Source organism: Paenibacillus hodogayensis, assembly GCF_039536325.1.
Classification (GTDB): Bacteria; Bacillota; Bacilli; order Paenibacillales; family NBRC-103111; genus Paenibacillus_AB; species Paenibacillus_AB hodogayensis.
Window position 1 is genome coordinate 403701 of the sequence record NZ_BAAAYO010000014.1, and the last position, 43502, is coordinate 447202.

Here is a 43502-nt window from a genome sequence, read left to right on the forward strand (position 1 = left end):
AAACGATATGCCGTGCATCAGTTCGCTCATTGGAAGCTGCCCGCCCCCTTTACGCTGCCGCGATACAATCGTTTTGACCCGGCGCAAGACGGTTTCCGTTTCCGAAGCGCCTCCCCATTGGTCGAGAGCTTCCATCGCGCTCCATTTCACATCGGGCGATCTGTCGTTTTCGAGCGCCGCTACAAATAAAGGCACGTGAGCCCCTTCCCCGAACTCGGCGGCAAAGCGGATCGCGAGACTGCGAATTTCGCCGCTGGGCGATTCGACGAGCGCAAGCACGCCGGGCAGCGCCTCTCCCAGACGGAGCTCCTTCAATGCCCACAGCGTATAGATGACGTCGTACTCGTCGTTCGAACGACGGATGATTTCAATCAAACGATCCTTTACTTCCTCCGGGCGGCAGCGGGCCAGCACCCGAAGCGCTTCTCTGCGGAGCGAACCGTCGTGTGACTCGGACAACGCGAGGAACGGTTCGGCGTCCGGCACTTCTGGCACCCGCGCGAACGACCACATCATCCTCGACTTCGTTTGCATCTTCGTTGTTTTCGCGAACTCGTCCAGCATCAGGCGGACGGCCCGGGCATCCCCCGTATTTTTCGCCAGATGGCTCCATAGGAAGCAGACGTTCGCCCTTGTTTCATCGTCCCCCGCTTCCTCCAACACTTGCGCGGACGCATCGATCAGGGCCGGATCGTCCAGCCGTTCCGCTTCACGCAGCGCCTTCCAAGACATCTGATCTTGCGAATTTCGAACTTCCCTCCCTTGCTCGTCCGTCTTGATCGTCATCCGGTGCAGCAGATCACGAACGTATGGTATGCCTTGACTCATAAGCAGCCCCTCTCCGTTCTTGGTTCCGTTATGTGAGATTATGGATACTTATTTCCATCATAACCGAAAACGAGGATCAACGCCCGATCGGGAAAACTTACGCAAAAACACCTCCAAGATTGCCTCCCTATCCTGCGATAGGGTTGCTTTACCTGAAGGTGATTGGTATTGTCTTACGATATGGGATTCATTATTGTTATCGGGAAACCGACAAAGCTCCCGAATCTGCATGCTGCTCGACCAAAGGATTGGATGTTCTCGTTTCCCGTAGCACCATGAGTCCGATTAATAAAGATGCGGCGCCCATAATCATGAGCAATGCCCCGAGCTCCAAGCTGTAGGCCGTCAGCGCCCCGTTCCGGAACGCCATTCCGCGAATCAATCGGTTCAGCCAGTTCATCGGCAGCGCCCATGCCGTTACTTGAAAAAAAGCCGGCAGCGCAAGCGGAGTCAATTGAATACCGGTAACAAGAAACGACGGGTACAAAAGGACACTCATCCGTGAGCTGACTTTGGACACATCCTTGGCTGAGTAACCGAGCAGCATCCCCAACAGAGACAAGGCAAAGGAGTACAGCAGCAAAGGAATAATAAACAGATAAGGCTCCGCCTCGAATCGCAAGCCCCCCACTTGCTTCAATAATCCATAGCTTAGGAGCAAGGAGACCGTACTGAGCAAGGCATAGGGCACAACGCGAATCCACAGCTGGGCCGGCGATGTACCGTTCGCAAACAGCTTCCCTTCTTTTCGAAGTCGCGGCGCTACGGCCCCTGCAGCGCCGGTCGTTATCATCAATACGACGATGTTCACAAATCCGATCACCATCGAGCCGATAAAGCTTGTCGTCGGGTTATACAGCATTCGCTGGACGAGGGTTAAGGGAGATACAATGCCCCTTGCCGTTTCGGCATCCATCCCTTTTTGAGCGAGTCCGGTCATGGAAAGCGTCATATTTTCCGTCGTAACGATTTCCTGAATCGCGGTTCGAATACCGGTTAGCCCGGAGGGCATCGTGTTATCCATGAAAACCCCGATCGAAGAAGACTTCCCCTGTCCTTTACGCAGCTCCAGTTGGGCAGGAAGGATAACGACGGCTACAGCTTGTTCGTTAGCGAGCAATGTATCCGGATTCATGCGGCTGGGGAATACATTGGTTACCTTCATGTATTGGGATGCATTGATTTTCGCGATCAACTGCCATGAATAAGAACTATGATCCTCATCAATGACAATAACCGGAGACTTATTAATTTGATTTTTCGAAAACATCAATCCGAAGAACAAAGCCGCAATTAACGGGGCGACAAAAATGGCGATCAGAAACTTACTGCCCGCTACGTACTTCCATTCCTCAGTCAGCGATTTCATCGAAGTTCACCTCCGCCGTCATACCCGGAAGAAGATCAGCATTCGAAGGTACGGAAATTCTCACCATAAACATGCTCACGTCCGCCTGCCCTTTCTCTCTCGTCATGCGCAAGCTGGCAAACTGAGGGGCGGCTGCAATCGAAGCGACAACGCCATCAACCTCGATCGGACGGTTCAGATACGGGAAACGGACCTTAACGTTTGGATTCCGTTTAAGCTTCTCGATTTGTCCTTCCTGTACGTAAAGTTCCGTAAAGTAGTCGGTCTTTTGTACAACGGCGACGGGCATTCCGGGCATAAGCTGTTCACCGGGTTTTACAGCTATACGGTTAACCAGCCCGTCATCCGGCGATAATACTTCTTCTTCGCTTCCTTCCTTGGACCTCACTTTGAATAGAACATCCCCCTTTTTGACCGAATCGCCTATACCCGCATTTATCTGATCCAGAGTGCCCGGTTTTTTGTCATAAACGATCGTTTTCGACTCGGCATCCAGTATCCCTTGTTTTCGATTCTCGGCCTGGCTTACAGCATCTTTCCCTTTTGCCACCAGCAGCCAGCCTCCTGCGATCAGCACAAGCGCAATTGCCATATACAATACCCATTTTTGCTTCATGGTATGTCTCTCCCTCTCCCTGAAAAATCCTCTTTATTTTAGAATTTCTTGCTGAGCATCATTGTTTTAACTGCGTTTTCGGCGGCCTCCATGATAGGTGGAACATTTTTGCACCTCCTGAATTCAAAATATGATGATCATAATATATTATAGTCATCATATTTTAAAGGCGTCAATAGCTTCTTTCTTATTTGTCTTACAGGCAACGGTTTACTTAAAGAAAATTGACACCCTTAATTATGATGACTATAATATTTTAATATTGGCTTTGTCTAAAGGAGTGTTTCGGATGCCCTATCCTGAAGGTCATAAGTTAAAAATTCGCGGGCGAATTATTGAAAGTGCAGCCAAAGCTTTTCGTACGAACGGAATCCGCGAGATTAGCGTGCCGGTTATCATGAAGGGGGCCGGTCTCACGCATGGGGGATTTTATTCGCACTTTGACAATAAGGAGCAGCTGGTCTCGGAAACTTGCCGGTATGCCATAAGCGATACAATAGCACTGTTACAGAAGGCAGCAGATCAGGCGGGGGAAGAATCGAAGATCGATGCTGTTATTAGCTTTTATTTAAGTCCGTATCATCGCGATCGAACGGAGATCGGCTGCATCCTCCCTGCCCTTTCCGGTGAAATATCCCGGTCATCCGAAGAAGTAGGTCAAGTCTTCACCCAAGAGCTGCAACGAATGATTGATTTCATCTGCGATCTGGCGAAAATCGATCATGCTACGGGCAATGCTGTCATTAGCCTCATGGTCGGCACGATTGTACTGGCACGGTCAGTAAGTGATCCCAAGCTGAGCGACCACCTTCTATCGGCAGGCAAACAGAGTGCTAAGGGGCTTATTGAGAATTCGACCTGACCCACTTTTCCACATCCTGAGCCAAGAAATCGTAAATGCCAAATATGGCTCGGTTCGGATATAAATGGCCCTGGACATCAACGTCCAAGGCCTAGGTTTGTGCATGAAATCCTGCATTGGCAGGATGATGAAACAGCCGATTGGGCTGGTAAAAAGCAAATTGGGCATTCGTTATTTGCTTGCTGCTTTTCTTTCGCCAAGCAACGAGTTCAACCGCTCCAACAGATCTCCGCCGCCCGTTAAGGAGATGGATCCGATTTTCTCGCATATTTTCTCGAGGAATTCCAGCTCTTTCAGACGGAACAACGTTTGATTCTCGTCCATCAGCTTTGCGGTGTTAAGCAGGCTTCGGGTCGAGGCCGTTTCTTCACGACGAGTAATTAGATTCGCCTGTGCTCTTTTCTCCGCAAGCAAGACGGTGTTTAAGATATCTCTCATTTCCCCCGGCAACACGACATCCTTAACCCCCGCACTCAGAAAATGCACCCCGAACCCTTCCTCCTTCTCACGCAAACGGGAGAGTACGAACGTCGCCACATCCTCTTTCCTTTTCAATAGATCGTCCAATTTAAGAGCTCCGACATATTCCCGAAGCGCAAGCTGAAGCTGGATATGGATTTGCTCGTCAAACGATTTCATTTCCAAAGCGCGTAATGGCGTTACGATCTTGTATTGACAAACGAAGTTCAAGCGCAGCGTCACTTTGTCTTCGGTCATGATTTCTTGGCCGATAAGATCCATTTGTTGTTGTCTCAAATCAATCGTCTTTACCGTAGTCGAGACTGGGCCTTTCCAGAAAAAGTACTTGCCGGGAGAAAGCTCTCGTTGCAAAACGTGATCGTAAAACAAAACGCCGGATTCGTAACTCGCGATTTCGTAGGACTGCACAGTGGCTGTAAGCTTCGGTATAATCGAACGGTTTACCTCGATAGGCAATTCAGGTTGTCTGATATCTATATGCAAAATAGTATGTTCTTTAAGTATGTTCCAGAAGGCGTAGACACCAGGCTTCAGTAATTGAACGAATTGTTCATCCTCATAGTGCAGAACGTACTCGTGATCTTGTACGCGTACGATCTGGAGTTCACTCAGGAGATCTTCATCATGAAGGAACAACTTTAAATCTTTTCCATCCACATGAAACGGTTTAGCGATATTCAACACCACAACGGTGGATTTTGACCACAATACATAGTGATAGGTCCCCGGCATCAGCTTTTTCACATAACTTCCTTTATGAAATAGCAAACCACGCTGGTCGGCTTGAATCGTTACTTTTTTTAACACCGTAGTTAACCCCCTTAATGATTCTGCCATTGGATTTAGAATCCCACTGCGGTTCGGGCGGAATCGCGTTTTAGATAAGCGTTCTGCCGATGCTTTCAAGGAGATCTGATTCAGAAGGGTGACCCTGCTTCAGCCCCCTCTTCCTCTTCCATCCTAGAAAGCATCCCGGCGTTTCGCTCCATCGGTATCCACGGATTACAAAGCCAACCTGCAGTGCGCTTGCACTAGCCGCTAGGGATTCTATCCTTTGGTTTTGGTTTAAGTTTTTTTGCTCGATTGGAAGTCGAGTATTCTACCATAATCGCTCCCTAGGCGATTGGGGAATCGATCCCCCATAGGTGATTCTTACCGAACCGATCGTACAGGATACCGTAACCTATTATGCACGGCACTGCGGGATAAACGAATATCCTCGCCTCGTTACGACCGCTCGAATAAGAAACAATGTTTGCAGGTTCTATAATCGCTCATTTCAATCGGAACGAACATGGCGAAAGTATTACGACTTGTCTTATTTCCTTTCATGATGGATCGACTGAGTTGTTTGAATCTTTGGAGACACCTCGCCGTCACGGTAACGTTCGATATATCGTTAGCTACACTGGACGTGTAAGCCGTTGTCGCGGTTCCGAATGCAGGACTTAGCACATCGAACCGGCAGGGCAAGCCAATACAGTCCAATGGCCGTAACCACGGTCAGAACGAAAAAAAGAACTGCCGCAGGGACAGTCCAAAGTTAAGTTTTTTCCACATCGCCTAAATGGAAAACACGAAAGACTATTGCTCACCCTCAGTCTCAGGTTTTGTGGGAGCTGCTGCCTCATCCTTTGCTGTGCCATCCTCGACAGTAGCAAAGGGATCGACCAACAGCGCAACAATAAGCTGCACACCATCTCTCATTCCCTGCAAATACAGGCGTTCATTCTCCAATGCACGTTTGAGATGATGCTTGTCCTCCCATTCGATAAATTCCGGCCATTGCGTATTATCTCCGCCGGAAAACATCGCTTCGAAAGCCGCTCCCTCCTCGGCGCGATATTTTCGCAGATCGGGATGACGCTCGATTCGAGTTGAAATGTAGTCCAGCCGCTGCTGTATCGCACTCTGGAACCATGATGGAAACTCCATAATTTCTCCTCCTCGCAAGCAAACCCTAACCAAGCTTTTGCCCGTGTCCGCCCTTTCCTGAAGGAATCGGACAATTAATTCGTCTACCTTCCGACTTTGAGCCTGAACGACCTCATTTTGGCCGAGCGGAATTCCCTGCTCAAGAGATTTCTGGCCAAGCTCGTCTAGCCTCCGCTTTTCTTCCTCTAATTTGTAAAGCAGTTCCTTCACAGGTCAGCCCCCATCTCCTTGTTTGAGTGGCGTCTCTGCCTGTACCTGATGCTTACACAAGCCCTCAATTTTACTGCGAGAATCGGTTTATTTTATTTTAATGCGAATTACGCATTAAAACAAGGCTATTCTTACGTACAATTTGGTTGAAATGTGAGGTGATCGCGGATGAAACACCGGAAAGAGCCGCCGGGCGACAAAAATATCATTGGCACACGAGTTGTTGCACTCCGAAAGACCAAACGAATGAAGCAAAAAGAATTTCTCGCCAGACTGCAGACGTTCGGTCTGGACATCAGTTCGACCAGCCTGTCACGGTTGGAGGGGCAGTATCGCCTTGTTCAGGATTATGAAGTCATCGCCATTGCCAGGGCGCTGGACGTTTCCGTTGGTGAATTGTTGGGTGAGGATACGTAAGAATTAGAATAGCCCTGAGAGAGCTTCGTTCATCTTACGGTATAATTGACATATGAGCCTGAACGGTTATTCTCCAAAGGATGAAATTCTAGATTCTCATACCGAAGATAACCTGCAGTACGTGGATGAAGTTGCTCTCGTACGAGCCAATCAAGATCCCACTGAGGGTAAAATGCACATAGAATATATCAACAATCTACTGCAAACATCCATGACGATCCATTATAAAAGACGCTTTCTGACAATCGAGCATTTAGTCATCGATACCGGGGCAGCACATTCCCTAATCTCTTCCGACATCGTTGCTCAAATTGGGATTCACTTTGAAGATGGCGATACGCTTGTACGCTCCTTTGGAATCGGAGGAGACGAGTACTCCCGATCGGACTGCTACTCAGAATTTAAGCTGACTCCATGTTTTTTCAACCATTCAGCAAATAACTCTTCCTCCTCGAACTGAGGATAATGAGCGGATTTTTCGAAAATAACAAATTCCTTTTTCGGCGCTTCCAGTACTTCAAAGTATTCTTTTGCCGCGTTTACAGACGTCATATAATCATATTGTCCCATTACAAAATAAACGGGTATATCTACTTTACCGACGATGCTTGTAATATTATTTTTCGACTCTTCCTCCAACAAAATTTCTTGCGGTAATGAAACTCCTTTTAAATAGCGAATGACATCGAGCAAATTATACTCCGGATTAAAGAGAAACCCTGTGTAGTAATCTCTATTATCATCAATTAATCTAGCTGCTCCGCCATATTTTCGAACCATATCTCGTGGAGTAAGCTGCTCCCCTTTTTCTATTGGACCTCGGAGCTGTTCTAATCGTTCTGCATCCTTTACATGACCGGCTAATTTTGCTTGTTCAATAGAATAATTTAAGCTATCCAATTCGCTTTTCCCATGATCGGCAACCTGCCCGATTCCAACATAAGCAACAAATTTTTCAGGTGCTTTTGCGACAGCTTTCATCCCAATATATGTGCCAAAAGAATGGCCGATCAGCAGCACTTTTTCTTGTCCAAATTCCTTTTCAACATAATCTGTTAATGCCAACAAATCATCTACGAGCAAGTCTGCTGATAGTTTAGAGTAATCCTCAAAAAAGTGATACGACTTCCCGCTTCCGCGTTGATCATAGTGTACGATTGTAAAGTTTTTTTCAAGTAAATCTTGATATTTCCGCACATAAGGAATTTCAGAACAGCCAGGACCGCCGTGCACAAAGATTACTATCGGATTGCGTCGGTCCACTCCCCTAATCATGACTTCATGATCAGTGCCATTAATCTCGATCTGTTTTAACAAACTTATGCTATTATCTCCTTCAATTCGAGGTGTCCATGTTGGAAAAACCAATCCGATTGCAAGAAGCAAAACAATAATAAAAATACTTATTTTTGCTATCTTTATGTATTTTCTTTTCAATTGACGGCTCCTTAATTGGTATTCAATAGAATGATTTTAATCTAAAAATAACTGCAGCAACAATGGATCATCTGTCATACTTGTAGTGGATTCGACATTTCCCCCAAAAAACCTTTGTACATGAAATTCATACCAAAACGTCCGGTAAGCTGTTCCAATTTATTCTGTGCACAAAAAAGAAAAGCGACTTTACAGTTAACAATCCTGTTTTATTAAGAGTCTGGAAATCACATTTCGCCCCCCTATGACTCTGAAAATAAAGAACCCACAGCATCATTGAGCTGTGGGTCTAGTTCGTGCATTCTGTCACAAAACTCATTTAACCACCGAGATGTATCTCTGCAAACTGTCCTCTACACATTCTGCAATCAAGTTAATGAATGGATTCAAATTATCTTTTACACTGGCCTCTTCAAGTGTCTCGTAGTACTTTAAACGAATTCCGTTCTCAGCCTTGACAATTGCGGGCGGGAATCCGAACCCCATTAAAACTAAATTCATTAATAACCGAGCCGTTCGTCCGTTTCCATCCGTAAACGGGTGAATATAAACAAATTGGAAATGTAGCTGCGCAGCTAGTTCAACCGGATGCAGTATATTCTTTGTTTGTTGATACCATTGGATCAATTTCTCCATCTTCTCTGGGACCACAGCAAAGTTTGGTGGAGTATGCTGAGAGCCTGAAATTCCCACATTCATCATTCGATAACGGCCTGTATTCTCGTCGTCAATATTTCTAAGTACGAGTTGGTGAATCGACTTCACTACGTATTCAGATAACTCTATGTTTCTATGAACGATATCCTTAACGTAATGAATTGCCTCTGCATGGTTGATAACCTCAAAATGTTCCCGCAGCTTTTTGCCGCCTATTGCTAATCCATCTTCTAAGACTAATTTGGTTTCCAGTAGGGTCAGTGTGTTGCCTTCAATCGCATTTGAATGATATGTCCATTCTACGCGATAAATGTCTTCCAAATTTCGCACAGCAGCGGCCGGCAGAGGTCGAAGTGAATCCAGCTCTATCTTCAGTTTATCGATTTTCTCGAAATTCACGACCCACCCTCTCCTAGCCTTGTATATCATTACCATTATATCTCAATGGATTATATTTAAGACGGTTCTATTCCAATCAAAAATCTGCCGTCAGGGGGCAAAGACCTCTGGATTGTCATTTCTCCAGGCGCCTATACAGCCAATTAAACAGGCCGTGCAGCTTATCATCACCCTACCGCTCTCACTGTCCGCATAGGTCATTGCGATATTTATGCCCGGCTTGCGCCAAGCCAAAATTCGACCGGAAAATCCAGGCCAGTCGCATTCCTCATCCAGCTCAGGTTGACCATATGCCTTTATCGATTCATCTGGTGTTGAACTCATCGTGATTCCCTTGGGAAGGTATCCGGGAAACGGAGCTTTAATTCTGTCATCTGACCCTGGCGCAAGAAAATGTATGGCGCCGATGATCCATTCATCTTGATTTTTATAGTTTAGTCCGGTCAAATCATTTATTTTTGGTGCGCGATAAATATCGATACGTATCGATGATTTCGCAGACCAGATGATATCGTCGTTGAAGTAGCTGTTCGGGGTTGGCATTCGCTTGACGCCGAATGGTTGCAGCAAAGCTTGAACATTCCTTGGACTGTATGGATGGCCAAGCATTTCAATGAGCTGTTCAGATGGTTCTATCACTTATACCCATTCCTTTCGCTTCGCTCAAGGCAAAAAACGTGATGAAATCGTTGTGCGTGAACTTTTTTCTGAAAGCAACCGCCCCACGCCGGGCAAAGCCGCTGGCTTGTGACGAGTAGAAGATCATTACGATAGCAATGCGTCCGTCACGCCCGAATAAGTGAAAATCATAACATCAATCAGGTAAACGTGGCTCCAATATACTACTCTCTGATAAACAACACACAGCACTCCCCAAGAAACCTCGTTGGAAGGCAAAACTGTTATCGGATCAACAACTCCATTTTTGAAATAACCTCAGCCATCGTATCATCTGATACTTTGCAGATGAAGGTTGCCTGTCGGGACTGCCAGTCAAGACTCTTCACCTGATCGGAGAGAATTACCCCCTCGATAGGCAAGTCCTGCGGAATGACGACCTCAAATGGGTATCCCTTGATCTTGGATGTTACCGGACAGAGCAGGGAAAGCCCAACCTTACCGTTATATGCAGCAGGTGATATAACCAATGCAGGACGCTTCCTAGATTGCTCATGACCTGATTGTGGATTAAATTGCAACCACACCAAGTCGCCGCGATCCGGCACATACGAATTGCTCACCATGACTCCCGTCCTTGTGGTTCGCCTGTAGATACCTCTTTATGAAGATTATCCGGTGTCACATGAGCAAGGAGTTCATCCAATGTTGCCGACTTCGGCTTAATTACAAGGTGACCATCTTCGGAGCAATCGTCTTCTTGAGCTTCAACTGTCTGTTTCTCAAGGTCAATTAAAACACGAGAGTTGTTTATATTGAGTTTTTGAAGGATGGATTTTATCGTATTCGTGGCTTGTTGATCCATTTTAATCCCTCCATTGCCGCACTTGATTGAACTCATTATAACATACGGAGGCTGTTTCAATAATTTCCAATTGTCTCGTGGGATTTGGAAGCCAATACTCTTGCCGGACTTTTCTCTGCGAGTCCGGCAGCCCTTCCACTCTCTCTCTATTGAATCATTTTTGCCGCATAATAATATGTACCGGCACTCACACAATGGTTTCCATTTGCAGAGTGACGTCGGGAGTTTGAACGATTCGACACCCACTCTCCCCTGCTGCTCTCCTCCGTTACTCATTCAAATACGTTGTCACCCGGTTCTGAATCAGCTTACTGACTTCTTCTGCGGATTTCTGTCCGTTCTTAAAGCGTTCGAACTCCTCCATAGCGATCGTTAACACTTTCATATCACTGGATATTCGGGCGCCCGCCTCCGAGATCAGCTTCTGTACCTCTGTAATCCGTTTTTTCGTCGTTTCGCCATCCGGCAGCATGTCTTTCGGGATCGGCAAATCCAGCGTTCCTTTCTCGATTTTTTGCAAAACTTCATTTAATTTCTTATCAGTAGCGCCTTTATTCATCGGCAATCCAAAGAGATCCGGCGAAGCTTGCATTTCATCGGAAAGCAAAAACTTGATGAATTCCCATGCTTCCGGTTGAACGTCGGATTTGCTGTTCACCCCTAAACTGTACATGGACTTGAACGGTACGCCTTCCTTTTTTCCGCTCACGCTCGGCTTCTGGTAATATTCAAGGCTTGAGGGTATCGTCAATGCTGCCGCGGGGCTGAATATGCCAACCATTTGAAATACCGCTTTACTGGGATCGGACGTAGCGGACGTGAACCCTTCACTGAGCAGGCCTTCGTCATATATCGACTTGATTTCCTTCATCATGTTGCGGAACAGGTCCGAGTCGAAGTTCGGCTTACCTTGTCCGACGAGCTGGACGTAATTGTCCTCGATATAATCGTAGAGCAGCGGCGACATAATCAGGTTGTAGTATCCTTCGCTATCCCCTTGTTGCTTCAGTTTCTTGGCGACATCCTTAAATTGGCTCCAGCTCCAGGGGTTATTTTTGTCGACTGAAATATTCGCCTTCTTCAATAACTCGGTATTCCCCTGAACCGTTTCGAGCGAAAAGGAGAGCGGCATGACATACAGGCCGTCCCCGTCTTGGGATGCCTTCAAAATATTAGGGTATAACGCGTTTCGATCGAACGAGCTGTCTTTGGCCATCAAGTCGTATAAGTTGACCAACAGTTTTTTGGCGACGAATTTGTTTTGGGGCAGGTTGTTCATAAGAATAAGATCGGACCCTTTGCCGGAAATAACCTGCGTCGTCACCGATTGAACGTACTTTTCTATGTCCGCCGCTTCCATGGCCATGCCGCTTTTTCCGGTTCCTTCCGACGCCTTGTACTCTTTTATTTCGATATGAATGTCCGCATGCTTTTCCTCAAATAGCCGCACAGCGTTTTCCAAGAAACGGTCTTTCCTCAGGACAGATACGGCGACGGTTTTCCTGCCCCCCTCCTTCACGCCTTTGGGATCTGCGTTGGAACCGCCACCCGGAGAGCTTGGGGCAACGCCTCCCCAATCGCCTCCCGGAGCGTTTGGGGAAGCCCCTCCCCCATTGCCCGAACAGGCGGATATTAGCAGCATAACGGACAGCATCATAAGTAACCCTATTTTCTTCACATGAATCATCCTCTCAATGTAATCGAATGCGGTTGCCTTCCTGCAGCGGTTCGCTCGACTCCGTCACAATGTCTTCTTCCGGGTAAACGCCTCCGAGTACGACCATCTCCTCATCGTTCCCCTTCCTCGTATTCACGTAAGCCTTCTGGACCGTGTATGTGTTGCCGAGTGAGCTTCGATTCTCGCGAACGACAAACACGTAGCTTCCGGTTCCGTCTTTTTTGAGCCACTTTTTGTTGATGACAAGCCCCTGCTCTTGAAACGGCTTCTGCAAGCTAACGCTGGCTGACTCACCTCCTTTGAGATCGTCTCCCCACACGTAGACGACGATCGTTTTTTGAGCCTTGGCGCCTCCGTCCGGATTGCCGCTTTCAGCGTCCGGCTTGCTTCCAGCCCCTCCCCCGCTACCCGGGGTAGCGTCCTTGATTTCGGCGACTGTTCCTTCGAGCCGCCGGGGCTTATCCCCATTCACGTTTACAGGCACTTTCTCGTCTTTTCGCATCAAATCGGCGGAATCTTTATCCACCGTGAAGGCGAATTGAAGCCCCTCGCCGATTTTCACCAGCGTCAGCACCGGCTGCCCTTGGGAAATGCTCACGCCTTCATCGGCTTGAAGATTCGCCACTTTGCCGTCCGCAGGCGCTGTCAACATGCGTTTTCTCGCCAAATCTTCACGCATCGTTTCGATTTTCCGCATCGCGATGTCCCGATCCAATTGATCCAATTCCAAGCTGCGCTTCGCTTTGCGGTTCACCTCCTCGTCTCCCGCTCGCTGGGCGGCCACGAACTGTTCTTGCAGCAGCTCCCGGTTCAAATTCCTTTTCTTCAGCTCGTCCTCCGCATCGAGAAGCTGCCGCTGCGCCTCCGTTCCGTCGAACGTTACGAGAATCTGCCCCTTCTTGACTTGTACGTCATTGCGAACATGCACCTTCTCCACCTTCCAGCCGCTGTCGCTGTTTAATTCGATTTGCTTGCGCGGCGTGATCAGACCGCTGCCCTCGATGCGATGGGTCAACGTTTTTTTTGCAGGCTTCTCTGTCGTCACCTTGGGTAGCAAGGCGGTTTGAAGCGTTTGGCTGAACAACGTGAACCCAGCCAATAGGAGGAGAAAACCAACCAATGCAATACCGGCAATCCGTTGTTTCCGCTGCACCATGTCGCCACTCTCCTTTCGCTCAGCCTTTCACGCCGGAAAGCTGGATTCCTTCGATAAAATACCGTTCGGCGCTTAGGAACAGGAGCACCATCGGCATCATATACACAACCGAGGCGGCAAACGAGACGCCGAGGGCATCTTCCTGGATGCGGGAGAGGAAGACCGATAGCGGCTGCATTGCGGCGTCCTGCAGAAAAATAAGCGGCTGCTCGACCATATTCCAATAGTCGACGAACAGGAGCACGACCAGTGCGGCAATGCCCGGCTTCACCATCGGCAGCGCAACCGATACGAGTATGCGCACAATTCCCGCCCCGTCCATTTTGGCCGCTTCGATATAAGCCGAATGGATGTGGAGCATGAATTGCCGCAGCAGAAACACGCCGAAGGGGGCGAACACGCCGGGCAGTATGATGGAGCCGGGATGATTCAGAAGGCCCAGCCGATCGGCCATCAAGTAGTTGGGCACGAGCGTCACCTGGAACGGCATCAGCATGGTCATCAAATAGAGAAGAAACAATCCTTCCCTGCCCGGAAAACGCAGCTTTCCGAATGCAAACGCGGCGAGGGTTGCCACCGACGCTTGTCCGATGATGATGGGCACGACCATGTATACGGAATTCCAGAACAGGTACAGAAATTTCGGCGTCGCGATCAATACTTTGTCATACTGCTGGAACGACACCCAGTCGGGAATCCATTTGAGATTGACGAATAAGCTCTTATCGGTTTTGCCCAGCATGCCGTAATTCGCCATAATTTCCCGTTCATTCATAAAGGAACTGACGACGGGCAAGACGACGGGCATTAGCAGCAGGACGGCAATGGCGATCAAAAGCAACGAGCGCAACAGCGGGGTGACCCATCCCTTTATCACGTCATTCACCTCTTTCTAGCACTTACTCCATATACGAGCGGAACATCCGCTCCGTGCGGAACAGCACGAACACGAGCGCCATAATGCAAAGCGCCATCAACACCGCCGCAGACGAAACTTTCTGAATATCAAGGGACAGAAACATATTGTTCATGTAATGCTGCATCATATAAATGCGGTCGTGCGGGTAAGCGCCGGCGACGAGATACGTTTCTCGGAACACCTTGAACGAATTCAGCACGGACATGAGCACGACCAGAAACGTCGTCGGCGTCAAATACGTGAGCGTAATGCCAAACAGCTTGCGAACAGGACCCGCCCCTTCCAGATCGGCGATTTCATAATATTGATCCGGAATGTTCTGCAGGCCGGCCAGGAACAGGATGACGTTGTAACCGATGTTTTTCCATACATAGACCAGCACGATTACAAAACCGGCCCAATCGGATTTCATCCAGTCGTGACGATCAAGGCCGAAATGCTCCAAAACCGCGTTTAATGCACCGTTCCAATCAAACAAAATTTGCCAAACCAGCACGATCGAAGCGACCGGAACAACAAGCGGCAGTACGTAAGCCGTGCGGAGCCAGTTTCGGAAAAAGATTCGCTGATTCAAGAGCAGCGCCAGCAAGAGCGAAACGACGACGAGGATCGGCACGCTGATCGCGGTGAACCAGAATGTGTTGGACGCCGCTTTCTGAAACGAGGAACTGAGGAGCAGTTCCTTGTAGTTGGACAACGTGAAGCTTCCTCCCAATCGGTCCTGGAACGAGCTCAGGACGCTCTGTCCGAACGGAATAAGATAGAAGATGGCAAATCCCGCCAAGCTCGGAGCCAGCAGCCAGATGGCGCTGATTGCCTCCGATCGGAAGAACCGTGCGATCCGGTGGCTGAAGGTACTTGGGATCGCCTCGCTCTTCATTCTCTGTCCTCCTCGGAAAGCATCAGTCGAAAGATGACGCCGGATTCTTCATTGCTCACCTCGATCTGTGCCCCATAGCTATTTAATATGTGCCGGACGATGGAAAGGCCCAACCCAAACTGACCATTAGAGCCCGTACGATACGGCTCAAACAGGCGCTCTAGCAGTGCTGCTTCCAGTTGTGGTCCGTCATTGCGGATTTCAATGATCCGCATCAGGGAATCGTTCACAGAAGCCGTAATCGAAATCTGTTGACGGGCATAGCGAATTTGATTGTCCAGCAGATTTTCAAACACGACCTGCCATTGGTCAACATTTCCATGGATGCGCCAAGAAGGCGGTTCAACAACCCAATGAATCTCCGGCCGACGGAAGCGCAGCCGCTCCACCGTTTCTTGAACCACGTCATCGACGTTAAACCATTGGTGGGGAACCTCGCGCGAAGAAACGTACTGCAGCCTGCTAAGCGATAACAACTCGTACACCCGCTCCATAAGCCGGTCGGTTTCCTGCAGGATGGTGTCCACGCTTCCCTCCAATGATCCTCTCGGGTAAATGCCATCTACGATGGACTGAGCATAGTTACGAACAATCATCACAGGGGTTTTTAATTCATGGGAAATATTTTGCAGCAGCGCTTGCTGCGTCTCATCTTGGCGCAGCAGCCGCTGGCGCATTTCGTCGAAGGCATGGGACAACCTGCCGATCTCATCCCTTCGTCCCGATTCGAACGGTTCATGCCAGTTGCCCTCTGACATTCGTTTCACCTGGCGCTCCATTCGGGAGAGCGGTCTGGACAAATACCGAGCAAGCCAGATACAAGGAATCGAGCTAAGCAGCAGCAGCACGATGAGGAACAAGAGCAAATTGCGGAACATCGTTCCAACCATCTCATTGCGATACTCGGCCCATGCATAGGAGATCAGCACGCCGGAACCGCCATTAATGGTTTTCGAGATGGAGTAAAAAAGGGTGTGTCCCTCCACTTGGACTGAGTTCGTCTCAACTTCCTTGACTTGCACGGCCGCTTCCTGCTCCAGTCGCTTGGTTAATGTATCGGGCAAGTCCCTATCAAGGTTTAAAAAGTACGGCTTTCCTTCCACCAATATGAGATGGCCGATAATTGGCCCCCCAATGTATCCGGTCGGCTGCGTTTTTTCAAATCGCCCGGCCATGCTATCGTCTTTCGGCGCTGCTTGATCCGTTGACAGGGGCAATGCTATCTCCAAAACGCCGCCTTCCCTGAAGTTGAGCTTCGCCCCTTCCTTGCCAACGATTTCCTGGACAAAGGTTAACTGCTGCTGAGAATCCCGAATCATCCCATAGATTTGCTCGGTAAAAAAGCTTTTTAGTAAATAGGGGAGAACCAAGGCCACAGTCAAGAACATGCATAACAACAAAGAGGCGAAGACGAACCATATTTTGATTGCCAAAGGCCAATGTTTCATCTTTTCACCAGCCTATAACCGAGGCTGTATAGGGTTCCAGCCGCAGCTCCGGCATTTTTTTGCGTAAACGCCAAATAAGATCGTCCACTACGCGGTCTGTGCCGAAGTAATCCCGGCCCCAAACCTCATTCAAAATGTGTTCGCGTTGCATGACCTGTCCGGCATGTGACACAAAATATAGCAATAGATCAAATTCCTTGGAAGTCAGCTCCACTTCTTGTCCCGAATTCTCCCTCACAATGCGGGCTTGTCTATCAATCGTATAAGGCGGATATTCGACATGGGCGAGAGGCGAAGCAAATCCAGTTTGAAGTATTTTTCCGTAAACTCGCTCCATCAGCTTGCGGACACGGATGATGAGTTCACGCGTCTGAAATGGCTTAGCCAAGTAGTCATCACTGCCCAACTCCAGGCCGTTAATCCGATCCAGATCGGAATCCCGCGCAGAAATGAAGATGACCGGGATGGACTCGTTCGCTTTCCGGATTTCGCGAATCAGTTGATAACCGTCCATGCCAGGCAGCATAATATCGAGTATCCAAAGATGAGGCTCTTGCGCAATCGCAGTTTTGGCTTCCCCGCCATCCGTGAAGGGCACGACATTCCAGCCTTCCCGCCGCATGTATGAACAAATAAGCTGATTTAAACTAATTTCGTCCTCTACAAGATAAATGGTATACATGATGATCTCCCCTTAATGTGGGTTCGTTACCAATTTATCAAAACATTTTGGCAGAAATATCTTAGAATTATCTGAAATTGTCTGAGTGGATATGAAGCGAACGCCCGCGCATGAACGAACCGACTTTGAGAATTTGTTGCCGACAGCAAAAATCCCGTCCGGCAAATAGTGCGGATCGGGATCGCTTGTTGTACACTTTTCGGTATAACGAATCATTCTTTGTCCTGCTATATGGTGCATTTAAGTGTCTTAATCATTACGCTTTAATATAGAAATCACTGCAAATACAGTAGCAAGTATGACGACTAAACCGCCAACCCAGCCAATCGACGATAAGGCTAACCGCTCTACTACCACTCCGCCCAAAGCTGCACCCAGGGCAACGCCAAGGTGGAAGGCGGATGAGTTCAAGCTCAGTATAATGTCGGTTGATTGGGGAGCCATAGTTACCAGGTAGAACTGTTGTGCAGGAGCAGTTGTCCAAGCTCCAAGCATCCAGAGTGCAAGAATAAACATGGCTCCTACAAAAGTAACCGCAGCGATCGGGAGGAAGAACAAGGCAATCCCATGAATCAATAGACTGACAATCAGTGTGGGAGCTATTCCCCATTTATCAGCGCCGTAGCCTCCAACACGAGCTCCAGCAACGGCCATTAAACCCATGCCAAGCAAGACGAGACTAATGGTATTGCTATTGAGGCCAGCATTCTCGCGTAGTAGCGGCGCAATGTATGTGGAAACAACGGAATAACCGGTAATAAAAAACAAGGAAGCTAACAAGCCGCTGATTACTTTGAAATCTTTGAGAACAGCCAATTGCTTGGATAAAGGAATCGTTTCTTGTCCAGACATTTCAGGTATTGCTTTTACAATCGCAATAATAGGAATGAAGGTGATCATTCCAAGAATCGCGAAGATCCAGCGCCACCCCATATATTCACCGATTAAGGTTCCAACAGGAAGGCCGACAACGAGCGCAAGACTCGTACCCATCAAGATCGTGCCAATCGCACTTCCTCTTTTCTCTGGAGGAGCAATTTGTGCGGCGATCCCCAAAGCCACTACCGCGAACACCCCCGCGCTCACACCCAAAATAGCACGGGATATCATCAATATAGTAAAGTTAGGGCTCAGGACAGCGATGACATTACCGATAAGGAAGATAAGAAGTGCCAGGAACAGCAGCTTTTTCCGATCTATTTTTGAAGTGAGTGCGATCAGAATCGGCGTTCCTACCGCGTAGGCTATAGAATACATGGCAACCAATTGTCCAGCCAAGCCAATAGAGACATTTATATCAGTGGCAACCATGTCCAGAATACCTGTAATAATGGATTCGGCCGTACCGACCACGGTTGCGCCCAATGCAAGCAAGTAAATAATCCAGTTGTAGTTCTTCATGTAAGAATTGTTCCCCTTTGTGTCGAATCTATTGTTTGAAAGCTAGTTTCTTCTTTTGGATTACCTCTCCCCCTACGAGAATCCGGACCTTGAAAATTCGATTGCAAAAATGAAAACCACCCCCTAAAATTTATCGAACGATCGATCAAAATACGTTAAAAAATATATCGAACGATCGATCAATTTAAATGAAATGAAAGAGCTGATTATACTTTAATAGCATCCCAGCTCATTTGAATCATTTTCTCAATATTTATTGAACTGAACTCATACGTCCCGTTTAAATACTCTTTTCCCATTTCGACAAAAGGCATACAGGAGTATGTAACCAATAGATTCGTTTCCAAATCCTTAAACAAGCCTTCTTTAATTCCCCTTTCAAACAAAGGGTACATCGGCTTAAACACGCCGCCATTTTGATCCTTGCAGTTTTTACGTATAAAGGGTGAGCCGATAAACTGTTCCATTAACAAAAAACTGTCCTTATGATGTAAGATATAATTTGAATAATTTCGCAGAATATTCTCAAACCCCGCTTTTACGGGCGTACTCTCTGTTACACCATGGAACATGAGCTGGTGCATTTGATCCTTGAGCAGAAAATACAATTTGATCAGCATATCCTCTTTGCTTTCAAAATAAAAATAAATGATCGAAGAAGAGATATTCGCCCTTTTAGCAATTTTGGATATGGAAATTTCAGAAAGGCCGCTTTCATTGAGAAGCTCAATCGTAGCCTGATAAATAAGGTTCACTTTGCTTTCCGATTTAGTTTTCATTCTCAAAATATAATCGAACGATCGATCAATGTCAATAAACGATCTGACTTTTGCATTTAGAATAACGATCTTGCTTTTTCTTTAATACGATTTATAATCATTTGTCCCTTGTTTACTTCTGTAAGCGTAATGTCCCACATCACGACATTGGTAGTCGGATTTGGGTCATCATTCCTTAATTTAATGGTAAGTTCATTTGCTCCGTTTAAAGGGATTTGAAACGTAAGCTGATTCGATTCACTGTTAGCCGATAAACCCAATGAATAAATTTCGTTGCCATCTGCAATAAACATGATGTCACTTCTCTCATTGCTTGCACTGTTGATGACATCATCTGGTATTGCGGCATTGCCTGCTATTCTTGTATATTTGCCATTTAAAAGATACGTAAACTCGTTAGTTCTTGTATTTTTTCTACTGTATACATTGATTTGAGGCTCCACTTTTTTTCGGGTTGAAGTAAAGCTTAAGAGGGTTTCATCCCACAGCACAGACCCATCTTTTAAGGCAAGTTCATTCAGGGCTACGACTTCACCGCCTCCCTTTTCCAAATAATCATTAATACCACCAACAATAGCAATGACTCCAATCGAAAGTACAATGGCCGTTAAGACGATTCGATAGATCCCTTTACATTTATCACGATCACGGCGCACTAACCGCTGTGCCCAAAATCCTACCGCCGCCCCTAATGTATTAATTATGATATCGTCAATATCAAAGGATCCTAAACGGGAAAGCATTTGTACAATTTCAAGGATCGTAATAGACAGAACAAATAAGGTTATAAATCGAATGAACTGACAACGATACAGAAGTGGGATGACCATTCCAAAAGGGATGAATGCTACAAAGTTGCCCAACTCAAAAAACCAAAGTCGAAAGTCCTTTCCCATTGGAAAGTGTAAAGGAATCCCTTCAGGTATTAGACTGTATCGCATGCTAGCATTTTGAAGAAAAGAAGCTCTGTTGAAGCCTATATACATAAAATAGAAGGTCAAAATGGTGTATAAGGCTAACAGTATTAGGGTGATTTTTCGTAGCTTTCCTTGATACATAATTACATCCTTTCATTTCTGCAAGCGACAGAGATACGTCCAATTCATTTTCGAATCGTTGCTACTTGGAGATATACATGTACAACTACGTACGATACATTTTAGAGGACAAAAATAAAATATATGTTAATCTTCTCTTAATTTTTTCTAATGATTGCCTTTGCTCCGATAGGAAGAGTTTGCTCCTGAATGACTCCTGCACCCGGGATATCACTCCCATCAATGGAAACGACCCGCAGATAGATATTGATTAATCAATTACTTTTGTTGCAAAATAAATAACCCTCGGACGGTTATTTATTTTTGTTGAACGCAAACAGCTCGGGAAGATCCAAAAAGTACGAAATGTTGCACATCATGCCCATCGCGATAAAAGTCGTTGCGTTTTTTTCTGCATCGGGTATGCCTGCTGCTTTAAACTCTTCCAGGACATAAGCTCTGATGCGGGATAACCCCTCTTTGGTTGCCGTCCGGATTGTTTCTTCAGTGATGCCAATACCGATCACCTGCAAAGCGATCTCATTGGGATATTGGACCGACAATTCTTCATAGGCTTTGGTCATGTCGTTGTCCAGTTGCTCCGGACTCGACTCGACATTTTTAAACGCTTGGAGGATCCGGTCAAACGCTCGATTCAAAACGGCGATGAACAGTTCCTCCTTCGTCGTAAAGAAACGAAACACATACGGTTGAGAAATCCCGGCTTTCTCTGCGATAAGGGCTGTCGTGGTGTTATAGTATCCGCGCTCGGCGAATACCTCCAAACCTGCCTCAAGGATTTCCTCCTTGCGGTCCTGTCCTTTCGACCTAACCATAGCAAGCTCCTTTCGTTAGTAATTGATTAATCACATTATACCCGTCGTTCAGCCCCAACACAAGGGGCGAGCTCGTATGTTGGTCGATCTATCTGGTCATCCAGATGCAAGTCAATCAAATTGCAACGCTTATGCTTGGGATATAACAAAACACGACCTATAGGCCGTGTTTGGCAAATTAGGTAGCCCGGCAGTCATCACTTTAATAGTGAGAAGATCCGTGGCTTGGCGTCACTGCCTTACGGTCAGTTTTGCCACCTTCATAGTTACTCCCACTGTGAATAGCTACAACAGGGTTCCTTCCTTGACTTGCGACCGTTCAGAATCCTTCCTGGGGAGAAAAATCAAGGATAGAATGACACCGACACATGCGATCCCTGCACAAACCAACAACATGGAGCCCATGCCAGTAATAAAGGCATTTCTGACGGCATGAAGCAGCGAGTCCGACTGCATTTGGTTAGCTACCGCTACACCGACAGATACACCATGTTCAACCTTTTCTACGACATCTGCCGAAAAGGAGGGAAGGTCAAGATTCTTCATGTAGATATTATTGATGATGGTTCCCAGAATAGCGATACCGATCGTTCCGCCAACTTGTCTCAATGCCATAATCAAAGCAGAACCGACTCCGCTTCGTTCGGCAGATAAAGCACCAAGGGCCGCATCCATGGATGTGGGAAGGGAAAGCCCGAGGCCAATACCTGTAATCGCGATCCAAAAGGCAACGAATAGGTAAGAACTTTCCAGGCCGGTCAGTGATCCGACGGAAATCCCGATCGCCATAACCAAGAAGCCAAGTGCGACAAGATATTTTCTCCCCAGCTTCTCTGCGATACTGTCGGCAACCTGAGCGCCTACAATTAAGCCGCCAACTAAGGGCAGAAGCCGTAGGCCGGTTCCCAGTGTGTCGGAACCTTGAATAGCCTGAAAAAACAGCGGCAGCGAAAAGAGCAATCCAAACATAGCGAAATTCACAACCGTTGACAAAATAGTTCCCCATGTAAAGCTTGAAGAACGGAATAACGAGAGCTGGATGAGCGGATGCTTCGTTTGGTGTTGCCATACAATAAACCCGATCAGGATAACAAGTCCAATCAAGAACGTAGTCACTACGGATGAATGTGTTAAGCTTGTTTCTCCGGCTTTAATAAAAGCATAAGTAATGGCGCCCAGACCAATACCGGATGTTAGGATGCCCAAATAATCAATTTTTGGTGCATCGGCACTTCGCGACTCCGGCATAAGAAATGCAATGGAAAATAGACCCACAATAACAAATGGAACGTTAATCAGGAATACGGATCCCCATTCAAAATGCTTTAACAGCAGCCCCCCGACGATCGGCCCCAATGGAATTCCTATCATATTAACAGTTCCCCACAGCATCATGGCCCTTGTACGTTCTTTCCCTTCAAATAAAACGGGAACGATTGACATGGATAGCGGCATTAAAAATGCCGATCCCAGCCCCAAAACAACACGCATGGAAATGAGCATTTCAGGAGACGTTGAATATGCACATCCGATCGAGCCAATTCCAAAGATCACCAATGCGATGATGAGCAGCTTTTTTCGACCAAACCGATCGCCGAGCAAGCCGGCCGGCAACAATAATATAGCCAATGTAAGGTTAAAAGCATTGGCAAACCATTGCAGTTCACTGGTTGTGGCATTTAAAGCAGTCGCCAACGTAGGCAATGCCACATTCAAAATTGTCATGTCGAGCGCCACCGTAAATAGTGCACAACATAATGCCGCGAGAATCCACCATCTTTTATTATTCTTGTTCATATCCATTTCATTCACCCATCCTTCTTACGAAATGAAGATACCCTTACCATGGTGTAACTCTTAACGCCATTAAATCCCGTTTACTTTCGTACATTTGTCATGTTTTTTAGACAGTTGAGTTTATCTCACCTCATTTTAAGGTACGGTACGTATCGTTACTTTCTCATTATGATATATGGTTTTCATTCAAAATGCAATACAATATGTAGAGAGAAGCATTGGATCACGAAAGGATGAATGGATATGGCAAAGGAAAAGCGTGAGGAACAGCATGCTCCTTCCAGACGGCGCGGCAGTATTTTGGAGGATGCCATACTACAAGCTGCATGGGATGAACTTAACGATCATGGCTACGCCCGTATGTCCATGGAGGGAGTTGCCGCGCGGGCACAGACTAATAAAAATGCGTTATACCGTCGTTGGCCCAGCAAAGACAAACTTGTCATTGCCGCCTTGAGCCGCTTTGTGCCAAAACCTACCCTTGCTGCTACGGACACGGGCGATCTACGCCAAGATATGCTTACTCTGCTCCTAAGCATCATGAAGCCGCTACAAATGATCGGAGCCGAAACGATACACGGTATCATGCTAGAAGGTTACGGAAAAGATCTTTTCTCTTCTTTACCGCAACACATGAATTCAGATAAAGAAAATAATCTGATGACGATTATAAGAACGATTTTAGAAAACGCGGAGAAACGCGGAGAGGTCAACCTGAAAACAATAAGTACCCGAGTCCTTTCCCTTCCGGTAGATTTGATTCGTTATGAATTTCTCACTACGCATGAGCCGCTGTCGGATCAGGCTATAGCGGAAATTGTTGACGATATTTTTCTACCGCTTGTCCGCGAATGACGAACCATGGGCAACATTCAATCAACACGGCAAGCGGGTTTCCGCTCCGAATAAAAACAAAAAGACCCTCTCAGTGAAGAGAGGGCGATCCCACATTAACTTCTCATTCGTTTTTTCCGTTCCAAACTAATAGTGAACAGCACTCCACATGTGTCGAATGGGCAGAGTCAACAATTAGATGGTAAAAAAAAATATAAACAATCACCAAATATTGTTATGTTAAATACTTAAGCTAATATAGGCCTCAAGCAGACTCTTTTTAATCTGGCAGTCTTTATTGAAATCATCTAAACTCAACATTCTACTCGGCATTCGGACCTGCAAATGTGCCCAGCCTTGCATCGTCGAAGTCCTTGTAATGAATTCATAAATGATAAATCACGAAATCGCAGCCGAACTTTGGATGACCAATCGCCTTTGCAAATACGCCTTCAGATGGGGGTCTACACAGTAGATGTAGCATCCCTTCGTTCCCCTGGTCATTAATGTCCTGTAGGTGTTCCGTATAATTTGATCGGCCATTCGGAGCGCCTCGTCCTTATCTTTCTTATACAAGCTCTTGAAGCCTGAAAGAGACTTATCCGTTTTCGCACGTTTGAACGGATCGGTAACGATGCGGTTATTTTCGAAATACATATCTTCACCAATAATGACACCGACATAATCGAACTCAAGCCCCTGCGAGGTATGTATGCAGCCGACTTGCTCGACGGATTCTGGGTCGATCGCCCAGGTAGTCGTATTGCCAAGGTTCCAACTCATAAAAAATTGATACTGATCCAATTGGATATCGTGAACACCAGGGTTATTCTTCCCATCCGTCTTCCAATCCCAGCAGTACCCGGCCAACAATCTTGCCTTGTTATTCATCTGATTCTTACTGAAGATCTCGTCTCGTAATTCATTCGGGTCATCATAGAGTCGAATTTCATAATCGAAATCGAATCCATCCGCGTTTGCCGTTTCACGGATTTCCAATACGTCTTCTAGCCACGCCAGGTATCCATCGGATCCATTGCATCGGAATTGGGAAGCCAACGTCAACTCCGTAATATCCGCATCCATCTGTTCGGCATACCATCTAATCTGCTCTTTGCTACCAACATCGTGCATCGCGATCTTCTGATATTCGTCAATAAAAAATACAGAAAACCGAGCAGCACGGATGATCTCCATCGTTTGATTAATTCCTTTATTTTTGAACAGACCCGATTTTTCGTTTAATCGATGAGCTTCGTCAACGACCAAGCAATCGAATTCATTAGGCAGCGCTTCATAGTAGACCCCCGATCCCTTAAACAAGTTATCAATGACCGATTTTTTTACGTTTTGCTGCAGCTGTTTCATGTATACCGCGCGAGGTGCACTGTTCTTGGTTACATATTGGCAGATTAGTTCTCGCGCCGTAAGCTCTACCAAAAGATTAATGCCGAGAACCGACTTTCCTGTCCCCGGCCCTCCTTCGACGATCAAAACTTGTTTCTTGCCCGACTGAGCTTGCCGCGCCAATTTTATAGCTTCCTCATATACGACTTTCTGATCGTCGATCATGATGAATTCCTGATTTCCTTGCAGCATACTGACAAGAGAATCCTGTAGCGACTTGGAGGGTTTAATTTTGCCGTGTTCAATGAGGTAAAGCGATTTAGTTCTATCGGTTTTTTTAATGTAGGTCGAAATAAATCCTCTTAACTTTAGAGCATCTCCCTTCGAGAAGACAGGGGCCTCCTGCAAATATCGATCGTAGACAGGATGCAATAGAGGGTCATTATCGCTCTGTACATAGTTATGCAAATAAGCACAAGGATAAAGTTGGACCGCTTCGTTTTGTACTGCTTCGTTATAATCGCAAATCAGTTGCGCATAAGACCATGCCTGAAACGAAGGATGCGGCGTTCTCGTCTTTGTTCGGTTAAAAAACGTTTCAACGATACCGTCCGCGTCCTCAATCGCTTCAACGCTTGTCCACTGCTTAAGCTCGATAATGACAACGGAATATTGATCCATTTCGTTCAATCCCGTGATCATGAAGTCGATTCTTCTTGAGGAAGCCGGAACTTTATATTCGATCGCGATACCTACATCATCCGGAATTGTTGGAGTGTTTAATACTTTATAAAGGTAGTTCATGGAATTGTTCCATGCATTTATCTCTCCTATCGAGACCCTACCGACTTTTTGCACAAACTTGTTATGTATCTTTACCGCTATACTGTCTTCGGTTACGTCGTTCATAAATTGTTGCTTAGTCGATTCATATATAATCATGGCATTCTCCCATACTCATTCAATGCCGTGTACTTTTGCGAACTCCCTTTGGATTTAGCTATCGGATATTTCTCTGCGTTTTTGTTAATTTTCTGAAGGATTGCATCCATTACGTCTACATTTAAATCATACGCGAGCGTTAGCGTATAGATGAGAATGTCTGCAATTTCGTCCCGCATGTCGGAATAATTCTGATCTATGGCCTGTTGGCTATTTTTCCATTGGAAAAGCTCCAACAGTTCGCTCGACTCCAACGAAATAGAAAGAGCCAGATCTTTAGGATCATGGAATTGTTTCCAATTTCTTTCATCTCGAAATTGAATGATTTTTTTTATAATTTCGTCCATGTGTACCTCCGCCATGTCGATTCAATCTCAATCCCCAACACTTGCTCTGCAAGATCTACAAGCTCGTTCTCTTGTAATTCGACACTATGAATGGCAATCCTCCAATTTGTACCCTTATAGAGGAATTGGAGCACTTCGAAGTAGATGCTTTAAAAATCATTTAAGGTTGGTTCAACCATTTGCATGCCACATCTGCTATTAGAGCGGATCAGATATATAAGTTTTCAAATCGAATTGTCATTAAAAAGTTCGGTCATTTAAAACCTGCGATTTTCACAAATGTCACTAAAAATTTACGTATTTGCTTAACGATTGAATTACAGGCACATCCTCATAAAAAGGATGGTCGTAGCTTACCAGCAAATTGGCTTTCCCTATTTGGGCATACGGGGAATGTACTGGATAAGGTAAATATTCGATTCTCAAGGCGTACTGAGGATTCATTCCCTCTGCCTCCCGTTTCAAATTCGGGGTCAAATCGGCCCCCCGAATCTATTGACTTCAAAAAATAAAAAGCTGACCCAGGAGTCTCCCTAAATCAGCTACAAATCTTTAATTACCGTTCAATTTATTACCCAATAAAAAGTTGTCAATATTAAAGTAACTTAATTGTTGTATTACCCTATGATTTTCAATCCTCATCGATAACCAGCGTTCTCTCCAAAATCCACAAATTTCCTCAGTCGTCTGAACCGGAGTATTTTGCCATAAGTAATAATCTGGCCTATCCTCTTCGCCTCGCAAGTACTCATACGCATTCTCAGCTAACTTGATGCCATATACGATTCTTTTAAAACTGTGATTAAGCAAATGTTCGGACGGGAGTCCTAGCGCATCTAACCCTGCCCGTATCAAACGCATTCTAGGGCTAGTTCCTTCCCCGAAAGTATTACTTACTATACGTCTCCCATGTATTTTTGTAGTTAATTCAGAAAATGACTCAACTGTTTCATCAGAAATATATACGGTACCAAAACCTTTAGTGAGTCCTAATGATTGATACCCAATCTTATTTGGAGGCTCGCTACTATTGATAGCATGGGATGGAATATATAGTCTGTTGTATTGACTACTTCCGGACTCGTAAAGACTTGTTGTTCCTAGAAAAACTAACTGAGCAGGTTTGATAACAGGCTCACCTTTCATTGCTGAAGCAATTACTGACACCTGATTTCTATATTTTTCTTCGTAAGCTCGGATGATTTGAGGGCTCATCATCAACAATGCAGTCAGTTTACCTCCCAACAAAAAGTTGTATGGTGGTACCGCGCCGCAAACGATAATATCCATCATATTCGCGCCAACTTTTTCTTTTTTATTCGACTGTAGCGCTACAGATAAAGCTGATCGTCCACGTGAAGTTTGTACAAGCTGTTGCAACGACTCTTGGGGTTCATTTAAATTTAAATGATTAAAAAAGTCCTGTGCCTTGAATAACTTAAGAAGCGTCTTAGCCCGTTTTTTCTTATAAAACAAACCACGACAAACATTATCCCAATCAGCATTATTAATATTTGAAGTAATTTTAGGAGCTTCTGCAACCGTATCACTTTCACTTTCCAAAAACTCATTTAGATCATTTATATACTCATTAACATTCAAGAGATTTATATCTTCATTTATTAAATCTCGTGACTGAATTTCTAATATTGATCTTTCAATGGAGTGCGATAAGCCATTTACTACTTGTTGAGCAGAAAGTTCGTCCATGTTTTGAAGACGTTCCCGCAAGCTTTCGATGGTCCATCCTATTTCGTTATCGCGGCAAGTTATCTGTACGATACTGCTGCCGAGAGCAGCAATACCTATAACTGGATGATACTCCTGTGCAGAATCTCTCACTAAAACAAAAATGTTTCTCCCTGGTGTAGGCTTATGAGGTAATGTCCATGTTAATCGGAAATATCTCCAAATATCTAGAAGCCTATATCCGGTATGCTCATCCCGATCAGTACTACTCTGTACAATTTGTAAGTAGGGTCTTATTGCATCCCCCTTTTGTTCTTGAATAGTACTTAGAAGTCGATTAACAGGTGCAGTTAAACTCTTTATAGACACCACTTTCCCCTTATATTTTTTGTATCTTTCCATTCTAAATATAAACTTTTTAAATGAATCACTCTCTAATTGCTTGTTTCTTTCATAGAATAATGCCTCTCTAAACCACTGCTTTTTTTCCATATTTTCTGGTGTTTCAGGATGATGAATGCTCACTGTTTTGTCTTCAATTTTCAAGTCCCATCCCTGTAGAAATAAATCTCTTAACAACAGCAATAAGCTTCGGAACTTAATGCTATCTAGAATTTCATTATCCTGCTCTGAAATTATATTTGTGATCCAATGAGCCCTTTCCTCCCCCTCAGGGATGTCTAGAGCCTGTTTTAATATTTCATTTAGCTTCTTCAAGTTTTCTTCAGATAGAGAAGGCTGTAATATGGTTTTTCTATTAATCATCAACTCTCACCTAACCGCCTAAAATAAAAATGTTACCTCCCACCTTTCGGAGGTAACATTTTTATAAGCAAAATTAACTTTTTTCAATTTTCTCTTTAAACTGCTTGTAGACCAAGGACAAGTTTCTTCCTATTAGATATTCATTAACCAATAATAACTGAGCTTCAGTATAATGTCTTGCGAGAGGATGGAGTTTTTCTATATGGTTTTTATCAATTAGACTTGGAGCTACACCAAGAGCGATTTGACGATTTTGAGAGCTTATGACCCATGGCACCTGAATTCCATTATAACTCACACTATCTTTACATGTGTAGCCTTCCAATTCTAAAATTCTAACCAATGGCTCAAGAACTTTTCTTTGTCGATCAATTTCCAAAATATTGGGTACCGTAGAATGAACCATGTATCTCAACAAACTTGCGCCTAAATGACGATCCAAATGAATATGCCAGTACCTATTTTGATAATGCCGAATACAATCCGTACAAGAACGGTCACACTCTTGATGACAATTTTCTAATAGAACCAAGGCTTTATTTAGGATCATTGGCAACTTGTGAGCTGCTTGTTCTGCATATCCCGCACCACCTGCGAGGGAATCAAACATGTAAATATCCGCTCTTAATGGATCATCTGGATTTAATTTCACAAGTCTAAAGCCAACTTTGAACTCCGCGGGATCGATATCTAATTCTCTACTAGCTGATAATAACAAGGCTTCAGAAACTGTCCGCAGGGCGTCATTAATGATATGGTTGTCAAGATTAAGATTTACTGAACTGATAAGTGGTTCTTCTATATTTAAACGCAATAGCAACAAATCACTTTTAAAGTCGTGTCCTAAAAATACGTTTTGAAATAAACCCTGACATTTGGACGGCACCTGAACACCATAAACAGGTTCCACTTGATAGGGGCGATCATGAGAAACGTTAGGAGACTTTTTGTCTTCTGGATCAACAACCTTTGCTGCTCCGCACGACTCGCATACATAAAATCCAGCGTTGCTCTCATCATTGCCCTTATTAATTGTAACGAGCCATTGATCCTTCGCCTGAACAGAAATCAACTTTTCACCAATTCTTGTCCATCCCCCAATGTCATCCTCAGATAACGGAAGAGGGAATTGCGCGGTTGTAGCATACGTCAGTTCTTGTTCATCATCACCTTCTATGATAGCTGCTCCCTTTTCAGGAAGAAATACTTCGGGTATTAAAAGTTTTCCTGAATCAAGTGTACCTGCACAAACAGGACATGGATCTTTATCACTTAATTTTTCAGCCTCATCTATGTCACGAACAAATGTACATCTCCTACAGGACACATATTTTCTAAAATTAGATTTCGCTTGGAAAAGCTTTTCTGCTCGATTGATATCCGTAACTCTTGCTGCATTTGCTACAATCCCACCTGATCGATACGTCGTTTTGTCAATAACCACTAACCTTCCAGGCGCATATTCACTCAATGCCTGATCAATAGATTGCTGTGGCAATTCTTTGGTAATTATCTTGAAACTATTTTTCCCTTTCTCTTTCTTTACCTCGATTGGAAAACTGCAAAGACTCGTTGGAAATGCATAACTCGGTAAAAAACCTTCATCAAATAAATAACTAAGAAGTTCATTTCTATTGGTACCTAGATCAAATTCATCTTCATCATCTTCTTCAGTAGTCTCGTCATTATTTATGTTACTTGATAAAACTGATTCCAGTTTCGACAACAATTCTTCTATGAAGTCGTGCACACATTTAATTTTGTCAGTTGCTATGTTTTCTGGCAACCACTCAATAATACGGTCAACCAGAGTTTTATTCTCGTAAATACCCTGTTTAATCCATTCGATAAATTTGGATTTGTTGAATTGGCTATCTGAATCCATGTCGAAAAAGTCTGCGACAGAACCAAGAGCAGCAAATAATGTCTTATCCTCATCTATTTTCACTTCGCTTCTATTAATCATTTCATGAAAAAAGGTTTGAAACATAAATGCAAACACATGCCTTTTGGCAATCTTAGTATTATTCACTTTAATCATTGGTAATCGAGGAGAACCCGATACAATTTTCTCTGGATTTTGAAAATAGAAACTATCATGCGGCGCTCCTTCAGCATAAGTAATAACTGTAGACAGTGACGAGCCTCGTCGCCCTGCTCTCCCTGCTCTCTGTTGGTAATTTTCACGTTGAGGCGGGACATTTCTTAGTCCAACAGCAACTAAAGAGCCTATGTCAATTCCAACTTCCATTGTAGTGGTACAACTCAGCACATCTACTGAACCTTCTACTAATTCATCTTGTTCTAGTTTTACATCTTGAAAACGCAACTCATATATTTCGTTCGAGGCAAAAATTTCACCTGCATCTTTATGTGATAGCTGTGCTGTGTGCTCTTCAGCAGTTACGTATTTAGGGCTGCTTTCATTGCGTATAGACTGCACGACTGGAGTACGTAGAAATCCCTTTCGTGCCTGCACGTAGTCATGGGTGTCAGGATCAAGAATGATGATATCCTTGTCGCCACAGTTAACACAGTAATTCCCCAGTTTAACAGGAGATATAAAGGTGCAACTGTTACATTTGTACCAATTTGAATCGATGTCAATCTTTAATACAACATCATTACTGTCTATAACATAGGCATCGCCAACCTTATGACACAGTCTCTTACGCAAAATTTCTTGAATACTCTTTACTTCTTCTGGGGTACATCTAAAATATTCTTCTAAGATAAACCTTTGTTCTTCTCCAATCTTCCCTGAACTTGTCCATGAACTTTGCGGGTATCCGGCCGCTTTTCGCCTTATAGATGCAGATATTTTTGTCTCTAATTCAAAAGCAAAATCCTCTAAAATATCTTCAATATAATAGTTAGTTAAAGCTTCTATATGGGAAGCATCTAGTTTATCCGTAATTACCGATACTTCTTTACTTATCTTTTGTACCATTAGATTAGTAGGTACAAGATATCCAACCATCGCAGCCCTTAACGAATATTCTTTATTACACAATTGTCGCAGGACTGCTTTATAGTAACTGGAAGAAGGTCTGCACTCCCATTGCTGTTCTGTTGCAAATTCTAAAGATCCATCATAGTCTTCTTTAAAATCTCGAACATGCTTAAGCAATGCTATTTTATCCTCTCGATCAAAAAACTGGAGATTGAATTCCGCTACGACCGACACAAAGGCAATATAGAGTCCATCATTTATCTTGGGGTCTCTATTACATACTTCTTTATATCGAACAGCAGCCAAAACAATTGCTTGTCTAAAAGTATCCCATTCAACTTCTCTTGGAATATCTCTCGCTAAGCGAGCTGCTTTCTGTCGCCCATCAGAGAACAACAAAACTTTTCTTCCGCCATTCGGAAATTCATCGCTTTCTCTACGTTGTGCTGGTTGATTAAACAATTGAGCCTTAACAAGGTTTGCAAACGGAGCCTCTCCCTTTGTAGCCAGATTCATAATCTTACTTCTATTCTTTTTCCATTTTTTCAAACAAATAGGACAACGTTGAAATAGTTTATCTCCAGATCCGGAACTGATTGGTTTATAAACTTTCAGGAACCCTTCTGTTGTCTGCGGTTCATTGTTAAATAACTTACCTGAACTGATATCTAGCCATGCAGGTACACTGTTTTCAATATCTCGCTCGTTAGGTTGACCATCAACTAACAGCTGAATTTTAAACAGACGATCTTCATTCTCATCATTTACTCCAGTTATATTTGTAGGCTCATGGAGTAAAAAGTCACCATTCTCACCATGAACATATCCAACTATAAATGCAGCACCACAATCTCGATGAGTAAGCAATTCATACACTCGGGCATTTTTTTTGCAATTACAGTTCAACATAGGAACAGTATGCAAACGCCCTAATATTGATTGCTTTTCTCTTCTATCTAATCTCCCCTCACAGCCCTGATTGGTGCAAACATATAGACCTGGAATACCTCTAAAAAACAGATGCATTCTTGTAGGCAGCAGGACTTTATTATCAACTTTTCTTTTAGCAAGTGCTCCCAAAGCCAAAACAACTTCAGTCGCTTGCTGGGCGATCATTGTATCCTGAATAGGGAAGAGTTCGTTTGATAGACGATGTAATGGTACAGTGTTCCCACTTAAAGCTTTAATCATCTGCTCAACTGGGCCCCATCCTGACAGTTGATAAAAAAGGTGATTAACAAATTCGTTAACCTCGTTGCCATTAAAACGGTCCATTCCTAGCATGCCTGCTACAGCATTAAATTCTTTAATCGCAGCCTCCGGATTTACTAAGGTATTCTGAATTACGGAAAGATTTATGCGTGACAAACTTATGGCCTCTTCTGTACTTCCCCTATGTGCTCCATGACGCAACTCCAAATTACCCGTAATCAATTGGAATTTACGCGATGTTTTTTCATTGATACCTGTAAGTTCACCAGCAAAATTTATAATAGCCTGCTCGTCCGCCTCACTCTTTCCTAAGCTAGCACTTGTGAGTATGCATTTCATTCTATTACGATCAATTCCTAGTCTGGCCATTAACCTTCTTATTAGAAAAGCAACTTCGGCTCCACCAGTTCCGCGATACATATGTGCTTCATCTAAAATTAGAATTAGCTTATTTCTATGATCGGCTTCTAGCCATTTTTTTGTATCCTGAAAAATACTCCTCTCAATTGGACGCATTAGCATGTATTCCAACATCGAGTAGTTGGTAATAAGGATATCTGGGCATAATTTTTGCATTTCATGTCTAGTCAATAATTCCCTATCATCGGGTTGTGTTTTCAAACGCTCATGCCAATTCCTTAAAATTCTAAGCTTCCCTTGACGCTTGCCTGTTCGATATGTTTCATTCTGTTCCTTATGTTTAGCATAGAATTTAATAAGATCCTTGCTAGGCCACTTCCCTTTGGCTTGAAGTTCACGAACTTTATTGACATCCCCAGCATACTTCAAATAAAACCTTTCAAACAAAGGCTCAATATGCGCTGTAGTCTTCGCAGACTTATGCACCCCTGGATAAGGGGTTTTTGAAGTGTATGATCCAAACTGAACATTTCTAGCTCGACCTTGCTTCAATAAAGCTGCAACTCGCTCATCACCAAACAGTTTTCTTATTCTTCCGAGTTGGTCATTGACCAGTGCATTCATTGGATATAATAGAATAGCCCGGCAACCGCGCAATGAAGCTACATTTGGACGATCAGCAGCCTCTATTGCTAACGATCCTAGAACTGGCATCAAAAAACTCTCTGTTTTCCCTGACCCCGTTCCTGTAGCAACAATGATATCTTCATCCTCATCTAAAAAAGCTTCAAGCGCTTTAGCTTGGTGAGTATAGGGACTGGGGAATACACCTACGCTAGGGTTGCTCAATTGAGAAACTTGTAATAAAATATCTTTGGCTGCGTCTGGAATACTTAATTTTTCATATGATGAGCCTAGCTGATAACTCGGCGTTGCTTCAATAAAAGGTTGTTGGCTTATCTGGCCAAATTGATCAAGCAAAAGATTCCTCTCTCTAATTAAACTTTCATTCTTAATATGATACGCTGATTCAAGATAAGACCGTAAAGTCTTGTGCAACGCCTTGGAAACTTCAAATGCACCGTATGCATCACTCATTGTGGTTCCTCCTTGTACCCATAATCTCATATCCGTGTGATTTCAAGAACTGTTCAACATGATCCTGCACTTGTTCACATACGTAGTACTCAAAAGCATTCTGTTTTAGCGAGAAAACTAACATATGACGTTCTAATGCCTGTGGGAGTGGAGAGTTGACTTTCAAAAAACTATCATTCCAGCGGGCTATTGGGGATCGTCCACTTTCTAATCGAAAGCCTATCATCAACCATCTAATAGTGTCAGCATCTGTGATTGTCAGTTCCTTCAACAAATAACCATCTTTTAGCTCTCCCAAGAAATAACGTCTATTTGAGTCTACTGTTTTACAAAACAATATTCCTGATAATTTTTGTACTTGAATTGTTCTTTGATCAATCCAGAAAGACCTATTACCGCGTTCCCTATGCCCCAAAGAATTATACACTTCAAACTCTTCAAATCCTTGAATACTTTGGCTTCCTAAAGTAGACAATTGACGCATTTGCAACGTCATCCAACTGTTAATGTTTCCAGGTTTCCATCCTATCCAATTTGAATAATCTTGCCATAAATGCCGATCCGTTTTTATTGAGTCAGGTATTCTTTTCTTCTCAACTATTCGCCCGTATCCTGAAATTCGTGCACTAGGGATCATATTTCGAATTAATGTCGTAGATGTTCCTCCAACAATAACTGCGTACTCACTTTCCGGTAGATCAATCATCCGTAATGGCAAAGGAACATAAAATCCACTTCCCAAGTGAACTGTATCACCAATTTTTTCCAAGCATATGCGAACAGGTTTAGTAAAATCCGTTTGCTCTTTTAAATTTTCGTCTTTTAATTCAGGCCATATAGTATCTACTTTTTGGCTTAACATATTCTTGATTTTGCGATTGTGTACTGGTTGTATACTGTCGTCTGAAAAATCACTTTTAAAAGCTATTTCAAAAAGAATGGACCTCCAGTATTCTGTTAAAAACAGTTCTCTTTGAAAGTAATCATTTTCAGGGAATGCAACAGTTTGGTGAGACATTGTCAACTCAATAAATTCTTTTGAAGTTAGCACTTTTGGTTCTTCCATGTTTATAGCTCTTCCATAGCCATATATTTGATAAGCGACTTGCTTCGCTCATCTAACTCTATTTCGTCAAACGGCCGCTCCATCCGTTCCTTAAAATGCAATGAGGTTATTGGAATTAGCCAACCATAATTTACAGATGAAAAATTAAAAGAGGGATCTAGTTGAATCATCATTTTATACGTTGCGGCTATTGTTTTTCGCCATATGATACTGCCATGTTCGATTATACCTCCAGGTAATAAATCCTCTATTTCCAAGTAATCACTAATATCCATATCTGTCCTTAAGAGCAATTTTGAATCAATGACTCCATTGACATAGGGTTCGATATTTTTGTAACTCCACCCAATACAATCCGTATTAAACACTGGACCAATTTCAAGATATTCTTTACTTAAACTTAAAACCGAAGGACCAGTGACCAGAGTTGCCATAATAATGACAGGATAATTCCAATTTGCTCTTCCTATTATTTGCTCTGCTATATACTTTCTTAAATTAGAACCGTAGATTTCAAAAGCTGACCTATTGATTCCTTCAAGTATAATAGCTATTGGTTGATGACAAGATTCCGCGTCATTAAGCCATTGCCTAAGTTGTTCTGCTGAAATTAGCTCATCTATTTGCCCAAATGGGACGCTGATAACCTTCACAGTACTCCCACATAGACTAGCAGCACAATATTCTGCAGCAAACATGCTCATAGATCCGCTAAACATAACCATTTGATTGGTAAGAACTGCAGCCAGTACTTCAAAAGCAATTTCTTTTGCATCAGCCAGTTTTATACCCAGACTATTCAAATTATTTTTCAGATGAATCATTGCGTCCTGGCCACTTGCCAGTTGAATCGGTGGAAGTATGAATTCAACCTCTTTTATGGTGAGTCGATTGACCTTCTCTGTAGTCACAGCCACCTGAGTAGTTTGTCTATCCCACAGCGTATTTGAGAGCAGTTCTTTCAGATCAAGACCCTTATAGGATTCCTCTTGTCTTGAAAGTTTTAATTCTATTTCATTAATTTGTTTGACTAGCTCGATACTTTGACTATTTATTACACCAATCTGTTCGGTCAAATGTATATATGTATTTGAAGGAAAAGCTTCTCGTTTTGCTAATGCTTCAATCTCGCCTTTCAACTCTAAAACATTTTTTTCAATATCTTGAGATTTCTTTGCCATGACGGACGTCTCTTCTCGCAGTATGGAGGCTATCGCACTAAATTCTTTGAACTCTTTACTTATCGCAAAAACATTTTCGTCGATCCCTCTAACCATCTTTTGCATTTTCTCTTCACTTTGCTTAACATTTGAAACCAATCGCTCCTCCAGTAATTCTAAGCGCGCCTGTAGTTTTTTTGTAAATGGTGTAGGTGCTAAATTGACTAACCACAAGCTGTCCACATTCATACTGATTGGACTAAATTTTATCCAATCTCTGATAACATCTTGTGCCAATTCCCCAATTACTAGGTTATTTAAAATTCTTAATAATTCATCTTGATTGTCTATCATCTTAATTACCAAACTATTAAATTCATTTTCATCTTGATAGTTCAGCAAGCTCTTTAATCGCGCATGCGAGTCTGTCCATAATATCCATAGTTTTGAAAACAAACTCCATTCTTTATCATCCCAACGCTCAATTCTTGCAAAATAAACTCTAAGCCGTATATCTATATCCTTGCCTGCACGAAAACCCTTTCTTTTAGGCAGCATCTTAATAGCACTCGATAAAATTCCCGCGGGTATATTTCCCAAAAATGTTCTGAAATCGTCAAACGAATAAGTCTGTATTGCAATTCTTCGATCCTCGGGGTAGCTAATCAAACTCATTTCTTTCCATCACCTAATCTCTATCAGTTTTTTTATAAGATACGGTTCGTAAAAACTCAGTAATACACTCCTTTATTTGAGGTACCATTGATACGGGAATAAATTCTACTTTTGACACTTTAAGAAGCAATTCTTTATCAGATCGATTCAAGTATCTTAATTCTTTAATATCAATTCCTTTAAAGCTGTCATTCCTAATCATTCCTACTGTCCGTCGCATTGTGCGCACACTCAGTAAGATCCATTTCACTTGCTCTCGCCAACTCGTACTCATTGAAATTGAACTAGTTTCCCTTTCCTTTAACGGCACTATTGCAGAACATCCATATCCTCCAGCATCAAGATAGACATAGTTACCTTGACGTAGCGCTTGATTTAAGGTTAGTGCAATTTCAGTAGGCTTTTCCTTCTTAAAAACAGTTTCATTCATTTGTGTTTTTAATAAGAGAGCAACGTTGCTCGGAAGATTGACATCTGTTAGAGTAAACTTATATTCTTGAATCATTTCAAAAAAAATCGTAGCATCTTTGGAATGCAAGCTGTAGGTCTCTTTTGTACCCGAAGAAGAGTATATTCCCTTAAACACGACTCCACTGATTTTTACGAATGCCTGTATTGTATTTTGACACACTAATCTCAAGGCACTTTGCCTGTCATCATCCAACCATATCTCCGTTCTTCCTACTGGAAGATTCCCAATTGATAACAATATAGGCATCTCACCATTTCCTAAATGACGTATCAATTGCATTTCCTCTATCTTTTGAACATTTATTGTCGACCACGCTTTTGCACCGTGCTCCCCAATTACAGCTATAATTACATTATCAGATGGGGAAATCACTACTGCTTCTTGATCATCTACTACACTTGAAACTGGTGATACTAGTCTTAATTGGGGGACAGGAGCAGCTACGCTCTTGTTAAAAATATTTCTAATCCATTGTTCTACAAAGCTATCCGAAGATGTTGGTAACTTTATGACCAGAGCAGACCAACCATTTATTTTTTTCAATTTTCGATAGGCAATAAGAGGCGGCAAATTAAATAAAGTCTTTATGTTCTGATCATTACAAATTAATACATAAGTATCTCCCCATTGAAGGGGAGTATTCTGTAATAGCCTTCGCCCACCTAATTTTGAAAAGTAAAAGATAGTAATCATATCTTCATCCAAGCCTTTAACAGAATGGGTAACTTTCTTTTTCCATTCGTCTTTTATGCATCCATTTACCATTACATTATAAATTTGTGATTGTAATCTAACTTTCACTTTCTTTCCATAGCTTCGAACAGACGACAGTGGGATTGTTCTTTCTCCATCCCATGCAAATGGAATCTTAAGGAATGCCTTGCCCGTATATTGCCCAATTGGAGATGGTATTTTTATATGTAGCGACCAATTTTCCTTTTCTATTTCCACATACAAATCCAGTGTTTTTTCGTATAAGTTATCTATTATTCTGTCCTCAACTTTTGATGCATAAATCGTAGGAGGAACATATAATTCGCAATCTTTTATAGTTTGCCCTGAAACATGTGCAAAATGAGCAATTCGTTTTTTTCCTTTTCTTAAAAATGTCTCTTTTCTACATCTGGGACATGTATACGATAAGCCCCTTATCGCGTCTGAGGAGGAAGCATGGACATGTTGCAAACTTGAATTCAATGCCCATTCCATAATAATCACACCTAACAAATGAAATTGAGTCTATATACCTACTCTCTTAAAATTCAACACACTCAGGTCATTTCCTCCAAATTTTCCATCTCTTCTATCAGTAGAAAAACTGTAATATGACATTCGTATTTCTTGTAGAATTCAGGTTCGCATAACCTTTTCTGCGCATAACCCGCTCACGCCTGATTCGTATATCTAAGCTGAAAAAAATCAAAGTTATGCGAAAACAAGCAACAAAAGCGAAGTGAGTAAACGGGAAAAACCCTTGATGCACAAGGGTTCAGGGCATTTCTGAAGGATCAGAAAATAGTTCGATTAATGCGGTGTTATGTAAAAACTCATCTACACGACCAATATTATTGAGAGCTACCGCCCCCGCCAGTTACGCAAGATGACCAAGGGCAAGAGCATCTTTCCAAACAGAAGAAGCGCTTCTCTGAAGATGTTGTGCCTGGTCACAATTTCAATTTCACTTCATATTATCCAATCTTTCATTTTGAATTTTCTTGGTTAGTTTTCTCCAAGTACAAACTTCCGTTACTGAACCCATTTTGATCAAAATTCGTAGCCATTTTATTGATATTAGAATTTGCAATATCAATTAAAGTATTTTCTACACTTAGGGGTATACTGGCTAGTTCAATTTGTTGCTTAGAAATCTCTAAAGCAACTGCAACTTCTTTTAATCTATCTCTATTCACCTCCAAAATAAGAGTTTTGTTTCGAACATCTTCAGCTTCAATATTGGGTTCTTCTCGTTCTCCATAACCTTCATCCACTAATTCAATATCATCAAGAACAATTTCATTTTGTACTTGAAGCCTATCAATTTTGTTGACATACATTTGATAAAACAACTGAGCGAGTACATAAGTAGCCAAAAAAACAATAACATAAGGACTGTTGTGACTTATTCCTTTTAGATCAAACTGTCTTTCTTCTTTGACGTTTTGTTTAATAAAGTTTTTACATAGTATCTCAACACTATTACTTTCACCATTATAAACTCCTACAATAGGTCGTTTATTGTTTATGAAACTACGTCCAAATAATCCTGGCACTTTGCTTACCAATTCATCATAACGTTTTGACAGTGAGTCAGTCTTAGTAGACTTGATCTCTTCTTCTACTTCAATCATTTTTTTCTGTATTTCATATCTGTTCATATAATCGACTTGCAATTTCTTTAATTCTTCAAAAACTAACTCCCTCATTTTCTTTTGAGATTTAGGCTTTATAATAGTAGAAACATATGTGTTTAAATACTTTTGATATTTATGAATTTCAATTTTTTCATCAGATGTCATAGCTTCTTTAACAAAAAAATAAAGATTATTCTTATCTAGCTTATCTTGTCCCTCTCCTGTTTCCTTATTAAATTTTGTATACATCCGAGAAAAAGAATCAAATATGTACCTGACTGCATCAATTTTAGAATTTGAGTATAGGGGAATTGGAACTCCTAAATGATATAAGTTTTTCACTCCGTTTTTACTACTCAACTTATGTGTTCCCAAATATTTATAACTTCTGTGAATACTAAATGATTTATCAAACACAAAAAAATTCTGTGGGTTCTCTCCTTCTTTTATTCTTTTTCGTACTTCATTCAGCAATTCATGTTTATAATGAAGTTCACTGATTTTGTTTGCAAAGTCAGTAACCCTCCAAGATTTCAAAAATTCATCTTCATTCTGTTCTAATCTAAATTCAATTTTACTCATTGTGTCTGCTCCTTTGTTCGATTGTTTTCTTCAACTTATTTATTTCCTCTTGACACTTTATTCTCAACTCCCTTTCTTCCAGGTATTTCTCTCTGAATTTAAAATTCTCTTCACTTTTTTTATCTACCATTATGCCTTGTCTTTCATCAGACAATTTAAAGGACCATAAGGTTGCTGCTATACCCATCAATAGAAGAGCATTAGTGTTTATATCGTTCACTAATTCAGAAAGGATGCTGTAATATTTAAATCCGCTAGCAAAAGCGGCCAATATAATCATGAATATACCTATACCTATATTCACTTTTTTTAATAATCTCAGAATAGAATTCTTTCTATTATTAGATGAAGAACCCAGATTCAATCCAGTCAGAGTTAAAAAAAATGCCCCTATATTAAATACATTGAGCTGAAACTCATTAAAATCATAGAGATTCAATCCTAATAAGACTCCGAGAATGAATAATAGCCATGGAGCTACCTTGTCCCTAAACATTCTTTATACTCCTTTCTTTATGTATAATTGTATTCATTTAACGATTTTTGAAGTTTCACATAAAACCATTTTACGTACTTCACAAAATTCGTTCTAATCCAGAAATCTTTGTATTTCGCTTTATATATAAAAACTCCGGAGCAAACTGAGCCCTGGTAGGTGAGAACTACGAATGGTGGCTCTCACCTACCGAAATAATCGTTTATACAGATCAAAATTATATTAGCTGCAACTCAACCGTAACTGACATCTTTGCCAATGTCTCTCTAACTATTCCCATCTTAGCATGGTAAATGACAATTGGGAAATATCAAACAAAGGGAGGCGCAGAAACCAAATCGGCTCTGCTACCTCCCTGTGTTTATACACTCACTTCTTATAACATTCCGCCTACCTGCAGCAAGTGTCTTTCAATCATTCAAGCCTTACTCACTTTAAGGAGTTCAACATATCTACACACTCGACATCCAAATCCAAGTCCAGAACGACAGGAACGGTAATTTTGTCTTTGATCAACTTATTTCTGCAGTCGTTACCTTCTGTCGTAAATGTCATAAATCGCGTAAAGTGTGAAAACAAAGGATTTCTACGTATCGATTCGTTGTATTCCTATTACGCACTCCACATGGGATGAATGCTGACGGTAGAATAAACTAAGATGTGACTGTATTCAGCCTTAAAATCATAATCTTGTATATTGAAAAAAAGGGGCAAAAACTAATGCCCCTTCCATTCTCTCTTGCCTGTAATAACAAACTCCTTGATTTTACTGTTTTATTTATTAAATCGAAAACATGTACTAAACAGTACGCCTTATTTATATATTTTATTATATGCATAAATACAGTAAATAATCGCCTTATCAATCATTTTATTGAAAACTTCAAAGATGAGGAGCCGTTTAATGTGAAAGCCTCTAAGATAAAATTATATGTTTAATACACAGCTATTCTATTTTCAAATTACTTGTTTTAGTTTCTGAAGAGTATCGGCATCAAATATATATTCTGCTGATTTAGTAGGCAAACTATTTACTAAATCTGTTATATAATTAATCCTATCACTATATTTATTTTTCATAAACTTAACATATAGTTCGACCACTTTTTTCAAATTCTTATATCTTATAAACGTGACATCGCATACTATATTATTATCAATATAATCTATATACTGATCGTGGTGCTTCTCTGGTGTTAACACTACAGTATAATCTTTAACTCTTCTAATCCCACCAGTTTCCTCATAATTTATTATTAATTGCGGTATATGAATTCGAGCTTGTTCAATACCATGTTTTTCAATATAATCAACTATCATTTCATTTAAATGACCAAATTTGCTGATATATATAGAACGCAAGTAACAAACGAACAAAGTCACGCCAACCACCAAATGGGGTAATGAATAGTAACAAAAACCCGGTGGTGATGAAAATGAGTGCGGCAAAAATCGAGCAACTCAATGTGTCCATGAGAGAAACATCAGATAAACGACTTTACGAGAGGTACCTTGCAGTCCGCCTTCGCTTTGAAGGTCACTCGTTTGAGGAGATTGGCCATTTACTCAATCGGACGCGCCAAACAATCAGCCTTTATTGGCAAGCCTATCAGGAGCATGGTCTTGCCGGGCTGGAAATGGATCATTCCCCCGGACAACCGACGAAGCTCACGAATGAGCAACGTAGTGAGCTCGGCGCCATGCTGGAACAAAAGACACCAGTCGATTTTGGCTTTGAAGCGCGCTATACCTGGACCCTTCCGCTGGTAGCCGAGTGGATCAAGATAACGTACGGCGTCAACATGAGTGTACGTGGCATCAGTGCGATGCTCAAACGGATGAACTTC

At 42.8% G+C, this 43502-nt stretch carries 34 protein-coding genes, 2 pseudogenes and 1 riboswitch (1 of these 37 only partly in view); of the genes and pseudogenes, 5 read left to right on the plus strand and 31 right to left on the minus strand.

Annotated features, from left to right (window positions below; translation table 11 throughout):
• From ABD796_RS29815 to ABD796_RS29825, 3 genes are all read right to left on the minus strand, one after another.
• Nucleotides 1–828, minus strand: the 5' portion of a protein-coding gene (locus ABD796_RS29815) for a HEAT repeat domain-containing protein (protein WP_344915308.1). The gene continues 135 nt to the left of window position 1, outside the view; the window shows 828 of its 963 coding nt (coding positions 1–828); the start codon lies at nt 826–828; its stop codon lies off the left edge, out of view.
• Nucleotides 829–1024: 196 nt separating this feature from the next.
• The gene (locus ABD796_RS29820) at nt 1025–2197 is read right to left on the minus strand and encodes an ABC transporter permease (protein WP_344915310.1); all 1173 of its coding nucleotides are present in this window, start codon (nt 2195–2197) and stop codon (nt 1025–1027) included.
• Nucleotides 2181–2813, minus strand: a complete 633-nt coding sequence (locus tag ABD796_RS29825) for an HlyD family efflux transporter periplasmic adaptor subunit (protein ID WP_344915312.1) — start codon at nt 2811–2813, stop codon at nt 2181–2183. Before ABD796_RS29825 ends, ABD796_RS29820 begins: the two co-directional genes overlap by 17 nt.
• 289 nt (nt 2814–3102) lie before the next feature.
• On the opposite strand from ABD796_RS29825, the gene ABD796_RS29830 reads away from it, so the two are divergent.
• Nucleotides 3103–3675: a TetR/AcrR family transcriptional regulator gene (locus tag ABD796_RS29830; RefSeq protein ID WP_344915314.1), complete on the plus strand. Its 573-nt coding sequence runs from the start codon at nt 3103–3105 to the stop codon at nt 3673–3675.
• A gap of 171 nt (nt 3676–3846) precedes the next feature.
• Here ABD796_RS29830 and ABD796_RS29835 read toward each other — a convergent pair whose 3' ends face one another.
• Both ABD796_RS29835 and ABD796_RS29840 read right to left on the minus strand, forming a co-directional pair.
• Nucleotides 3847–4962, minus strand: a complete 1116-nt coding sequence (locus ABD796_RS29835) for a slipin family protein (protein ID WP_344915316.1) — start codon at nt 4960–4962, stop codon at nt 3847–3849.
• A gap of 777 nt (nt 4963–5739) precedes the next feature.
• Nucleotides 5740–6300 (minus strand): hypothetical protein, encoded by a 561-nt coding sequence (locus ABD796_RS29840; protein ID WP_344915318.1) that lies wholly within the window; start codon nt 6298–6300, stop codon nt 5740–5742.
• A gap of 168 nt (nt 6301–6468) precedes the next feature.
• Here ABD796_RS29840 and ABD796_RS29845 point away from each other — a divergent pair, with 168 nt between their 5' ends.
• Entirely contained in the window at nt 6469–6717 is a 249-nt protein-coding gene (locus ABD796_RS29845; RefSeq protein WP_344915320.1) for a helix-turn-helix domain-containing protein, read from the plus strand.
• Nucleotides 6718–7107: 390 nt separating this feature from the next.
• On the opposite strand, the gene ABD796_RS29850 is transcribed toward ABD796_RS29845, so the two are convergent.
• From ABD796_RS29850 to ABD796_RS29925, 16 genes and pseudogenes are all read right to left on the minus strand, one after another.
• Nucleotides 7108–8154, minus strand: coding sequence for an alpha/beta fold hydrolase (locus tag ABD796_RS29850; protein WP_344915322.1), 1047 nt, complete (start codon nt 8152–8154; stop codon nt 7108–7110).
• Between the two features lie 315 nt (nt 8155–8469).
• Nucleotides 8470–9240 carry a Fic family protein gene (locus ABD796_RS29855; RefSeq protein ID WP_344915324.1) on the minus strand — a complete coding sequence of 257 codons (771 nt, stop codon included), beginning with the start codon at nt 9238–9240 and terminating at the stop codon, nt 8470–8472.
• Nucleotides 9241–9300: 60 nt separating this feature from the next.
• A complete protein-coding gene (locus ABD796_RS29860) occupies nt 9301–9849 on the minus strand; it encodes a hypothetical protein (RefSeq protein WP_344915326.1) in 549 nt (182 codons plus the stop codon).
• Between the two features lie 263 nt (nt 9850–10112).
• Nucleotides 10113–10454 (minus strand): endoribonuclease MazF, encoded by a 342-nt coding sequence (gene mazF, locus ABD796_RS29865; protein WP_344915328.1) that lies wholly within the window; start codon nt 10452–10454, stop codon nt 10113–10115.
• Entirely contained in the window at nt 10448–10693 is a 246-nt protein-coding gene (locus ABD796_RS29870) for an AbrB/MazE/SpoVT family DNA-binding domain-containing protein (RefSeq protein ID WP_344915330.1), read from the minus strand. Before ABD796_RS29870 ends, mazF begins: the two co-directional genes overlap by 7 nt.
• A gap of 268 nt (nt 10694–10961) precedes the next feature.
• A complete protein-coding gene (locus ABD796_RS29875) occupies nt 10962–12155 on the minus strand; it encodes an ABC transporter substrate-binding protein (protein WP_344915332.1) in 1194 nt (397 codons plus the stop codon).
• A 229-nt stretch (nt 12156–12384) separates the two neighbouring features.
• Nucleotides 12385–13527, minus strand: coding sequence for an efflux RND transporter periplasmic adaptor subunit (locus ABD796_RS29880; protein WP_344915335.1), 1143 nt, complete (start codon nt 13525–13527; stop codon nt 12385–12387).
• Nucleotides 13528–13546: 19 nt separating this feature from the next.
• Nucleotides 13547–14404 carry a carbohydrate ABC transporter permease gene (locus tag ABD796_RS29885; protein ID WP_344915337.1) on the minus strand — a complete coding sequence of 286 codons (858 nt, stop codon included), beginning with the start codon at nt 14402–14404 and terminating at the stop codon, nt 13547–13549.
• 22 nt (nt 14405–14426) lie between these two features.
• Complete coding sequence (locus tag ABD796_RS29890; RefSeq protein ID WP_344915339.1) at nt 14427–15326, minus strand: carbohydrate ABC transporter permease; 900 nt, start codon at nt 15324–15326, stop codon at nt 14427–14429.
• A complete protein-coding gene (locus tag ABD796_RS29895; protein WP_344915342.1) occupies nt 15323–16774 on the minus strand; it encodes a HAMP domain-containing sensor histidine kinase in 1452 nt (483 codons plus the stop codon). Before ABD796_RS29895 ends, ABD796_RS29890 begins: the two co-directional genes overlap by 4 nt.
• Nucleotides 16771–17459: pseudogene (locus tag ABD796_RS29900) on the minus strand (response regulator transcription factor). The gene ABD796_RS29895 and the pseudogene ABD796_RS29900 overlap by 4 nt, the downstream one beginning before the upstream one ends.
• Nucleotides 17460–17705: 246 nt before the next feature.
• A complete protein-coding gene (locus ABD796_RS29905; protein ID WP_344915343.1) occupies nt 17706–18857 on the minus strand; it encodes an MFS transporter in 1152 nt (383 codons plus the stop codon).
• Between the two features lie 206 nt (nt 18858–19063).
• On the minus strand, nt 19064–19612 hold the full coding sequence (locus tag ABD796_RS29910; RefSeq protein ID WP_344915345.1) for a TetR/AcrR family transcriptional regulator: 549 nt from the start codon (nt 19610–19612) through the stop codon (nt 19064–19066).
• 80 nt (nt 19613–19692) lie between these two features.
• The gene (locus tag ABD796_RS29915) at nt 19693–20694 is read right to left on the minus strand and encodes a VanZ family protein (RefSeq protein WP_344915347.1); all 1002 of its coding nucleotides are present in this window, start codon (nt 20692–20694) and stop codon (nt 19693–19695) included.
• A 293-nt stretch (nt 20695–20987) separates the two neighbouring features.
• Nucleotides 20988–21509: a TetR/AcrR family transcriptional regulator gene (locus ABD796_RS29920; protein WP_344915349.1), complete on the minus strand. Its 522-nt coding sequence runs from the start codon at nt 21507–21509 to the stop codon at nt 20988–20990.
• Nucleotides 21510–21687: 178 nt separating this feature from the next.
• Nucleotides 21688–21775, minus strand: a riboswitch (cyclic di-GMP riboswitch).
• Between the two features lie 19 nt (nt 21776–21794).
• Nucleotides 21795–23312 (minus strand): MFS transporter, encoded by a 1518-nt coding sequence (locus ABD796_RS29925; RefSeq protein WP_344915351.1) that lies wholly within the window; start codon nt 23310–23312, stop codon nt 21795–21797.
• 237 nt (nt 23313–23549) lie between these two features.
• On the opposite strand from ABD796_RS29925, the gene ABD796_RS29930 reads away from it, so the two are divergent.
• Nucleotides 23550–24161: a TetR/AcrR family transcriptional regulator gene (locus ABD796_RS29930; RefSeq protein WP_344915353.1), complete on the plus strand. Its 612-nt coding sequence runs from the start codon at nt 23550–23552 to the stop codon at nt 24159–24161.
• Between the two features lie 378 nt (nt 24162–24539).
• On the opposite strand, the gene ABD796_RS29935 is transcribed toward ABD796_RS29930, so the two are convergent.
• The 7 genes from ABD796_RS29935 to ABD796_RS29965 all read right to left on the minus strand — a co-directional run bounded on the left by ABD796_RS29935 (nt 24540) and on the right by ABD796_RS29965 (nt 39435).
• Nucleotides 24540–26429, minus strand: coding sequence for a DNA/RNA helicase domain-containing protein (locus ABD796_RS29935; RefSeq protein WP_344915355.1), 1890 nt, complete (start codon nt 26427–26429; stop codon nt 24540–24542).
• Nucleotides 26426–26776 carry a MazG-like family protein gene (locus ABD796_RS29940; RefSeq protein ID WP_344915357.1) on the minus strand — a complete coding sequence of 117 codons (351 nt, stop codon included), beginning with the start codon at nt 26774–26776 and terminating at the stop codon, nt 26426–26428. The genes ABD796_RS29935 and ABD796_RS29940 overlap by 4 nt, the downstream gene beginning before the upstream one ends.
• Before the next feature lie 552 nt (nt 26777–27328).
• Complete coding sequence (locus ABD796_RS29945; RefSeq protein WP_344915359.1) at nt 27329–29230, minus strand: Druantia anti-phage system protein DruA; 1902 nt, start codon at nt 29228–29230, stop codon at nt 27329–27331.
• A gap of 73 nt (nt 29231–29303) precedes the next feature.
• A complete protein-coding gene (locus tag ABD796_RS29950) occupies nt 29304–34853 on the minus strand; it encodes a DEAD/DEAH box helicase (RefSeq protein ID WP_344915361.1) in 5550 nt (1849 codons plus the stop codon).
• Entirely contained in the window at nt 34846–35919 is a 1074-nt protein-coding gene (locus ABD796_RS29955; RefSeq protein WP_344915363.1) for a hypothetical protein, read from the minus strand. The genes ABD796_RS29950 and ABD796_RS29955 overlap by 8 nt, the downstream gene beginning before the upstream one ends.
• Nucleotides 35920–35921: 2 nt before the next feature.
• Nucleotides 35922–37754: a coiled-coil domain-containing protein gene (locus tag ABD796_RS29960; RefSeq protein WP_344915365.1), complete on the minus strand. Its 1833-nt coding sequence runs from the start codon at nt 37752–37754 to the stop codon at nt 35922–35924.
• Between the two features lie 13 nt (nt 37755–37767).
• The gene (locus ABD796_RS29965) at nt 37768–39435 is read right to left on the minus strand and encodes a competence protein CoiA family protein (RefSeq protein WP_344915367.1); all 1668 of its coding nucleotides are present in this window, start codon (nt 39433–39435) and stop codon (nt 37768–37770) included.
• 334 nt (nt 39436–39769) lie between these two features.
• Here ABD796_RS29965 and ABD796_RS35725 point away from each other — a divergent pair.
• Nucleotides 39770–39904 (plus strand): annotated as a pseudogene (locus ABD796_RS35725) (IS256 family transposase); the annotation flags it as partial.
• A 22-nt stretch (nt 39905–39926) separates the two neighbouring features.
• On the opposite strand, the gene ABD796_RS29970 reads toward ABD796_RS35725, so the two are convergent.
• From ABD796_RS29970 to ABD796_RS29980, 3 genes are all read right to left on the minus strand, one after another.
• Nucleotides 39927–41159, minus strand: coding sequence for a hypothetical protein (locus ABD796_RS29970; protein ID WP_344915369.1), 1233 nt, complete (start codon nt 41157–41159; stop codon nt 39927–39929).
• The gene (locus ABD796_RS29975) at nt 41152–41655 is read right to left on the minus strand and encodes a hypothetical protein (protein ID WP_344915371.1); all 504 of its coding nucleotides are present in this window, start codon (nt 41653–41655) and stop codon (nt 41152–41154) included. The genes ABD796_RS29970 and ABD796_RS29975 overlap by 8 nt, the downstream gene beginning before the upstream one ends.
• 957 nt (nt 41656–42612) lie before the next feature.
• Nucleotides 42613–43038, minus strand: coding sequence for a hypothetical protein (locus ABD796_RS29980; protein ID WP_344915373.1), 426 nt, complete (start codon nt 43036–43038; stop codon nt 42613–42615).
• 53 nt (nt 43039–43091) lie between these two features.
• Between ABD796_RS29980 and ABD796_RS29985 the strand changes: the two genes are divergently transcribed.
• A partial coding sequence (locus tag ABD796_RS29985; protein ID WP_344915375.1) for a helix-turn-helix domain-containing protein occupies nt 43092–43502 on the plus strand: 411 nt, incomplete at its 3' end.

What these genes read in the sequence shown, in the direction of transcription:
- ABD796_RS29975 (WP_344915371.1), bottom strand. Translation starts at nt 41,655, where the DNA reads ATGTTTAGGGACAAGGTAGCTCCATGGCTATTATTCATTCTCGGAGTC.
- ABD796_RS29905 (WP_344915343.1), bottom strand. Translation starts at nt 18,857, where the DNA reads ATGAAGAACTACAACTGGATTATTTACTTGCTTGCATTGGGCGCAACC.
- ABD796_RS29870 (WP_344915330.1), bottom strand. Translation starts at nt 10,693, where the DNA reads ATGGATCAACAAGCCACGAATACGATAAAATCCATCCTTCAAAAACTC.
- ABD796_RS29965 (WP_344915367.1), bottom strand. Translation starts at nt 39,435, where the DNA reads ATGGAATGGGCATTGAATTCAAGTTTGCAACATGTCCATGCTTCCTCC.
- ABD796_RS29830 (WP_344915314.1), top strand. Translation starts at nt 3,103, where the DNA reads ATGCCCTATCCTGAAGGTCATAAGTTAAAAATTCGCGGGCGAATTATT.
- ABD796_RS29820 (WP_344915310.1), bottom strand. Translation starts at nt 2,197, where the DNA reads ATGAAATCGCTGACTGAGGAATGGAAGTACGTAGCGGGCAGTAAGTTT.
- ABD796_RS29930 (WP_344915353.1), top strand. Translation starts at nt 23,550, where the DNA reads ATGGCAAAGGAAAAGCGTGAGGAACAGCATGCTCCTTCCAGACGGCGC.
- ABD796_RS29880 (WP_344915335.1), bottom strand. Translation starts at nt 13,527, where the DNA reads ATGGTGCAGCGGAAACAACGGATTGCCGGTATTGCATTGGTTGGTTTT.
- ABD796_RS29950 (WP_344915361.1), bottom strand. Translation starts at nt 34,853, where the DNA reads ATGAGTGATGCATACGGTGCATTTGAAGTTTCCAAGGCGTTGCACAAG.
- ABD796_RS29925 (WP_344915351.1), bottom strand. Translation starts at nt 23,312, where the DNA reads ATGGATATGAACAAGAATAATAAAAGATGGTGGATTCTCGCGGCATTA.
- ABD796_RS29960 (WP_344915365.1), bottom strand. Translation starts at nt 37,754, where the DNA reads ATGAGTTTGATTAGCTACCCCGAGGATCGAAGAATTGCAATACAGACT.
- ABD796_RS29845 (WP_344915320.1), top strand. Translation starts at nt 6,469, where the DNA reads ATGAAACACCGGAAAGAGCCGCCGGGCGACAAAAATATCATTGGCACA.
- ABD796_RS29935 (WP_344915355.1), bottom strand. Translation starts at nt 26,429, where the DNA reads ATGATTATATATGAATCGACTAAGCAACAATTTATGAACGACGTAACC.
- ABD796_RS29855 (WP_344915324.1), bottom strand. Translation starts at nt 9,240, where the DNA reads ATGATATACAAGGCTAGGAGAGGGTGGGTCGTGAATTTCGAGAAAATC.
- ABD796_RS29920 (WP_344915349.1), bottom strand. Translation starts at nt 21,509, where the DNA reads ATGGTTAGGTCGAAAGGACAGGACCGCAAGGAGGAAATCCTTGAGGCA.
- ABD796_RS29890 (WP_344915339.1), bottom strand. Translation starts at nt 15,326, where the DNA reads ATGAAGAGCGAGGCGATCCCAAGTACCTTCAGCCACCGGATCGCACGG.
- ABD796_RS29940 (WP_344915357.1), bottom strand. Translation starts at nt 26,776, where the DNA reads ATGGACGAAATTATAAAAAAAATCATTCAATTTCGAGATGAAAGAAAT.
- ABD796_RS29970 (WP_344915369.1), bottom strand. Translation starts at nt 41,159, where the DNA reads ATGAGTAAAATTGAATTTAGATTAGAACAGAATGAAGATGAATTTTTG.
- ABD796_RS29955 (WP_344915363.1), bottom strand. Translation starts at nt 35,919, where the DNA reads ATGGAAGAACCAAAAGTGCTAACTTCAAAAGAATTTATTGAGTTGACA.
- ABD796_RS29895 (WP_344915342.1), bottom strand. Translation starts at nt 16,774, where the DNA reads ATGAAACATTGGCCTTTGGCAATCAAAATATGGTTCGTCTTCGCCTCT.
- ABD796_RS29825 (WP_344915312.1), bottom strand. Translation starts at nt 2,813, where the DNA reads ATGAAGCAAAAATGGGTATTGTATATGGCAATTGCGCTTGTGCTGATC.
- mazF (WP_344915328.1), bottom strand. Translation starts at nt 10,454, where the DNA reads ATGGTGAGCAATTCGTATGTGCCGGATCGCGGCGACTTGGTGTGGTTG.
- ABD796_RS29945 (WP_344915359.1), bottom strand. Translation starts at nt 29,230, where the DNA reads ATGATTAATAGAAAAACCATATTACAGCCTTCTCTATCTGAAGAAAAC.
- ABD796_RS29915 (WP_344915347.1), bottom strand. Translation starts at nt 20,694, where the DNA reads ATGTATCAAGGAAAGCTACGAAAAATCACCCTAATACTGTTAGCCTTA.